This is a genomic window from Mannheimia haemolytica, assembly GCF_004342115.1.
Classification (GTDB): domain Bacteria; phylum Pseudomonadota; class Gammaproteobacteria; order Enterobacterales; family Pasteurellaceae; genus Mannheimia; species Mannheimia haemolytica.
The window spans coordinates 57,672-109,989 of the sequence record NZ_SMAC01000003.1 but is presented as its reverse complement, the minus strand read 5'-3'; the positions used below and the strand labels follow the sequence as shown (position 1 = coordinate 109,989).

Here is a 52,318-nt window from a genome sequence, read left to right as displayed (position 1 = left end):
CGGATTTGGGTGGAAAAGAATTTAAGCTCAAATTAATCTGACAGACACGGTAATTTAAAACGGGGGACTGTCAGATTAGGTTTGATCTTCTACACTTTATATTACCGATCGTATTAAAGAATTAATGAAAACTTCAAACGGTAAATATATTGCCCCACAATACATTGAAGGAAAAATAGGTAAAGATAAGTTTATTGAGCAAATTGCGGTGATTGCTGATGCCAAAAAATATGTTTCTGCGTTGATAGTTCCTTGCTTTGATAGCCTCGAAGAGTATGCAAAAAAGCTCAATATTCGCTATCAAGACAGATTAGAACTCATTAAACATTATGAGGTTGTCAGAATGTTTGAACAACGCATTAACGAATTACAAAAAGACCTTGCAAGTTTTGAACAGATCAAAAAGTTTACACTACTTTCGCAAGCATTTAGCACCAAAATGGAAGAAATTACGCCTACATTAAAATTAAGACGAAAGGTCATTCTAGAACGCTATAAGCAACAAATCGAAAAAATGTACGAATCATAATGAAAAACAGAGATCGTCTTTCTGCTTTTCATTTATACCGCAGCGGTAACCACAATTTCGACTTTCCAATTTGGATTGGCTAATTTAGCCTCCACTGCCGCTCTTGGTGGAGCGTTATTTGGGGCAACCCATTCGTCCCACGCACGGTTCATTTCCGCATAATCTGCCATCTCTTTTAAATAAACCGTAGCCATTAGAATTTTACTTTTATCGCTGTTGGCTTTTGCCAGCCATTTATCAATTTCTGCAAGCACTTGCTGGGTTTGGGTGTAAGCATCGGCGGTGTCATCTAACGGCACTTGCCCTGCCAAGTAAGCCACACCGTTATGTATTGCCATTTCCGAAAAACGGCTACCTACTTCAAAACGTTGAATCATTTTTACCTCTACTGTTTTATACATTGCCCTTTATAAGCTTTATGCCCTTTTATTTCTTGCTTGATATCCATTTCTTTTTCATCAAAATCAGTGATGATTAGTTCCACTGTTTTATTATTATCACTATCAGAAAGTGAGCTAAATAAATTCTCTTCAAATTGTTGTAGCTCCGCATCACGTTGTAATTCAGACCATATTTGTGAACGATGGCTACGCTGTACAGATTCTGAGACGATACGATAAACAATAGCCCCGTTTTTCACACTCCAGCGCCCATTCTGTTGTAATGAATACTCAAAAATCGACTTTTGAATAGGGTAATATATACCACCTTGATTGGTCATAGTCCCATTTGTGGAAAATCGTAAATTATCCACCGTACGAATATTAAAATCATCGTACTCAATAGTGCATTGCCATTGCCCAATCAGTTGATTAGGATTAGAAATTGTTGAGGAACAACCAGCTAATGCAAGTGCTGATAAACCTAAAAAAATTAACTTTTTCATATTCTCTAAATAAAGACAAGCGGTTGAATTTGCAAAAAGTTTTGCCAATTCGACCGCTTGTTACTTGTGTAAAATTACTCTACTTTTACAATCCAGCCTTGCGGTGCTTCAACATCGCCAAATTGAATACCGGTTAATTCTGCGTATAAACGGCGGGTGACAGGCCCCACTTCGGTTTCTGAATAGAAGACGTGGAATTTGTCTTTATGTTGAATACCACCAACCGGCGTAATCACCGCAGCCGTACCACAAGCACCGGCTTCGGCAAATTGGTCTAACTGGTCGATATACACATCTCCCTCAATCGCTTCCATACCTAAACGCTCTTGAGCAAGGTGTAGCAATGAGTATTTGGTAATACTTGGCAAAATCGACTCTGAAATCGGGGTGATGAATTTGTTGTCTTTGGTAATCCCAAAGAAGTTCGCCGCCCCCACTTCTTCAATTTTGGTATGGGTTTTCGGATCTAAATAAATCGCATCGGCAAATTTACGGGTAGTTGAACTTTGCTCAACCGCCAATTCGTGCGGTAATAAACTCGCAGCGTAGTTACCGCCTACTTTCACACCACCTGTTCCCATTGGGGCTGCACGGTCATAGTCGGTTGTAATGAAGTTTGAGGGTGCTAAGCCACCTTTGAAATATGCCCCCACCGGACAGCAGAATACGGAAAAAATAAATTCAGGTGCAGCTTTCACCCCAATATTTTCGCCCACGCCGATTAAAAACGGACGTAAATAAAGGGTTGCCCCCGAACCGTAAGGCCCTAACCAATCTTGATTGGCTTTTACCACTTTTTTACAGGCACGAATAAACAGCTCGGTTGGCACACGTGGCATTAATAAACGATCTGCGGTGCGTTGCATACGCTCGGCATTTTGATCCGGGCGGAATAAGTTAATTGAGCCATCTTTACAGCGATAGGCTTTTAACCCCTCAAAACATTGTTGCCCATAGTGCAGGGCAGTTGAGCCTTCGTGAATATGCAGTGTATTGTCTTGAGTTAATTCGCCTTCATTCCATTTTCCGTCTTTCCAATGTGCAATGAAACGGTAATCGGTTTTGATATAAGAAAAGCCTAAATTTGCCCAATCTAACTCTTTTAATGCCATGTTGTGTCCTTTTATTTTTATGTTACGAAATAATTTTGACATTCTAAAACAAAATAGCTCTTGAGGTAAGAAGTTTAAGCCTAAATCGCAAGAAAAAATTAAGGCTCTTAAACATAAGAGCCTTAACATACTGGTTTGAAATTATGCTGCGTGTTTTGCTGCGGTTTCTTTTAATAAGGTTTGAAGTTCGCCTTTTTGGAGCATTTCTAATACGATGTCACAACCGCCAACTAATTCACCTTCTACCCATAATTGTGGGAAAGTCGGCCAGTTTGCAAATTTTGGCAATTCCGCACGAATATCCGGATTGGTTAAAATATCCACATAACCGAAAGGCACTTGGCAGTTAATTACCGCTTCCACCGCACGAGCGGAGAAACCACAAGATGGGAATTTCGGTGAACCTTTCATATAAAGTAGAATCGGGTTTTCGCTGATTTGTTGTTTGATTTTGTCAATAGTTTCCATTTTTAGCCTCAAAATAATAATTTAAAATAGTTGAGTAATTATATCAGAATTAAGTTAGCACAGAAATAGCTTTAAATATCAATATCACGCCGTCCTGCAAAAGAGTGAGAAAGCGTTGTGCCATCAACCATTTCTAATGAACCACCGACCGGCACACCGTGAGCAATACGAGTAGCTTTCACGTTATACATTCTGCACATTTCAGCAATGTAATTTGCGGTAGCATCACCTTCAATGGTCGGATTAGTCGCCAAAATCACTTCGTGGAAAGATTCCTGTTCCAAGCGTTGTTGCAATAAATCTAAGCCGATTTCACGAGGGCCTATACCATCAATCGGCGACAAATGCCCCATCAGCACAAAATAACGCCCTGAAAATTGCCCGGTTTGCTCAATCGCTTGAATGTCTTCCGGCATTTCTACCACACAAAGTTGCCCGCTCATCTGACGGCGAGGATTTTTACAAATCGTACACTCTTCCTCTTCGGTAAAAGTACGGCACGATTTGCAATGTCCGATATGGCTCATTGCCTCATTTAAGGCTTTTGACAACGCCACACCGCCGGAACGATTACGTTGCAACAGATGGTAAGCCATTCGCTGTGCCGATTTCGGTCCGACACCGGGCAATGCACGCAAGGCTTCCATCAAATTTTCAAGTAAAGGACTGGTTTGCATACTTAAATTAGAATGGGAATTTCATACCCGGCGGCAGTTGCATACCGGCAGTCACACTTGCCATTTTCTCTTTTTGCATTTCTTCTGCACGGCGAACCGCATCGTTAAAGGCAGCGGCAACTAAATCTTCCACCATCTCTTTATCATCTTCCATTAATGATGGATCAATTTCAATTCGGCGGCAATTGTGAGCCCCGTTAATAGTGACTTTTACCAAACCCGCACCAGACTCGCCTGTTACTTCTAATTGGGCGATCTCTTCTTGCATTTTTTGCATACGCTCTTGCATTTGCTGAGCCTGTTTCATTAAGCCGCCTAAGCCACCTTTTCCAAACATAATTTTTCCTCTTAATTTTCAATAAAAAATAAACGGCTTATTCTACTGAACCACTTTCTAATCCGCAAGCGGTTAATTTTTCCCAAAATTTTGCAAATTTGCTAAAATGGCTACTCTTTTTATTCCTCGCACTTTAACTATGGCTTTAACCCGTTTATTAATCAACCATTTTAGAAATATCCAACATACCGATTTAGCATTTAGCCCGCATTTTAATTTTTTAGTCGGGGCGAACGGAAGTGGCAAAACCAGTTTGTTGGAATCAATTTTCTATCTTGGACACGGGCGTTCATTCAAAAGCCATATCAGCAACCGCATTATCCATTACGATAAAGACGATTTCGTACTACACGGTAAAATTGACGAGGCAAAGCACAGTTGGTCGGTCGGCATTCAGAAATTTCGCAGTGGCGAGACGACACTTAAAATCAACGGTGAAGACGGCAACAAAATTGCCGATTTAGCCCATTTATTGCCGATGCAAGTGATCACCCCCGAAGGCTTAACCTTACTTAACGGTGGTCCGAGCTTTCGCCGTGCTTTTTTGGACTGGGGCTTATTTCACCAGCACCCTGATTTCTACGCTCATTGGAACAATCTTCGCCGTTTATTAAAGCAACGTAATTCGGCTTTGCAACAAGTCCGCTCTTATCAAGAACTCAAAGCGTGGGATATCGAATTGGTGAAAACCACTTATGCCGTGAGCGAAATGCGAGCCGAATACGCCGAAGCGTTACGCCCCGAAATTGAGAAAACCTGCCAATTTTTCCTGCCGGAAATCGAAATCGGCTTGAGCTTTCATCAAGGCTGGGAAAAAGGGGCGGATTATGCCGAGATTCTGGCACAAGGTTTTGAGCGGGATAAAGCTCTTGGCTATACGATGATTGGAGCTCAAAAAGCCGATTTCCGTTTTAAAGCGAACGGCTTACCGGTGGAAGATGTGCTTTCCCGTGGGCAATTAAAGCTATTGATGTGTGCGTTAAGACTGGCTCAAGGCGAACATTTGGTCGCCCAAAAACAACGCCAATGCCTATTTTTAATTGACGATTTTGCCTCCGAACTCGACCCAACCAAACGTGAGCTTTTAGCACATCGTTTAAGAGAAAGTGGCTCACAAGTATTCGTTACCGCCATTACTCAAGATCAGCTCAATCAAATGCAATGGCAAGACAGAAGCGATGATTGTTTGTTTACGGTAAAAAATGGAGAAATTCAGCCACAGTAAGCGGTCAGATTTGGGGGCAATTTTACAAAAATGTTTCTTCCGATGGCGCGAGCGTCCACGCTCGTGCCAAAACAAGCGGATAATTTTGCATAAAAATTTGCAAAAAACAGCTCTTTATTAACCGCTTGTAGAATATTAAATAGCACTAGCGTGGACGCTAGTGCTATCAGAGCAAAACCTCAACCTACCTTTACTTTCTTGAATCGTGAGCCTGTTGGAGCAATACTCTACTCTCTTTCAAGAACTGCTCGGAATAATCGCCAAACCAGTGATGCACTTCCTCAAAAGCCTTGATAAAACCGGCTTTGTCGTTGCGTTTAAAGAAATCTAGCCCTTGTTCAAAACTCTCTTTTAAGGTTTCGATGGTGGCTAAATTTTCCGGTTTATCGGCAATAATATCGGCATATAAGCTGCCGTCTTGGGCAAATAAACGCCCAATCATTGCCAACTCTAAGCGGTAAATCGGCGAAGATAGTGCCAATAATTGAGAGAGTTGCACCGGCTGGCGAGAAAGATGTAGCCCGAATGCAAAAGTGGAAAAGTGGCGTAGGGCTTGAATGTAGGTCATTGCATTATCGTGTGCTGCTGCCTCAATCTCTTCAATTTTTGCCCCCCAAATTTTGATTTGCTCAAGCAACCATTGATAACGTTCAGGGAAACGCCCGTGGCAGCAAGCGACCACTTGCTTTGCCTGACTTGCAATATCCGGTCCGAACATCGGGTGTAAACCGACTACCGCTCCATTATGCACTTCCAGCATTTTTTGCAACGGCTGATGTTTGACGGAGGTTAAATCCGCCAAAATCATATTTTCGGTTAAATAAGATTGTAAACGCTCGATGGTTGCTAGGGTGTTGGCAATCGGCACACACACAATAACCACATCTGCATTGGCTAAAATCTGCTCGGCATTGTCCCAATCATCACGTCCTAATGCCTCAACATTATAGCCGGATAGGGTTAAATAATTGCCAAACAGCCCACCTAATTTCCCTTTACCACCAACAATCACGATTTTTTGAATGTCCGAATTAACTCTTTTGAAGCCGTGTTTGTTTTCATTGGCATAAGATTCACGCATTATACGGCGTAGCACATCTTCAATGAGATCCGCCGGAATACCTTGTTTTTCCGCTTCAGAGCGGCGGGCGGAAATCATTGCGGTTTCTCGCTCCGGAGCATAAACAGGAATGCCGTGTTCTGATTTGACTTTCCCAACTTCTGCCACAAGAGCTAAGCGTTCAGAAAGTAAGGCGATAAGTTGTTGATCAACTTGATCAATTTGTTCTCGTAATGGGGCTAATGGGTTCATATTTGTTACCAATTTACAAGCGGTCGTTTTTATGCAATTTTTTGCAAATTATCTTTAACGCAACTTTTCAGCAAAGTGAGTTAAAAGCTCTTCTGTAGTTTGCCAGTCAATACAAGCATCCGTAATAGAAACACCGTATTTCATCTGCTCGAACGGCAATTCTGATGATTGATTACCTGCGTGTAAATTGCTTTCAATCATTAAACCGATAATCGAAGTATTGCCAGCAAGTAGCTGCTCTAATACATTTTCTGCCATCAGCGGTTGGCGGCGGTAATCTTTATTGGAATTGCCGTGGCTGCAATCAATCATAATCGCTGTAGGTAAGTTTGCTTGTTTTAGCACCCATTCACAATCATCAACATATTGCTTTTCATAATTTGGGGTTTTACCGCCACGTAAAATAATATGTCCGTCTGCATTACCTTTTGTTTTGAGTAAAGTAACTTGCCCCTGTTGGTTAATGCCGATAAAGCTATGGCTTTGAGCGGAAGATTGCATCGCATTAAGTGCAACGGCTAAATCACCATCTGTACCATTTTTAAAGCCTACCGCCATTGACAAACCTGAGGCTAATTCACGGTGAGTTTGAGACTCAGTTGTTCTTGCTCCAATTGCCGACCAGCTGAACAAATCCGCTAAATATTGTGGTGTCATCGGATCTAAGGCTTCGGTCGCTAACGGCAAGCCAAGTTCGGCTAAATCCAAACAGAGTTTTCGTGCGATACGTAAGCCGGTTTCGACATCAAAAGAGCCGTCCATTTTCGGATCGTTAATCAGCCCTTTCCAACCTACAGTAGTGCGGGGCTTTTCAAAATAAACCCGCATCACAATATACAACTTATCACTCACTTGCTCCGAAAGAGCTTTTAATTTTTTACCATATTCAAGGGCAGCAACTGGGTCGTGAATCGAACAAGGTCCAATCACAATCAGTTGGCGTTTATCTCGTCTGTGAATAATATCGGAAATCGTTTTGCGTGAATGTTCAATTTGATTGCGTAAATGTTCCGGCAACGGAAATTCTTGTTTTAACTCTTGTGGGGTCAGTAATACCTTTTCATCTTGGATATTTACGTTATGCACGCTATCTTGATTAAACACTGTGTTCATTTTAATTTCCTTTTGTGTAAATCTTTTAATACACAAACTTTACAACGTAATTTTTAAAGTTTCAACTACTTTTTGTTTCACACTCTCCACCGTGATTTTTTCCATCCAATTTTTGCCTTTAGCTTTAGTTGCCCAAGCTAATTGCTGCCAAGGTTTACCATAAGATTGCAAAATCGCTTCATCATATACCGAAACCACTTTGTCTAAGTCATTGTAAGGGCCTGTCCGTCTTGGATTATGAATCGCATACAACCCAATCACCGGCGTATTTTGCGTAGTGGCGATATGGGCAGGACCTGAATCTGAAGAGATCACCAAATCAACCTGACGAATAACACCTGCAAGCTGTTTTAGCGTGGTTTTACCGGCAATACTCGTACAATTCGGGGCAAGTTGTTGAATTTTGGCTGCGGTTTCCATTTCATATTGCGATGGAGAACCTGCAATTAATACATTGATATTTTGCTTACTTAGCCAGTTAGCAATTTCTGCATAGCGTTCCGGCAACCAATCTTTCTCTTTCTTGCTTGAACAAGGAGCAATGAGTATATTTTTCCTTGTAAAATCAATAAATTGTTTGCCATAAGCTAAATCTTCATCACTCACAGGTAAATTCCATTGTGCCGATAAATCCATTACCCCAATGGCTTTGGCAAACATCATTTGCCCGTCAAGCACGTGAGGAGAGTCTGTCATTTCTACTTTCTGGTTGGTAAACAACCATTGCATTTCCCTTGCTCTGTCTTGATTAAAGCCGATTTTTTTCTTTGCTTTAATCCCAAGCGATAGAATTGAAGCTCGGAATGCCGTTTGTAAATTTAATAAAAAATCAAACCGCTTGTGAGAAAGTTTTTGCCAAAGTGTAAAGATACCTTTCCACCCTATTTTTTTATCATAAGGAATTAAGTGAACATTCGGAATATCTTTCATTAAATACGCTTCCGTTTTGCCGATAATCCAAGTAATTTCAGCACTAGGATATTTTCGTTGAATAGCTTGAATAACCGCTAAGGTATGGCAAACGTCGCCAATGGCAGAAAGGCGGAGAATACAGATAGAAAGAAGTTTATTGTGCATAATAATATCAATAGTTCAGATTACATTAAGCTATATTAAGACAGAAAAAAAGCCACATAAAGTGTTTTATGTGGCTTTTGCGTTAATCGTTTAGATTATTCAACTCTTAAGATACGACAAGTATTTGTACCGCCAGCTTTTAATTCATCTCCGTGAGTTAAAAGCACTAATTCGCCGGTTAATAAATAGCCTTGTTCTTTTAATTGAGCAATGGCTTTTTTCGCCCCTTCCATTGTGCGGCTGTCTTCATTGTAATATACCGGTGTTACACCACGATATAACGCACAAAGGTTTAATGCTTTTTGGTTACGAGACATCGCATAAATCGGTAAACCTGAGCTGATACGGCTGGTTAATTTAGCCGTTTCGCCTGAATGAGTTAATGAAATAATTGCCGATACACCTTCTAAATGGTTTGCGGTGTACATTGCAGACATTGCCACAGCTTCTTCGATAGATTTAAACGTACCTTCCATACGGTGGCGAGAAATGTTAATGCTTGGCATTGTTTCAGCACCTAAGCACACTTCTGCCATTGATTTTACCGTTTCAACAGGGTAGTCACCGTTTGCAGTTTCGCCGGAAAGCATTACCGCATCAGTACCATCTAACACAGCATTTGCAACATCCATCACTTCAGCACGGGTCGGCATTGGTTTTTTAATCATCGATTCCATCATTTGGGTTGCGGTAATTACCACACGATTTAGCTTACGAGCACGGCGGATTAAACGTTTTTGCACACCCACTAAAGCCGCATCACCAATTTCAACCCCTAAGTCACCACGAGCAACCATCACAACGTCCGCACCTAAAATGATGTCGTCCATTGCTTCTTCAGTCGCAACAGTTTCGGCACGTTCAACCTTCGCTACAATTTTCGCTTCTAAGCCTGCTTCTTTTGCTAATTCACGTGCATAATGTAAATCTGCACTTGATTGAGGGAATGAAACCGCTAGGTAATCCACACCGATTTTCGCCGCTAATTTAATGTCTTCTTTATCTTTGTCGGTTAATGCAGGAGCTGATAAACCACCACCTAATTTGTTAATCCCTTTATTGTTTGATAACAGGCCACCAACTGTCACTTCAGTATGAACTTTAACGCCTTCCACTTCCAACACTTTCAGTTGAACATTACCGTCATCTAACAATAGAATATCACCAGGTACTACATCATTTGGTAAGTTTTTGTAATCTAAACCTACAGCTTCTTGATGGCCTTCTCCACGCGGTAAATCTGCGTCTAAGGTGAATTTATCACCAATATTTAAGAAAATTTTACCGTCTTTAAATGTCGAAACACGAATTTTAGGACCTTGCAAATCGCCTAAAATCGCAACGTGGCGACCTAATCTTGCAGCAATTTCACGCACTTTATTCGCACGTTCGATGTGATCTTCAGGAATACCGTGAGAGAAATTCATACGAACCATATTTGCACCGGCAGCAATGATTTTTTCCAACGTATTGCCACGATCTGTTGCAGGTCCCATTGTACAAACGATCTTCGTTCTTCTGAGTTTTCTAGACATTATTTGACTCCATCAATAAATTTAAAAATTAAGTTAAAATCTTTCTAAGCATCTTGATTATGCGTTAAACGAGGGTCATTATACGCCTAAATCAAGAGAGTTTAAATACAACTAAAGGAGAATGTTATGAATATTTGGATTATGCGCCATGGGGAAGCAGGCTTTAATGCTTCGAGTGATGCTGCTCGCTGTTTAACCGACAATGGTATAAAAAACACCATTTCACAGGGAAAATGGTTAGGAGAACATTTAGCCAACCAACAAATTCAATTAGATAAAATTCTCGTCAGCCCATACCTTAGGGCGCAACAAACGCTTGAAAATGTGCTTATTGGTATGCAAGCGGTCAATTTTCCCCAACATTTTACCAACCTCATTGAAAGTTGGGACGAGGTTACGCCTGACGGAAACCCGCATACAGTAGAAAGCTATCTACATTTTTTAAGAGAGGAAGGCGCAAAAAATATTCTTCTGATTTCACATCTCCCACTTGTGTTCGATCTCGTCCAAATTTTAACGAATAACCAAAGCAATGTACAATTTCCAACTTCAACCATAGCAGAAATTAATTGGGTAAAGACAAAAGCTGAGCTAATTCGAGTAAAGCATACTTAATTCTTTCATTTTTAGAATGTCAATATAAAAATTTTCAATTTTTTTATAAATTGTCGAATTTATAGACTTCCAAAATACCTAAAAAATGCGTATCATACCAGCCCTCAAATCAGTACTAAACTGATCCATAAGCTATTATAAGAAAGTACGGTATTTACCGTACTTTTTATTTGGATATCCCTCTGGTTAAAATTACTTCAAATTTGTTAATAAAAGGTTAAAAATGCAAATAGGACAATATGCAATCAAAAATCGTATTTTCCTTGCACCTATGGCTGGAATCACAGATCAGCCTTTTCGCCGCTTATGTAGCCAACTTGGAGCAGGTTTAACATTTTCAGAGATGATGTCTACCAATCCTGATGTATGGCATACTGAGAAATCACGGTTGCGGTTAGCACACCACGATGAAATAGGCTTAAATGCCGTACAAATTGCAGGTTCTGATCCTGTTGAAATGGCAAAGGCTGCAAAGATAAATGTTGAGTATGGTGCCGATATTATTGATATTAATATGGGTTGCCCGGCAAAAAAGGTGAATAAAAATATGGCAGGCTCTGCTCTTTTACGTAACCCCAAATTAGTCGCTCAAATATTAGATTCTGTAGTCAATGCCGTTGATGTCCCTGTGACACTAAAAATTAGAACAGGTTGGGATCAGGAAAATAGAAATTGTCTGCAAATTGCGAAAATTGCAGAACAAGCCGGCATAAAAGCTCTCACTATTCACGGGCGTACTCGAAGCTGTTTATTTAATGGCGAAGCTGAATATGAAAGTATTAAGGCAGTAAAAGAAGCAATTTCTATCCCAGTGATAGCAAACGGAGACATTGACTCTGCGGAAAAAGCAAAGTTTGTTCTCGACTATACCAAAGCCGATGCAATCATGATTGGGCGCGCTAGCTTTGGAAATCCTTGGATATTTAAGGAAATTAATGATTTTTTTGAAACTGGATTATCTTCACCATTATCAATTGATAAAAAATACCAATTAATGTTTAAACATATTGAGGATTTGCACCAATTTTATGGTGAAGAAAAAGGTTATCGTATTGCACGAAAACATGTTGGTTGGTATACCGAAAAATTAAATCCGGAATCAAATTTTAAACGCACTTTTAATACACTAAGTTCCACAAAAGAGCAACTTTATGCATTAGAAGATTTTGTTAAATCGATTCATTTAGAATCTCAATTAAGAAAAGTTGGATAAAAAAATGTTAGAGCAACAACCTACACAAAACCCATTAACAGTAACAATGTTAAATGCACAAGCGCAGCAGGTTAATAAACCACTTCGCGATAATGTGAAAGCAGCATTAAAAAACTATTTATCTCAATTAAATGGTGAAGATCCAACAGAATTATACGAATTAGTATTATCTGAAATCGAACACCCAATGTTAGATATGGTGATGCAATATACTCGCGGCAACCAAACCCGTGCTGCCACAATGCTAGGCATTAACCGTGGCACATTACGCAAAAAATTAAAAAAATACGGTATGGGTTAGTCTAACCGACCGTTAAAACACGATTTTAATTCGTATGTAATTAGTTAGAGCCAACAAAAAACGCTGAATATACTATTCAGCGTTTTTCTATTTTATTTTGCCGTCTAAAACTTCATTTCAAATGCTAAACTGAAATTTCGCCCTGGTGCGGCAAATCGACTGTAATTGCTACCTCGGTCTTGGTTTACCGCATTCACACCGGATTGACGCACTGATTCCCAAGTAGAATATTTACGGTTAGTCACATTATAAATGCCACCTCGTAATGTATAGTTTTTATAATTGATGTAACCGGTGATATCGTGAGTGTACCAAGAACCGGTAAGTTTGCCACCTAAATCAACGCGATATATGCCGTGATGACGTGTGCCTACCACCTCATCGGCGTTTTTGGCTTTAGAATAGGTGGTAGTAATGCCAATTCCCCATTTTTCTTCTGGGTGATCGTAGCCGAATCCAAGCACATAGCGTGCTGGCTGAATCGCATCTAGAATAGGATCGTTTACGCTATCGAGTCTTGAGTCGTTTAATTTCCGCTCTTTTACTTTTACACGGTTATAAGCAACTGATGAATAAAAACCATCTGGCAGCATAGATAAAATACCGTGTAAGTCAAATTTAGCGACTAAATTTATCCCGTTTAGTGCTACATCTTGAATATTATGGTAGTTAGAGAAACAGTGTGATTTTTGTATTATTCTTTTACATGCTGTCGCAATCATATTTTTATAGTTATTACGGAAATAGCTCACATCAAGGTAACCAAATTGACCTTTAAAGCTAACTCCAATCTCATGATTAGTCGATTTTTCTGGCTCTAACTGGTGGCTACGTTGCTCGCGTTGCACATATTCGTTATCTTTAAGCCCAATATGATCACGTTTACCATAAAGTTCATAGAATGCAGGCACTCTAAAACCGTTTGAAATGCGGTAAGAAAGCGACATAAACTCAGTCGGTTTAAGCGTAATCCCGCCATTCCAAGACCAATTTCGATAAGTTCGGCTAAGTGTCCACGGGTCATCCGATTTAAATCGATGTTGATCAAAACGCACCCCTAATCCCAAATCCACATACTCGCTCGTTATCAGATCGCGGAAGCTAACAAAATGGCTACCGCCTTTAATTTTACGCGGTTCACAGTTTATGATGTCGCCGTGTGTATTATTACACAAAGATACCGTTTCAATACTGCGTGGATTGCGACGATAAATATATGGGTCATCTAAACGCCCTCTACCGCGGTAGCTGGTATAACCGCCTTTGGTATATTGGGCAGTTATATCCCCATGATCCATAAGCGAATTAAATCGATCAAAGCCCAACCCTAAATTCAGTTTGTGGGTTTGCTTAAATACGCCTTGACCAGCATTTAGCGCTTTATCAAATTCTAAATGAATGACACGATGCTTTTCTTGGTAATTATTACGCTCAGTTCGATACATCGACCAAGATTTATCCAAAGTCGGACGGCAATTTTTATCTACCACAGGATAATCGCTACAATGCAAGCGATGTAGCCGGCTATATAGTTCAATATCTTGTTTATCCGCACTGAGTTTAATGCTATCCAACCAGCGATTATTCTCTGGTTTATATTTATAGGTGAATCCTAAACGACGTTTGTGGTGATGTTCATCAAAAAACTTCACATGGCTATAACGCAACCCATAAGGGATCCTTTTATTGAACACTAAGCCATCTAAAATATTATCCCCTTCATAAACAGAAGAGTTCTTAAGTGATAAGTTGTCTACCCTGATATTAATATCGTCTTTTGTATAGTAAGCTGGCGTTTGCATATCACGGATATCGTAGCGTTGTTTTGTATCTTCTAAGATTGCGCCAAGATAATGAGACGAGTTAAAGTGATAGCCAAACTTCATAAAAACAGAATTACTCTTGTAATCTAAAGGGTTTGGTGCAATGCGATCTTTACCGGTATATTCTTGGGCTGAGAGCTGCTCAGTGCGATAAGGAATCTGCTCAAGCTGTTTGCGCTCTTCAGGCGTATATTCCGGAAATGTTCTCACTGGGAAATTATCGCGGTTCAACTTAGGCCTTGCACGAGGAGTACAATCTAATGTTGGGCAAGTATCTTCCACAATAAAAAAAGATCCTCCAGGAGCATTCTGTGCGGAATCTGGGTAAAGATCGTAGCGATTTTCAAAGCCGGTTATACGCCGAATATTATGTTTTAATTTATTTGCCTCGGAATGAATTTTGGTCTCTTTACCGTGTCGGTGAGTTGCAATAACAAGTGCTTCAAAACCACCCGCCTCACCAGCCGCTGCGATAGACTGTAAAAAATGGCTATTTTTGCTGGCATAAGAGGTCTTACTATCTAAGCCCCAATGCTGCCCCTCTTTAATAATATCCTGCGCATCTTTAGTACGAAAACCAATAGCACCACCTAGCGCACCAGAGCCATATTCCGCAGAACTTGCTCCTTTGCTTAACTCAATTGAACGAATGTTTTCATACTCAATCTCATTAATTGCACCACCATTAGCATCTGAACCTAGCGTATGATAATGCTGCGCTTGTGGTAGCCCATCAACAAGTAAGCTGACACGGTTTTTATCTACACCTCGAATGGCATAGCCACTACTTGCACCGCGACCTTGTTCCACCACCGAAATACCAGGGTCATAGCGAGTTAAATCACGAATACCAAGAATTTGATTTTTACTCATTTCGTGATAATTTTTCACTACTTTCCCCAAGCCAGTTACTTCGTTTTGACGTTCGTGAGCATAATGGCTCTCTGTCACAATAACTTCATCGAGAACTGTAGAATGATCGTTTGTCATTTGATGTTCATTAGCAAATAATTGAGAGTGTGAGACGGAAAAAATGACTGCTATAGCAATCGGCGAATAATGGAAAGTATGTTCTTTCATTGTTTTATTTATCTCCTTTAGATTTTACATTTTTTTGGCGAAAATTACCCGCTTGTTAGAGCGGGTAAGTCTTGGCTTATTTTCTACCTAGCGTTTTCCACCGAAAGTGATACTCACTTTATCTTTATTAGTTTCTGCACTATGCACAATGCCGCCTAATTCAGCAGCTTGCGGACCATAAAAACCACCTTCAAATTTGGCATTAAGATGAACATCTGTACCACCAGCTGTACTCTTATTATCAATATTAAAGCCTTTTTCACCCGTTTTTGCTGTACCGCTAAAACCATTGCCTTCAATCTTTCCATCTAATGTCAGCATCGGATTTGTCTCTAAACCATCATTTGCAATTAATTTGCCCTCAATCTTCTTATCAGCAAAATTCACATTAAATATAGAACGAGTACCATGAGCTTTATCACTTGGCGAATCGCCACCTACACGCTCGTCCTTACTACGAATGCTGCCATTCCAAGTGCCAGTATAACGATAAATACGAGCCTCTTTTGGTAAATCAGCAACTGCCGTACGTTCACCCACTAGGTATTGATGCCCGTCTTTACTCTTTTGCTCAAATGTACCGAATTTGACATAGTCTAAATTATTACAACAGACTGTAATTTTATAATCTTTACCATTTATATTTTTTGTTAATACTTGATAAAAATCCATATCAGCAAAACGTGTTTTTCCTTCTGGCAATAAAGCAATTTGAACACCATCAATAACTAAATGAGTTGCCAGACCAAAAGTATCCATATCTGATTTAGCCAAATCTTTCAAACTCACTTGCACTGAATCAAATTTCTTTTCGACCTTGTCTTCACCTTTTTCATCACGCTTACCCGCAAATACAACGAAAATTGATTTGTCATCTGCCAAAAATTTTCCCGCAAGTTCCTGAGCTTTATCGCCATAAAAACCGCCTTCTACTGTATTACTATCTTTACCAAAGTAAGGATCGTCTGTTTTTAAAGCCTCTGCCTTACCATTAAAGCGGTTTCCGTGGATATTCGCTTCTATCTTATAATGATCAGTAATTTCCTGCTTGTCCTTTTTCCTTGGATTTACATAGCCATTTTTAGTTAAAGTACCTTTAAGCGTTTTATCGCTAAAATTAACCTCAAACTTACTACTATGCCCTATAGGATTGCCTTCCACCTCTGTATTTGCTTGGTTGTTTTCTGGCGTAGCCCCAACATTCGTACCAGCAGCACCTCCTTCAAAATACTTACTTTTATTTTTTGTAGATGCATTAGTAGTAAAATCCCAAGTTCCTTCATAAGTTGCTACTTGGGTTGGGAAAGCTTTAGATGGTTGAGTGCCTAAATAATAAACATACCCTGTAGGACCTGTTTTTAGAAGACGAGGTTCTTCTCTTTTTGTCTCGGCTGCAGCCCCTAAATGAATGAAATAACCCGAACGAACAAATTTCATCTCTCGCTTACGGTGTAATTTTTTTCCATCGTGGGTGTGAATAATGTTATCTTCATCATAACCGAATTTTTTTACTTCTTCCTCAAGCTTTTTCATTTCTTCTTCAAGAGATAATGGCTTGCCTGGCTCACCCACAATTGGTGTAATTTCACCAATCGCCCCATTTTCCTCTCCAGTGCCACCAAAGAAATTACGACGTGGAATTTTAGTTTGAAATCCTAAGGATGGTTGAGCCAGGCTTTCAGTCGAAGATATCGTTCTACGTTCTGATTTAGGTTGGGCTGTTGAGTCTTTAGAAGAGCTAGAATAAGATGAGCTTGCCTTAACTGAATTGGTATCAAAACTACCACCGTTTGAAGTACAAGCCGAAAGTAGTACAGCATTCAATAAAATAACGCTATTTTTTATTTTAAACACAATTTTCTCCTTAATTAAAAATGATTACCATTTTATTTATATAGAAGGACTATGTAAATAGCTAGATTATATTTTTTTAGAGAGCCATCTTTTAAATAATAAAAATTGAAAAATAACGCCCATCTTCCTCTACACTAAATGTGTGGAAAGCCGCCCAAATCTTTTAGTTTATTCACCATAGCACAAAATAGCTCTGTGGTCTTTTCGGTATCGTATAATGCTGAATGCGCTTGGTGTCCGTCAAAGTTAATTTGGGCAGCTTGGCAGGCTTTAACTAACACGGTTTGCCCATACATAAAACCAGCAAGTGTTGCGGTATCAAACATTGCAAAAGGGTGGAATGGATCACGTTTAGCGTTAATCCGCTTGATTGCTGCTTGTAAAAAACTCTGATCAAATGTGGCATTATGAGCCACAATAATCGCACGCTGGCAACCTTGTTCTTTCATCGCCCTACGCACCATTTTAAACATTTCAGGGATCGCAATATTCTCTGCCACCGCACCACGCAGGGGGTTATCAATATCAATGCCGTTAAATTTAAGAGATTCGGGGTTGATATTTGCCCCTTCAAATGGCTTGATATGAAAATGGCATTTTTGATCTTCAACTAAATAGCCGTTTTCGTCCATTTTCACAGTAATTGCCGCCAGCTCCAATAACGCATCGGTTTGAGCATTTAGCCCTGCCGTTTCAACATCAATCACAACAGGCAAATAGCCACGAAAGCGATTTTTTAATAGATTATAATCGGTTGGTGGTGTAGTCGATTGAGGGATAGATTCAGTTATATTTTCCATTTTATTTCAACTTAAAAATACAAGCGGTCTGATTTGCAAAATTTTTTACAAATCCGACCGCTTGTGACTATGTGAAAGGAATTAGTTTCCTAATGCGGCTTGTGCGTTTTTATTTTCAATAAATTCGATTTTGTAACCATCGGGATCTTCAGCAAAGGCAATCACAGTTGTTCCACCCAATACCGGGCCTGGCTCACGCGTAATATTACCGCCTGCGGCACGCACATCTTTAATCGTTTGATAAATATCATCAACGCCTAATGCGATATGACCATAAGCTGTGCCTAGCTCGTAGCTATCCACGCCCCAGTTGTAAGTTAGCTCAATCACTGCACTTTCGCTTTCATCGGCATAGCCTAAAAATGCTAACGAATACTTATACTGCTCGTTCTCGCTTCTACGTAACAGACGCATACCTAACACATCGGTATAAAACTTAATTGAGCGCTCTAAATCTCCAACTCGTAACATTGTATGTAAAATTCGCATATTTTCTTCCCCCTGAAGTTAAAAAACGCCCCCTATTATGGCATAATCTTGGCTTAAAATCATTTTCTTTACACCTTTTGGGATTATCTATGGCTCACGATCACGATTCGCCGTCAAAACTTGAAATTTCAACCCACGTTGCACTGCCAATGGTATTAATGCTGTTTATTGAAATGGCTCTTAACTTCTACTCTGCACCGAAAAATTCAATTTTTATTTCTCCTTACTTATTGGCGTTTTTCGTGACCTCATTAATCAGTTTTTTAGTGCTATGGAAAGGCGAAATCTGCCGAGGGCAAGCCAGCCGTTTAAGCTTTATTTTACCCTTTTTACTTATTTTCGCCGTAGGGAATTTCCTTTATTCCATAGGCTTTACGCCAAAGCATAACCCAATGGCGGTGGCAAGCATTGCTGCAGTTTTTGCCTGCTTAATCTACTTCCGCCTGCCGGAAGATCAAACCTTATATAACACATTGATGTATTGTGGTTTGGCTATATCAAGTATTGGTATTATCCAATATTTAGCCATTTATTGGTTTGAACTGCCTTCATTGTTTAACGGGATTCGAGCCAACAATTTCGCCCAAGTGCTGTTAGGCATTTTATTAGCCGGCTGGTATTTAATGTTAGCGAAAAGCCGTTTGGATATTTTCCTCAAACTGTTGGTGAAAACCGCCCTTGTGGTGCTGATTCTCAATTATTGCTGGACAGCTTTTGTGCTTTATCAACATCTACAAATTATGCCGGATATGCCATTGCTTTCATTTAGCATCTATTTTGCAGCACAATTTGTGATTTTATTGATGTTGGCGTGGTTATTACTTGGAAAAAACATCAAAAATCCGACCGCTTGGACAGTTGCTACGCTGTTAGCGCTTTTATACCCTTTCGCTAATGTAGTCTGATTTATGAAACGGGCATTAAAATTTTTCGGCATTGCAACCGTTCTATCTGTTGCGGCAATCTACTATTTTTTAATGCCCAGCCACTATCTTGCCACGCCGATTAACTGGATTTTGCCGAAAGCGTGGAAAGTTCAACTCCCACAAGGCTTAAACCTGAATTGGCAAGGCTCATCACTTGCTCAATTTCAACTCTCTTATCGAGATTGCCCGCTACTAAGTGCCGATAAAACCGATTTGGGTTGGATTGAGAAAAACCATCTTTTCTGTCGATAAATTGGATATTGATTACCGCTGCCTTGCCTTGTTTCCACAAAATGAACACAGCAATTCCGACACTTCACTCAACGCATTGCTGGCGGTCATTCCTGATGGCGAAGCGACTATCCACGCCCTTAACTGGAAAAATTTGCCTACCGATTTCAACCCAAGACTTCAGCGGCTTTTTGAGCAAACAGCTATTAAACTCTCACTTTCAAAAGGTGAAATTCAGGCAACTGCCGCTCAACAAGCGGTCAAATTTGCAGCAAATTTTGCAAATGGGCGGTTGAATGCCGATTTATCATATCAACCGAATGAAAAAGAACAGCATAATCTTAGGCTTTCAGCAGAAATTGAGGACAATTTTACCCAACTGCCGCCCACTATTTCCGCTGAATATGATTGGCAATTATCTGATGAAATCATCGCCAATAAAGCCTTGCAAAAAGGGCGCTCTATTCTCAGTTGGCAAAAAAATGCCGCACAAAAGTTAGAAGGCAACTGGCAGGTTGAACTTGCCGAAAGTGAAAATAACAAACTGGATTTCCCTTTTCTGTTTGATGGGGAAAGCCTAGAAATTCAACAAGGGCGGTTTGATTGGCACTTTACCCAACAATTTCCACTGCAAGGGTTTGTTAGCACCAAGCTCACACCGAAATCATTCAACCAAAACGGCTTTTTGCCACTCAAAACGGCGATTCGTATCAGCCTGCTTTCCCAAAACAGTTGGGGTAAAGGCAATATTGTAATCTCCAATTCAGACGGAGAAATAACCGAAAAAGGGCTGAATTTACCGCTTCGTTTGACGGGTAATATCAAACACGGCAATTTTATTCTTTACAGTAGCGTGCCACTGGATTTTCAAGGTAATTTTGACGATTTAAGCGTAAAATTTTTGCCTAGCTCCCTACTTCGTTTGACCGGAAAAGAACGGTATTTAACCATTGAAGATTTACGTTTTCCACTTGCCGGAATTAAAATTGACAAGCACGGTATTCACGGACGACTGCACGCAATTTTAAGAGGGCAAAGCCCTGATTTTAACAATATCGAGTTCCATTTAGACGGACAAGCACAAAATTTTAAGGCTGGAGCCTTAGATTTTTTCCAAGATCCTAAAGATGCCAACGCAGTAAAAGACAGTTGGAAATGGCGAATTTGGGGAGCATCTATCCTCAAAGCCTTCAACAGTAAAGTGAATTTAAGCGGCAGAGGGCAATGGCATAAACAGCTTGTGCGGTTGGAAGAACTCAAAGGCGATTTAGCCACCGTAAAGTTAGCAGATACAACCATTTCTAAAATCACGCTTAACAATACGCAAGCTATTCGATTTAATGTCAAAAAATTCACCCTTGACGGAGCTGTAATGTTGCAATCACCTGAGATTGCCTTCAGTTATGGCGGTGTGCTACCCAAACCACGAGTGAATCTCGCCTTTGATGGTGAAGTCGAAAAACTACGTTTTAAAGGAGCGGTGAATACCACCGAACTCGGCCCACTCAAACTGTTCGCCCGCCGCCAATTAAGCCAAGATGCCAGCCAAATTATCGGCAAACTTTATTGGCCGGAGCAATCTGCTCAAGGCTTCCAGCCGCTTTTTCCGTTTCGTAGCCAATGGGTGATCAACAACGGTACAATTCGGGGCGAAACGGCGTTTAGTGCCGGCAGTAAAAACGGGCTGATTGCCGGTGGGCATTTAGCCATTCGTAACGGCGGTTTATCTTTACCTAATGGCGAAGCAAAAGGGATTGAATTTTCGCTTCCCTACCGCTACCAAAACGGACGCTTTCATTTCGGAGCCAAAAAACCGCTTGATGTAAAAATTGCCCAAATCAAACTGGGGGATTTAGCATTAGATAACGCTTCAATGAAACTCAACGGTTACTACCCTTATACCAAAGCTAAGCCATTGAATTTAAATCAATTATCCTTTGATTTGTTTGGCGGTAAACTGAATGTAAAACGCTTTGCCTTACCACAAACCGAACTGGCTTACCTGAATTTAGAGCGGATTGACTTTGAGCAAATTTTGCAATTTATGCAATATCAGCAAATTGATCTCAAAGGCAAAGCCAACGCTATCTTGCCGTTTTGGTTAAGCGGAAAACCTTGCTATATTTGCGATGGCTTACTGACACAGGCGGAAACTTCCTATTTAACCTTTACCCCTGAATTGTTGTCAGAAATGCAGAAAAGTGGTTACACCGAGCAAATTTTGTTACATTTAGTAGATAAAAGCACGATTAACGATTTTCGCAGTCTGATTAATGTCGGGCCGAAAGGCGATTTAGTATTAGACGGAAAATTAAAATTATCTTCCAATCAAAATAAATCAAAAGTGAATTTAAACTATAATCACCGAGAAAATCTGTTTGATTTGTGGCACTTAATTAACTATGGCTCACAATTTGAACAAAAATTAGAAAATTACCTCTATCAAAAACTGGAACGATGATAAAGAATGGAATAAATATGAAACCGGCCACATTTTATTTTGCAATATTTTTACTGAATTTGACCGCTTGTACGCCGAAAGTACAGCTTGAAACGCCAAGTGAAGGCATTACGATTAATATGAATGTGGTCGTTGATCACCGCATTGATGTGAAGATGGACGAGAAATCCCGAGCGGTGATCACCAAAAGTGAGAACAAAACGAAAAATTAGCTGAAGATAATCATTTGATGATCTTTAAATTGTGCATAAATATCGGCTAATTTTTCCCCTGTCGGTAGTACTAAATCAGGCGTTAAATCAAACATCGGCACAATCACAAATTCCCGATTTTTCATCTCGATATGCGGCACGTTCAAACGCTCGGTTTGAATTTGCTGATTGCCGTACAAAATAATATCCAGATCTAAAGTTCTCTCCCCCCAACGGCGTACACGCACTCTTCCCTGCTCATTTTCAATGCTTTGCAATTTATCCAGCAATGCAGTGGGCGATAGGTCGGTACTAAATTTTGCTACCGCATTGACATAATCAGGCTGATCTTGCGGTCCGACAGGCTTTGAGCCGTAGAACGGGCTGATTTCAAACTCATTTGCCAATTTTTTTAATTTTTCGACCGCTTGTTTAAGCTGCTCAAGCGGATTCTCAAGGTTTGATCCTAAGGCGATATAGACGGTTTGCATAAAATATACTTACAAATATAACAATAAACTCTCTCCCCTTGTGGGAGAGAGACCGCTTATGAGCGTTCAGCGAAATAAGTAGAGAGAGGGGACAAGCGGTAACTTTTATTAAATTTTTTACACATTTCCCCTCTCCCTGATTTTTCTTCTGAACGAAGAAAAATCGCTCCCTCTCCCACAAGAGGAGAGGGAAATATATTAATTATCCATTTACTTTCGATTTTTTCTTAAAGGTTCTACGGCGACGTGTTTTCTTTTTCTCGCTAGGCACACTGCCTGACTGGCGAACCGATTTTAGCAATTCAGTACGCTGACCGTCATTGCTAAATTGGTATTCGTGCCACCAAGCGGAAAGTTCGACCAAATCGCCACCTTCAATTTCCGCCCGCATTACTAATAAGTCAAACCCTGCACGGAATTTGATATGTTCTAGGGTTTGTTGCAGTCGGTTGCCGGTTCGTTTCATCAGTTGGAATTGCAATGCCCAAATATCTCGAATAACCGAAGTGTGTCTGCGGTGTAACGCAATCGCCTTACAACTTTCTGCCAACACATCATTTGCCGCCAACATCATTGCATCGTGGCTGTTGAAGCCACCTTCATTTTTAAGCTGTTCCATTTTCTCCCGTAACGGATACCAAAGTAGTGCAGCAAATAAAAAAGCAGGATTGACCGGTAATTTATCGGCAATTCGCTCATCAGTTGAATTTAACGCTTTGGTAATCATTCTTTCGGCATAGGAATCGCCTTTGACAGTAAAAAATGCCGGCAATACCGGAAACAAGAATTGCCATAGTTCATATTCACGCAAAAGTTGATAGGTTTTCAGCCCTGCACCGGTTTGTAATAATTTGAGTGACTCATCAAATAAACGGGCTGCCGGAATGTTGGTTAACAGTGCAGCCATATCCCGAATTGGGGAGGCAGTGGCTTTATCCAAAAACATATCCAACTTCGCCATAAAGCGAACGGCTCGCAACATACGCACCGGATCTTCTTGGTAACGAATGGCTGGCTCACCAATTAGCGAAAGTTTACCCGCTCGTAAGTCTTCAATGCCGTTGAAGAAATCAAAAATAAGATTGCGTTTTATATCGTAATATAAGGCGTTTACGGTGAAATCACGGCGTTCGGCATCATCTCGGAGTGTGCCGTAAACGTTATCACGTAGGAGCATTCCTTCATCGCTGACTTTAGAAATTTTGTCATTGCGATGAGATTCGTGCCCGGCACGGAAAGTCGCTACTTCAAAAATTTCACGCCCGTAAACAATATGTGCCAAGCGGAAACGGCGACCAATCAGACGACATTGTCTGCCGAAAATACGCTGAATTTCTTCAGGGCGCGCATTGGTCGCAATATCGAAATCTTTAGGCTTTTTCTCCAAGAGTAGATCTCGAATACAGCCACCCACAATATAAGCTTCATAACCGGCAATCTGCAATTTATCGACAATCGAAATCGCATTTTTAGGAAAATCCTTCGGGCTAATTCTATATTGGCTGGCATTCACCGCAAATTTCTTGTGTAACAAATGGGAGGGAGGATTATCTTGTTGTTTTTTCCCACCTCTATAAGTCTTTTGGTCCGTTAAGTTCGGGGCTGGGCGTTTAGAACGGGAAGTTTTGGGTTCTCTTTCCGCTCTTTTTTCACTCTCTACCTTTTCATTTTTCTGAGCCGACTTTTTAGGCTTGGAAAATAATGATTTAATATAATTAAAAATAATACACCTCTAAATAGTAAATGCCTCTTAAAAAAGAGGCACCCTGTAAAGTTGATTATAAGCCTAGCTGCTTTTCTCGAATTTCAGCTAAAGTTTTACAGTCAATACATAAATCAGCTGTTGGGCGTGCTTCTAAACGTTTAATCCCAATTTCTACACCACAAGTTTCGCAAAAACCGTAGTCATCTTCTTGAATTTTGTATAATGTTTGCTCAATCTTTTTCAGTAACTTACGCTCACGATCTCGATTACGTAGTTCTAAGCTAAATTCTTCTTCTTGGCTTGCACGGTCATTTGGATCAGCAAAATTAGTCATATCTTCTTGAAGTTGGCTTTTTGTACGCTCAGCTTCTTCCATAATTTGGCTATGCCATGCTTTCAGAATTTTAGTGAAATGCTCACGTTGGGCTTCATTCATATATTCTTCGTCTTTTTTAAGCTCATAAGGCTCAACGCCTGCTAATGCTAATAAACCGAGTGAGGTTTTAGCCGCTTGAGTCATAGATATTTACTCCTTGTTCCCTGTTTATTGGAAGTTTTATTGTTAAAATTATTGCCCGAATACAGACTAACTTCCTTGTAACCGCACTATACGAAAAAATCAACATCTTCGGGTTTTAAATAATGGCGGCTATAAATAACACAAAAACGACTCATTAATCAAATGAATTTGCAAAAATTTTGCATTCAAATTGATTTGATTGCACAAAAAAATAGCCGAACATCCATTCGGCTATTTTTCAAACACTTTTTACCAGCTCTTTGACCAATCGGCTAACCATTTTTGGATAGTTTCAGTAGTCGGTGGCGTAAATTCACTGGTTTTATAGGTTGGCATTGCCGCAAAAGCCGGATCAACACCGTCGGTTAAAACCGGATTCATTACGTTGTGGTAAGAAATAATATGTTGCGATTCCGGTTTGTGCAAAAATTCAAGAAATTGATTTGCCAATGCTTTTTGTTGGCTGCTTTTGACAATAGCCGCATTTTCTACTTGCACCAAATGCCCTTCCTCAAACGGAGCAGCCACATATTTATCGGTGTTTTCGTGCCACTTATGATATAAAGGCGATGTAGTATAGCTTAGTACCAAATCCGACTCGCCTTTTAAGAACGCTCCATAAGTTTCAGACCAACCTTTGCCTACCGTTACCGTATGTTTTGCCAATGTTTTCCAAGCAGTTGGAGCTTCATCACCATACACTTGATTTACCCACATTAAGAAGCCCCGCCCAACGCTGCTGGTACGTGGGTCTTGGTAAATCACTTTTAAATCTTGGCGTTCCACCAACTCTTTTAAACTTTTTGGTGGATTTTTCAGCTTCTCTTTATCGTAAATAAAAGCATAAGAACCCGTGTCATAAGGGAAGAAAATTTTCTGTTGGGTTTCTAATTTGGTCTTTGCTTCAAACTCGGCAAACAAGCCGCTTTTTTCGGCTTCAGGTTGCAGGAAATTATCAATACCGACCACCACATCAGCTTTGGTTTTTGCTCCCTCCAAACGCAAGCGGTTGAACATCGTTACGCTATCGTCAAGCGGAACAAATTTGACATCACAGCCACACTCTTTCTCAAAATTCTGCTCTAATTTAGGAGCAGGTCCATATTCCGAAGCAAACGAGCTGTAAGTGTAAACGGTTAAGGTCGGTTGATTGGCATAAACACTTGCACTTAATAACGCAAGTGAAGAGAGGATAAATTTCATAACAATTCCTTCTAAATTAAATGAATAGAAGGATTTAAGAAAGGCAAGTTGCTATCTCAAATCCCTACGCTGATATTAATCAGATCAGGTTCTATGGGTATTTCTCAGCCACAAGCGGTTAAATTTCGGCAAAAATTTGCAAATTTTTACGCAAAAACAACCGCTTGTTGCACCCCAATGAGAACGGCTTCATTGTAAAAAGTTTGCAGGCAGATTTCAACCAAAGCAAACGTTTGCTATTTGTATTAAAAATCCGTATACTACCGCCCTAGTCCAAACAAGGAACTAGAAATGAATTGCACAACATCGGTTAAATCAAATTCCCAACAGCTACGCTTCAACTTTAGAGGCGTAGCTGTTTTTCTATTCATTTCAAACCATTCAAAATCGCTGTTATAGCGATTTTTTTTCGCACGCTTGCAATTACCGCAAGCGGTTGAGCCACATTAACAGAGAGAAAAGGAATAAAAATGAGCCAATTGATTCGTACCCTAAAAGGACATATTCGTGATGAAATCATCAAAAAAGGCGGTTGGGTAAATGCACACGCCCACGCAGATCGTGCATTTACGATGACGCCTGAAAAAATCACCGTTTACCAAAATGCGAATCTACAGCAAAAATGGGATTTGGTTGATGAGGTAAAACGTAATTCAAGCGTAGAAGATTACTACCGCCGCTTTTCCCAAGCGATTGAATTGATGATTTCACAAGGGGTAACGGCATTTGGTACTTTTGTGGATATCGACCAAGTATGTGAAGACAGAGCCATTATTGCCGCTCACAAAGCCCGTGAAGTATATAAAAACGACATCATCTTGAAATTTGCTAACCAAACGTTGAAAGGCGTGATTGAGCCTAATGCGAAAAAGTGGTTCGATATCGGCTCGGAAATGGTGGATATTATCGGCGGCTTGCCCTATCGTGATGAAGTCGATTACGGCAAAGGCTTGGAGGCAATGGATATTTTAATGGATAAAGCCAAATCGCTCGGCAAAATGCTCCACGTCCACGTTGATCAATTTAACTCACCTAAAGAAAAAGAGACCGAACAACTGTGTGATAAATCGATTGAGCATGGTATGCAAGGGCGAGTGGTTGCCATTCACGGGATTTCCATCGGCTCGCACCCGAAAGAATATCGAAAAATGCTTTACCAAAAAATGCGTGATAGCCAAATGATGGTCATTGCCTGTCCGATGGCGTGGATTGATAGCGGACGTAAAGAAGATTTACAGCCGTTCCACAACGCTTTAACCCCTGCTGATGAGCTGATTCCTGAAGGCATTACTGTTGCTATCGGCACAGATAATATCTGTGATTATATGGTACCGCTTTGCGAGGGCGATATGTGGCAAGAACTCAGCCTTTTATCAGCAGGCTGTCGTTTTACTAACCTAGAAGAAATGGCAAATATTGCCAGTATCAATGGTCGAAAAGTACTGGGTTTAGTCTAACTGAATAAACGAAAGGCGAACCCTTAGGTTCGCCTTTAATAACAGCATAACCGATTATTTAAACAAGTTACCCAAAATCCCTTTTGCCGCTTGAGCTAATAAGTCATTTGCATCAAAGTTTTTTAAGTCTTCAACATTACCATTCGGGGTTAAAGTATCCACGATTTTTGGCAAGAACTGGGCTAATAAATCGCTCGCATCAGCAGCATCAACACCCGCTTCTTGAGCCACATTTTGAATGTTTTCTTGCCCGAACACATTACTGATTTGTTCGCCCGAAACAGGTGCATTGTCTTCATCGCTGCTGATCCAAGTGCGTAACACATCATCTAATCCGCCTTGTTGGAATTTGGCAATCAGCCCTTCAATCCCACCTTGTGAGGCGAGTAAATTTTGAATTAATTGAGTTGCAGTTGATTGGTTATTGCCACTCAATACTGAAGAAGCCAATGAACCTAAAATATTTCCTAACATAATTTCTCCTATGCAAGCGGTACAATTTTGCAAAAAAACAGCAAACTTCGACCGCTTGTAATCACTTTAACGAGCTAAAATGGCTCGCACTCTTTCCAAATCTTCCGGCGTATCCACCCCCACTTGCGGGGCTTCTTTCGCCGGTTCGATATGAATTTTTTCACCGTGCCATAAGGCTCTTAGTTGCTCAAGGGACTCAAGCTGTTCTAATTGTGTCGGCTGCCACGCCACATATTGTTTCACAAAACCGGCTCGGTAAGCGTAAATGCCGATATGGCGTAAATAACCTTGAGCGGCAACAAAACTGTCATCACAATCCGGAAAACTGTCTCTGGCAAACGGAATGCTGGCTCGGGAAAAATAAAGTGCCATTCCGTTTTTGTCTGCCACCACTTTCACCGCATTTGGGTTAAATAGCTCTTCTCGGGTCGCTAATTTCACACCGAGTGTTGCCATATTGACTTGATAAGCATCTAAATTTTGAGCTACCTGAGTAACAATTACCGGTGGAATCAGCGGTTCATCACCCTGAATATTCACAATAATTTCGCTGTCGGCAATCTGCATTTTTTCGATCACTTCCGCCAAACGCTCAGTGCCGGAATTGTGTTTTTCCGAAGTCATACAGACTTCCGCCCCAAAAGATTGAGCGAGGGCTTCAATTTCAGGGTGATCGGTGGCAATAATCACACGGCTTGCACCGGCAAGCTGAGCTTTTTCCCAAACGTGTTGAATCATCGGTTTGCCTGCAATATCCAACAACGGCTTACGAGGCAAACGGCTGGAAGCGTAACGAGCAGGAATAATTACAGTGAATTTCATAGGCTATCCTTATGCTTCTTGAGCATCTAAGAAACGTTCTGCATCCAGGGCTGCCATACAACCTGTGCCGGCAGAGGTAATCGCTTGGCGATAGTTATGATCCATCACATCACCGGCAGCAAATACGCCTTCCACAGAAGTGGCAGTAGCATTGCCTTCCAAACCTGATTTCACTTTAATGTAGCCGTTTTCAAGTTCTAATTGACCTTCAAACATTGCCGTATTCGGTGCGTGCCCAATCGCCACAAAGAAACCATCAACCTTAATTTCTTCGCTCAATTCTTCTTTGGTTGATTTTAAACGTAAGCCGGTAACGCCCATATTATCGCCTAACACCTCATCAACCGTACGGTCTGTGTGCAGAATAATTTTGCCTTCTTCAATACGTTTTTGCAGACGACCAAGCAAGATTTTTTCAGCACGGAAGCTATCACGGCGGTGAATTAAATGCACTTCACTTGCCAAATTTGCCAAATAAAGTGCTTCTTCCACAGCAGTATTCCCACCACCGACTACCGCAACCGGTTTATTGCGATAGAAGAAACCATCACAAGTTGCACAAGCCGACACGCCTTTGCCTTTGAAATGCTCTTCAGAAGGCAAACCTAAATATTTCGCCGACGCACCGGTGGCAATAATTAACGCATCACAGGTGAAAGTGTATAAATCTCCGTTTAGCGTGAATGGGCGTTTAGATAAATCCACTGAATGAATATGATCAAACACGATTTCAGTTTCAAATTTTTCAGCGTGCTTGAGCATTTTGTTCATTAACTCTGTGCCGGTAATTTGTTCAAATTCCCCCGGCCAGTTCTCGATTTCATCGGTTGTAGTGAGCTGTCCGCCTTGTTGCATACCGGTGACTAAAACCGGGTTTAGATTGGCACGGGCGGCATAAACAGCAGCGGTATAACCGGCAGGCCCTGAGCCTAAAATTAAAAGTTTGGTGTGTTTAGTGGTCATAATGAATCCTCTGAATAAATATTAATGTTTATTTTAGCCTAAATTTCAGTTCAACTCTATTTTCGTTTTCGCTCAACTTTTTTCAATTTTGTGACAAAGTTAACAGAAATCCGACTGTGTTTCTTGTAAATTGTGACAGTCTAATTCATTTAAAAGGGGCAAAAAGATGAAAAAATTAATTAATTCAATAGAAACCGTCTTAGATGAGCAACTTTCTGGTTTTGTGAAAGCACATTCTGATTTAACACTTAACACAGAACCTGTCTATATTTACCGCACAACGCCAAGTAATCAACCTAAAGTAGCCCTTATTTCCGGTGGTGGGAGTGGGCACGAGCCAATGCACGCCGGTTTTATCGGTAAAGGAATGTTAGACGGAGCTTGCCCCGGAGCAATCTTTACATCTCCAACGCCGGATCAAATGTTTGAATGCGGTTTAGCGGTTGATCGTGGCGAGGGTGTATTGCTAATTATTAAAAACTATACCGGTGATGTGCTGAATTTTGAAACAGCCACCGAGCTACTTGCAGATAGCGGTGTAAAAGTCGCAACCGTGTTGGTTGATGATGATGTGGCAGTCAAAGACAGTTTATATACTGCCGGCCGCCGCGGTGTTGCAAATACAGTATTAATTGAAAAGCTGTTAGGAGCTGCAGCGGATAAAGGCTATAACTTATCCGAATTAGCCAAATTAGGGCATCAGTTAAACAATAACGGGCATTCTATCGGAATTGCCTTATCTGCTTGTACTGTGCCGGCTGCCGGTAAGCCATCATTTACTTTAGCTGAAAATGAGATGGAATTTGGGGTAGGTATTCACGGAGAACCGGGCATTGAACGTCGCCCTTTTGAAAATCTGGATAGTACCGTGAAACAAATGTTTGAGACCTTAATTGCTCACGGCGATTATCAACGTAAAATTCGCCATTGGAATACACAAACCCAACAATGGGACGAAATCGAAGAAAGCAAAGTGGCATTGAAAAAAGGTGATCGTGTTATTGCTTTAGTTAATAACTTAGGAGCAGTGCCACTATCCGAACTTTATGCTGTTTATGATGCGTTAGAAAAAGAGTGCCAAACTTTCGGCTTAAGCATTGAACGCAGTCTTGTTGGATCATATTGCACCTCGCTGGACATGCAAGGTATCTCTATCACATTACTGAAAGTGGATGAGGATATTCTCAAACTATGGGATGCTCCGGTAAATACACCGGCAATGCGTTGGGGTGAATAAGATTGAAAGGATAAGTTATGACAATATCAAAACAACAGATCTTAAAATGGCTTGAAAATTGCCAACAGGTAATGACTGAAAAACGGGATTATTTAACCGAATTGGATACCGTTATTGGCGATGGCGATCACGGTTTAAATATGCAGCGTGGATTTAGTAAAGCACTTGAAAAAGCCCATACCGTGCAAGATAAAGATATCGGCACCCTGCTTAAAACCGTTGGAATGACATTATTATCGCAAGTAGGGGGAGCGAGCGGCCCTCTCTATGGTTCATTTTTTATTAAAGCGGCTCAAGGTGCTACAGGCAAAGAGCAACTGAGCTTTAACGAGTTACTGGCACTTCTACAGCAAGGAGCAGAAGCTATCGTACAACGTGGACACGCACAAGTTGGCGATAAAACGATGTGTGATTTATGGCTGCCATTACTCGAAGACTTAGCTCAAGCCGATAGCACTCAACCAATTGCTCAAATCTTATTACAAGCGGTCGAAAAAGCAGAAAATTTTGCAAATCAAACCGCTCCATTAATGGCGAAAAAAGGGCGTGCCAGTTACTTGGGCGAACGCAGTATCGGGCATAAAGATCCGGGAGCAACGTCCAGCTACTATATTTTTAAAGCCTTAGCTGAAGCATTACAGTAGGAGGGGTAAATGGTTAATTTAGTGATTGTTTCACATAGTGCTAAACTGGCGGAAGGCGTGGGGGAAATTTTGGCTCAAATGGCACAGGGGGGCTGTAAAATCGCCCTTGCCGGCGGCATTGAGGATACCTCAAATCCTATCGGCACTGATGCGGTAAAAATAATGCAAGCGATTGAATCGGTATTTAGCCCAGACGGTGTGATTGTGTTTGTCGATTTAGGCAGTGCAATTTTAAGTACCCAAACCGCCATAGATTTACTGGAGCCGGAACTTGCCGAAAAAGTGATCATTAGCTACGCTCCTTTAGTTGAAGGTGCTTTTGCTGCTGTAGTTGCAGCCTCTGCCGGCGATAGTTTAGAAGCGGTATTAAATGAAGCGAACGAAGCCGCTGCTCTTAAGCAGGAACAAGCCAATTAGTAAAAATGCCGTATCGAAAAATACGGCATTTTAGTTTTATTAGTACAATAGTGAATAAAGCTGTCTTCTAAATTTCGGCACAATCGGGTCTGTACCCAGTGCAGATAAGATTGCCAGAAATTGGCTTTTTACCTCGCCGTTCGCTACATTTAAATCCGATTTTAACCAATCAAAAAGTAACGTGAGTGCTTCTTCATTTTTATGAGCTTGGTGTAGCTGATTTGCCAATTTAATCGCAATTTCAGGGGTTTTGCTGTTCGCATAATCCGCTTGAAGCTGTTGTAATTCGGGCGATTCGCTGGCTTGTTCCAATAATTCGATTTGGGCTTGCAAACCGTGCCAACGGCTGTCTCTGTCTTGAATCGGGATCGCTTTAAGGATTTCACGAGCCTCTTCCACGCTTTTCATTGCAATGTAAGTTTCGGCATAGAGCAAAGCGAAATCGCTGTTTTTCTTATCGGTCATTTCCCACGCTGATTTCAGCAGCGGCAAGGCTTCGGTATAACGCTGATCTTGCAATAATTCCAAGGCTTGTTGAAATTTCAGCTCTTCCTCTTTCGGTAAAATATTTGCCAACCGAATCCGTAATTCCTGCTCACTTACTGCACCTTGAATTGCATCAATCGGCTGACCGCCGGCAAACAAATAGAGCGTTGGAATTTGTTGAATGCGAAATTGAGCAGCCAATGCTTGTTGCTCATCACAATTTACCGTCGCCAATAAAAATTGGTTAGGGTTTTCATCCGAAATACGACGTAGTAAGGCATCCATTTCCAATGAAGCCACTTCCCTTGGCGAAATAAAATGAAACACCGTCGGCACTTGTGCCGCTGCTGCCCATACTTCACTAAAATTCTGCTCGTTTACATTTACAAAGTAGTCCATACAAAACCTTCTTAAGCTAAAAATTACTTTTTATATTGTAGCATTAATAAGAAGTTTCAATAGGTAGCCCGTTTCTCTCCCACGCTTCAAAACCACCTTTTACACTATAAACTTTCTCAAACCCTTGTTCGATTAAAAACTGTGCTGTACTTTGGCTACTCACTCCGTGATAGCAAATCACAACCACCGGTTCGTCATAATCGACCTCGTCTAAAAACTTACCATAACTCTGGTTGGTTAAATGAAACGCATCCTGTGGGTGGCTGTAAACATAACGGCGGGCATCACGCACATCGGCAAGCACCGCACCTTCGTTTTCGATTAATTCCCAAGCCTGTTGCGGGCTAATTTCTTTAAATGTAGTTTCCATAATCACTTTCCCTCAAAAAACGTGCAACTATACCATAAAATTCTAAAAAGAATGGCTATTATTCCAAGTTGAAAATTTGATGTTTGTCAGATATAATTGCAAACTATTTTCAAATGCACTGATTTAAAACTACCACAGTTTGAGGATTTTATGGAGCAATTATTTCAATTTTTAGAACATCATACTGACTTTGTTATATTAGGATTACTAGGCTTATTAAGCGTAATCTGCCTTTGGAAAGCTATTGAACGTATTATGTTTTATTCCAAAGTAGATATTTCAAAATACGATACCCTCGAAGAATTAGACATCGATTTAACCCACAATTTAACTACCATTTCGACTATCGGCTCTAATGCCCCTTATATCGGCTTATTAGGAACCGTTGTCGGTATTCTTTTAACTTTCTATCATTTAGGTCAATCAGGTGGTGATATTGATGCGGCCTCTATTATGGTAAACCTTTCTTTAGCTCTAAAAGCCACTGCTGTCGGTATCTTAGTGGCAATTATTGCAATGGTTTTCTACAATGGTTTTGGTCGTAAAGTGGAAGAAAACAAACTGAAATGGTTGGCATTACAATCAAAAAAGCCTCATCAAGCGGTGTGATTTAGTCCATTTTTTGCAAATTAATAAGGCAGAACAATGAAAAAATTCGATGAAATCAACATCATTCCATTTATTGATATTATGTTGGTATTACTGGCTATCGTGTTAGTTACCGCCTCTTTCATTTCTCAGGGTAAAATCCAAGTAAATGTACCGAAAGCAAGTACAACACAGCCAATGAAAGCAGACGATTTAGCGAAGCTTTTAACCATTACCGAAAATAATGAGTTTTTCTTTAATGATCAAGCAATAACTAAAGAGCAATTAATTGCTGAAGTTGCCACTTGGGATAAAAGCCAAAAAGTGTCACTCAAAGTTGATGGTGCAGTCGCCTTCGAAAAATTTGTGGAATTAACCGATATCCTTTCTGCAAATGAAATTAAAAATGTGGCAATCATTACTAAAAAAGAAACTGCTCCAGCACCTTCAAGCACACCTGGTAGCCCTGCACAAGTGCCAGCAGTCGCACCTTAAATAGGGTAAACAGGTATGAAAAAAAAACATTCTCGTATCGGCTTATTGGCATCTTTGGCTATTCACACTGCCTTAATTGGTGGCACTTTTGCTTGGTTACATAACCACAAAGTGGAAAAAATTGCCGAGCAAAACTCTCTTTCTATGGAAATGGTGGCAGCATTATTAGAGCAACCTCAGGTTGCCGTTGCTCCGGATCCTATTACCGAAGAGGTCAAAGAAATCGAACCGGAGAAGGCAGAAGTACCACCTGAACCTAAGCTTACTCCGGAGCCAACTCCAGAGCCGGAGGCAATTCCAGATCCTACGCTAAATCCGAAAAAGGAAAAACCGAAAGAAGAAAAGCGTAAAGAGCGACACCACCATAAACATAAGCATCGTCACAAAGAGAAAAGGGAAGAAGAAAAACCGAAAGATAAGCCTAAAGAGCGCCCGAAACATCATCACAAGCATATTAAAGCATTAGAGCGCGGGCCAGAGATAAAACAAGGTATTGTCGCCAAAGCGATTCCAAATGCGGCTGAAGGTGAAAAAGTGGTTGCGGGGGTTGTTGGAGGGCAAAAAAACGGTTCACCAAATTCAACCTCAACTACAGGTTCAGCAAATACTGGGGCTAGCAGTGGTAATGCCAGTGAACTTGCTGCTTATAAAGTCGCATTACAGCGAGCATTACAGCGTAAGGCGAATAACTCTTACCCTCAGCGTGAAAAAATGATGCGGAAAACCGGTACAGTTACGATTAAATTTACCGTTACATCGTCCGGTTCAATTACAAATGTATCCGTACTCAATTCATCGGGAAATAGTAATTTAGATAACGCTGCGGTACGCAGTGCAGAAGGTTTGAGTATGCCTCCGCCACCGGCAGGCTTCCCTCCTACGGTAACAGTACCGGTAAGATTTGCCCTTGAATAAAAACAGCCCTCAAAAGCAATGTACTTTTGAGGGCTTTTTATTGCAAAAAATTGACTAAAAATGACCGCTTACTGCTTGCGAATATCGCCATTTCTCACATTCGGACTCACTTCACCCGTACGAGTTTCTGTGCTTAACGAGGTAGAATTTACTTTCGTAAAAGTATAATCCGCTTTGCTGAATTCACCTGTTTGATTATTTAAGAAGAAATTGCGGTACTCTTTTACCCATAATGCCGTTGCGCCACAAACTGCCACAGGCATAACTACTAAATTCACAAATGGAATCATCGTGAATAGGCTCACTAAAGCACCAAAGGTAAAATTTAAAGTGCGAGACTGCGACAACGCATTTCGCATACGCTGAAAACTGATTTTATGGTTATCAAACGGATAGTCACAATATTGAATGGCGATCAACCAAGCACCGAAGATAAAAGTCAGCACAGGTGCTACGGTTTGCCCAACCACAGGCAAAAAGCCTAATACAAAAAGAGCAATCAGCCTTGGAATGCTATACATCATTTTTTGCCATTCTCGTTTCAGCATTCGAGGCACATCTTTTAACATTGCACCGAATGACATATCGCCCAAAGGCTCTCCGGTAAGTTGCAGTTCGACTTTTTCTGCTAATAACGCATTAAAGGGAGCAGCAACAAAGTTAGCCAAGGTAGTAAAAGCAAAATAAAATCCCACTAATATCATCAAAAAAATCAGTGGAATCAGTACAAAGCTAAGCCATTCCAGCCAGCTTGGCAGTAACATATCCAACAAGCCACCGATATTGGCAAAAAATCCCCAAATCAGCCCTACCATCAGCACGGTATTAATAAGAATTGGGAAAATCACAAAAGGCAAAAATTGACGTTGTAACAATAACCGCCAGCCATATATAAAATAATGAAAGCCTAATCCGACTTGATTTTGCGGCTCAGAAAAAACTGAAGACATAATGATTCCTTATTTTCTATCAAAATTAATTAGAAATATGGTAAGCTACGCACATTATTTTCGCAAATATGAAAATACATTTTTTATTGATTATTTGATAAAGAGGACACAATGGAACTGCATATTATTTTTTTTATTCTTGCCGGGCTACTGATTGCTGTACTAATTGGATTTAGCCTTTGGTCCGCTCGTCGTGAAAAATCAAATATTTTTTCAAATACATTCTCGACCAGACCTATTGCTGTGCCACCACAGAATAATAAAATGAGCAATAGCATCCCAACCTCATTACAGCCACAAAATGAGGATTATCAAGCAATGTCTGTGCCGGAAGAAAATCCGCAACAGATACAACAGGAAGTTGAAAGCTCGCTGCAAAATATCAAAATCAGTTTGCCGGGCGGAAATCCTCAGCAACAGCCTGAGCAAATTCAGCCGATACAATCGGTAGCAGAACCAACAGTTAGCACTTACGATCAGAAAATTTCTAATCAGCAACATATCCAATACAATACGCCGGATTTTGCAAACCCAATGGTGAACACAGTGGTGGAAGAAACACCTCAAGCAGTAGCTATCGAACCTCAAGAAACCCAATCGGCAGAGGAAGAAAATCCATTTGTAACCCTCTATCTTTACGCACCACAAAATGAAGCTTTCCGCGGTGATTTTGTAGTACATTATTTAGAAGAAGTTGGCTTACGTTTTGGCGAACACCAAATTTTCCACCGCCATCAACATATTGATGATTCATTAAGTCCGATTATTTTCAGTGCAGCAAATTTAATGAACCCAGGAACCTTTGATTTAAATAATATCTCAAACTTTGCGACAGCTGGTTTAGTGCTATTTATGCAACTTCCAACCGAAGGCAATGATGTGGCTAATATGAAGTTGTTAATCAGTAACGCTGAACACTTAGCAGCATCGTTAGGGGGATTCTTATATGACGATAATCAACAGCCTTTTGGCGAAGAATCCCGCCAACGTTATATGCAACGTGTGATGCACTAATTGCGAAAAAATTAATAAATCCGACCGCTTGTACAAGCGGTCTTTTTTGTAGAGAATTTTACCAATGTCTTTATTTAACCAAACCTCTTTATTTGAAGAGAATGCCACGCCCGAGTTAGTCGAGAAAATCGAAACTATTCGCCAAACATTGCGTCAATACGAGTATGAATATCACGTTTTAGATAACCCAAGCGTACCCGATGCCGAATACGACCGTTTAATGAACGAGCTGAAAAATCTGGAATGGCAGCACCCGGAACTGATTAGTGCCGACTCGCCGACTCAACGGGTTGGTGCCAAACCGCTGGCAGGCTTTGCTCAAGTCACCCACGAAATCCCTATGCTTTCGTTGGATAATGCCTTCTCCGATGAAGACTTAGACGGCTTTTTACGCCGTATGGAAAGCTATATCACCGCCTCTCCTTCGCAACTGGAATTTTGTTGCGAACCTAAATTAGACGGCTTGGCAGTGAGTATTTTATACGAAAACGGTATACTTACCCGAGCTGCAACCCGTGGCGATGGCACAACCGGCGAAGAAATTACCGCTAATATCCGCACCATTCGCAATATTCCGTTAAAGCTCAACACGACTAATCCACCTGCTCGATTAGAGGTGCGAGGCGAAGTCTTTATGCCACAATCAGGCTTTAATGAGCTGAATGAGAAAGCCTTAGCTAAAGGCGAAAAAACCTTTGCCAACCCTCGCAATGCCGCAGCAGGTTCGCTTCGCCAGTTAGATCCGAAAATCACCCGCCAGCGTCCGTTAGTGCTGAATGCCTACGGAATTGGGGTGTATGAAAGCGATGACGAACTGCCAGCCACCCATTTCGAACGTTTGCAATGGCTGAAATCGCTTGGTATTCCTGTAAATAATGAAATCCGCTTGGTTCAAGGCAAAGCTGCTCTCTTGGCTTATTATGCGGAGATTCAGGCTAAACGCCCAACATTAGGCTATGATATTGATGGCACAGTATTGAAAGTAAATGACATTGCCCTACAAGAGCAACTCGGGTTTATCTCTCGCTCCTCTCGTTGGGCGATTGCGTATAAATTTCCGGCTCAAGAAGAAATGACAATCCTCAAAGAAGTGGACTTCCAAGTGGGAAGAACAGGGGCAATCACCCCTGTGGCGAAATTAGAGCCTGTTTTTGTCGCAGGCGTAACGGTAAGTAACGCAACGCTACACAACGGTGATGAAATCGAGCGACTTGGTATTGTGATTGGCGATACGGTAATTATTCGCCGAGCGGGCGATGTAATTCCGCAAATTACAGGCGTGGTGTTAGAACGCCGCCCGGAAAATGCAAAAAAAATTGAATTTCCGACCGCTTGTCCTATCTGTCACTCCGCTGTTACTCGGGTAGAAGGCGAGGCAGTAGCACGCTGTACCGGTGGTTTATTCTGCGAAGCTCAACGTAAAGAAGCCTTGAAACATTTCGTTTCACGCAAGGCAATGGATATTGACGGCGTAGGCGAAAAACTAATCGAGCAGTTAATGGCTCGAGAGCTGATTGAAACGCCTGCCGATCTGTTTAAGCTCGATCACACTACCCTAATGCGATTAGAGCGAATGGGGGAAAAATCGGCTCAAAATGCTCTCAACAGCATCGAAAAAGCAAAAAACACTACTCTTCCTCGCTTTTTATTCTCGTTAGGTATTCGTGAAGTGGGCGAGGCAACCGCTCTCAACTTAGCCAACCATTTTGGTAGCTTAGAGGCGATCCGCCAAGCCACTTTTGAGCAATTAAAAGAAGTGCAAGATGTGGGCGAGGTTGTTGCCAACCGTATTGTCAGCTTCTGGCAAGAACCGCATAATGTGGAAGTGGTGGAAGATTTGATCGCTCAAGGTGTACGTTGGGAAAACGTTGTGAAAGCCGAAATTGTAGATAACCCGTTAAAAGATAAAAACGTGGTCTTAACCGGCACACTAACCCAGCTCACCCGTGATGAAGCCAAAGCCCTATTACAAAGTTTGGGCTGTAAAGTCTCCGGCTCGGTTTCCAGCAAAACCGATTACTTAATCGCCGGCGAAAAAGCCGGTTCCAAGCTGGCAAAAGCTCAAGAGTTGGGAATTCAGATTTTAAGCGAGCAACAATTTATTGAGCTTACTCAACATTAACAAACAAAGGGGCAGATGATTGAAATCTGCCCCTTATTCTATCTATTGAATGCTTAAAAGCATTAACCAATCAATTTAAACTGCTGAGCTAAAAACAGTAACGTAAAGCTAGTTAAGTAAATTAAGCCGATAACTGCCAACCAAAATAACCAGCCTTTTGCACGATGCTCACCTTTTAGCACTAAAGAGAAATTTAACCACGCAAAAACAGGGGTAGAAACAAATGATGAAATCATTGCAAATTGTAACATTTTCGCCACATCACTCATAAATTGGCTAATAATTAAAATGCCGATGAGTGCAGTTACCGTCATCCAAATACTTAATTCTGTTTGTGAATGTTGCTTACGCCCGCTAATTAAACGCAACGCTTCTGCATTCGCTCGTGAATATCCATCAATAACAGTGATCGTTGTGCCGAACATACACATAAATGCAATAAATGCGATTAAAAGCTTAGACCAGTCACCAATCGCAAAAGCATACATTTTGATTAATTGAGCAATATAGGCAACACCGGCTTGTTCTACTTTCTCACCTGAACCGTACTGAACTAACGCACCTAATGCTAAAAAAACAATCGCCAAAATTGCCGTGCCGATATAACCCACATTAAAATCAAAAATACCGTCCTCATAATTCACTTTACTTAAACGTTTTTTCGCAATAACCCACATTGAGTTAATGGCAGAAATTTCAATTGGTGCAGGCATCCAGCCCATTAATGCAACGATGAACACAAGTGCTGCTAAATTCCACGGCGAAGGCTCTACGAAATCTGGAGCAATTTCAACGCCACCTTTTAAAGCAGCAATGATCACGGCAGATACCGTAGAGATGGTTAAAGCAATCATAATCCATTTAGATAATGTATCTAAGAATTTATATTGCCCTAGAAGTAAAATACCCCAAGTGACCACAATCACAATAGTTCCTGCCATTGGAATGCTTAAATCTAACGGAATACCTAAAGCAGAAAAAATAAATTTTAGAATCGCTGCTGAAACAATCGCCACCGCAGCTGTGTTAATCATTGCAGCAAAAACGTTAAGGATAAAGAAAATAATAAGATAAAACTTTCCTTTTTCTTTGTAGCCTTCCAATAAAGTTTTACCGCTAGCTAAGGTATATTGCACACCAAAGCGGAAAAACGGATATTTAAATAAATTGGCTAACAGAATAATAATCGCCAGCTGCCAGCCATAAATCGCACCAGATTGTGTAGAGGCAATAATATGCGAACCACCCACTGCCGCAGATGCCATCAAAATCCCCGGCCCCATTGCAGCAAATTTACTTTGCCAAGTTGAATGTTCTATTTGTTGTGTCATATAGCTTTCCTTATCACATTACTATCAAAACAAGATGGTTTCATTCTACTTATAAAAACCAAATAAAAACACTCCTCTAGAAAAGATGTTCATAAAATAATACAGATATTATGCTGAATAGAGAGTATGAAATGATAAGAAAGCATTTATAAAAATGATTTAATAAGAATTAAAAACTAAGATAGAATATAAAAATGGTTTTAAATAAAATTAAAAATAAATTGTAAATTTTTATTTACCAAGATTTTTAGCAAAGTTTTCACTAAAAATGACCGCTTGCAGGCAATAAAAAAGTGCGTTTCCGCACTTTTTACTAAAATGATTTAATTACTCAACCAATGCTCACCGTTGCCATTAGCTGGTGGATTAATCGGTTGGTTATTATTCTTACCTGGAATAATAATTTGAGGCTGATCGTACATACATTTGTTGTTCGACAATATATCACAGGGAATAGCACATACGGCAGGGGCAGAAAGAAGACAACTTTAACCACCTTTTTGATTACAATTCTCTAATGCATTTTCTTCAGCAAGACTACTAACGATACCATACCCAAAATCCTCGAAGCCTTGACCATCTTTATAACCTTGTGCAAAAGCAAGGCACATATTACTAAACGATAAGATCATTTGGCAATTACGACCACCGTTCTTTTCACACTGTTTAAACGCATCTTGCTTCGCATTTTCTAAATTTTTAGACGGATTATCAGTCACCCACATCATATTTTGTTCAGGTGACATATAAATTGATGACCATAAACGAGGCTGTGTTTTACGCTTTGCTAAGTCCTCTTTACTGGCAATGGTTACCGCTTCTTTATATTCACCACATTTAAACTCTTTTTCGACATCACCAAAACCATTCATTTCACGAACAGAAGTGATTTTATTATCAGCGTCAGCAAAAAGATATGTCCAAGTCGATCCACCTGTATAAACCTTATCTGTTGTCATAAATATAGTGGTTGCATTACGACCAACTTCATAAGTTTGCAAATTATACAAAGCTAGTTGAATAACCATAAACATAGCTTAATTCATTATCTTTTACGCATTGAACCGCTGTATCAGGTAAACGTTTACGTGCAAAAAATTCAGATACATCTTTACCACGCCAATAAACACTATCTAGTGGCTTAATCATTGTAGAACAAGCGGTCAAAAATAATGACAAAATAACAAATAGCAAAGAACTTATTTTGAAATTCATAATAATTACCTCAAAAGAAAAAAGAGCAAGCTTTCACTTGCTCTTTTTATGTTACTTAGAATAGCGTTGGAACACTAAACACGCATTAGTACCACCAAAGCCGAAGCTGTTTGACATCACGGTTGTTAATGCTTTGTCTTGGCGTTCAGTCACAATATTCATACCTTGTGCTTGTTCATCAAGGGTTTCAATATTAATGCTTGGTGCAATAAAATTATTATCTAACATTAATAATGAATAAATTGCCTCGTGCGCACCTGCTGCACCTAATGAGTGTCCGGTCATTGATTTGGTTGATGAAATTGCTGGCGTTTTATCACCAAAGACATTACGGATCGCCCCTAACTCTTTTACATCACCCACTGGAGTAGAAGTGCCGTGTACGTTAATATACTCGATTTCACCATTTACAGTTGCCATCGCCTGTCTCATACAACGCTCAGCACCTTCACCACTTGGCGCGACCATATCGTAACCGTCTGAGGTTGCCCCATAGCCCACAATTTCAGCATAGATTTTGGCACCACGAGCAAGAGCGTGTTCTAACTCTTCCACCACAACCACTGCACCACCACCGGCAATCACAAAACCGTCACGATTAGCATCATAAGCACGGCTAGCTTTTGTTGGTGTTTCATTATATTTAGTTGAAACAGCACCCATTGCATCAAACTCGGTTGCACATTCCCAAGAAAGTTCTTCTGCACCACCTGCAAACACCATATCTTGTTTACCTAATTGGATTAACTCCATCGCGTGTCCAATACAGTGTGCTGAAGTCGCACAAGCTGAGCTGATTGAATAGTTTACACCACGAATTTTATAAGGTGTTGCCAAGCATGCTGACACACTTGATGCCATTGTTTTGGTTACTGCGTAAGGCCCAACGGCTTTCACACCACGTGGGCCACGTACTGCATCACAAGCTACAAGTTGACTGTGCGCCGAGCCTGTACCAGCTCCGATCACCAAACCGGTACGATCGTTTGAAACTTGTTCTTCGGTTAAGCCTGAGTCTTCGATTGCTTCTTTCATTGAAAGATAAGCGTAAGCCGCAGCATCTCCCATAAAACGATAGATTTTACGGTCAATTAACTCAGCCGGATTTAATTTAATCGTACCTGCCACTTGGCTACGCATACCCACTTCAGCAAACTCAGGCACAAATTCAATGCCTGATTTACCTGCTTTTAGTGATTCCAACACTTCTTCTTTGTTGTTACCGATACTGGAAATTACACCTAATCCTGTAATAACGACTCTTTTCATTTTGTTTCCTTCATCATTTTGATCTGAAAAATACTTGATTCAGCTTACACTTGTTCACTCAAATAAGCTACTAAAACTTGATTATTTTACACAATTTCATTACTGGTCTGAACTCTTTCTATCAAGATAGCGGTTGAATTTCAGACATTTTTTGCAAAATAGGGAATGAAATTTAATTTCCCGATTTTTTACCCTATTACATAATAATCACTTTTCCGCTAAAATGCTAAACAGTTCACACTTTAGTAAGGAAAGCTGACGTGAAAACATTAACCCTGACAGCCAACAAAATAACAGCCGTAGAAGGCGCTGCCATTGGGGCGAACCAGGGGAGCTTCGCCCAAAAATTAAACTCTACTAAAGCACGAATTGATCAACTTAATGCATACCGAATAGAACGAGCTATCAATGCTAATAATCATCATTTTATGCATGTTTTCTCTCTCATTCCATTGCTTATTCATCTTAATCACCCTGTGTTACCGGCTTATGTTGAAAATGCACCACAAGGGATTTGGCATTTTCAACTCTCTGATTATCAAAAACAATTTCTGGTTTCTTACCGTTTTGATGAAGCAATCTCTGCCGATCATTTGGGCCCCCATCCCAGCTTTGATGCTCTTTATTCGATGGGTAGCACCGGTACTATTACCCAAACAAGCTGTTCTGATTTAGATTTATGGCTATGCTATCCGAACCATTTTACAATTGAACAATATAAGTTAATGGAGCTTAAAATTAATAAATTGCAAGAATGGGCAAAGACATTCCAAATCAACATCAATATTTATTTAATGAACCCAGAACAATTTAAGAGCCAAACTTATAACAGTAGCGTAACCGATGAACACAGTGGTTCAGCACAGCATTTTTTTCTATTAGATGAATTTTATCGTTCAGCTATTTTACTTGCCGGTAAGCGTTTACTCTGGTTGCATTTACATAAAAATGAATACCAAAATGTTCACAATAACCCTGAAATTGACTTAACGGAATGGATTGATTTCGGCGATTTTTCCAGCCTTTCAACCAGTGAATTTTTTGGTGCAAGCTTATGGCAGCTCTACAAAGGAATTAATAACCCTTATAAATCGGCAATTAAAATTTTATTGCTCGAATGCTACGCTCACACTTATCCTAAAACAAAGCTCATCTCCAAAGAATTTAAGAAAAAACTACTAAGTGACAATGCTTTGGAATATCACTTTGATCCCTACTTAGCCATGCTTGAATTGGTAACAGAACACTTAAGATCACGCAAAGAGTGGGTGAAATTAGACCGCTTGCGAGTCTGTTTTTATGCAAAAGCGGTTGAGGGAGAAATAAATAACAACTGGAGAAGTCGTGATTTAGACGAGCTGGTTAACCAATGGTCTTGGTCAGAAAAACAAATTCAATTACTTCAAAACCGTCAACATTGGAAAATTAAGCAAGTGATGAATCATGAGAATATGCTGATTGATCATTTACTACAAAGTTATCGAAATTTAATTCATTTTGCTCGAAAATTTCATATTAATCCGAGCATTATGACAAATGATACTGATATTTTAATGCGAAAACTTTATTCTGTATTTGAAGCACTTCCAGGAAAAATATCTTTAATTAATCATAAAATATCGTCCAATTTAGCAGAAAAAGCAATTACATTTATTGAAGCTAAAGTTGGATCTGCGTTACAACCCGGTTGGTATTTAGTTAATCAGGCACCTAAAAGTCGTTATGACTCTGAAAATCGTTATGTCCATTATAATAAAAGCCCGATTAAGCTTATTGCTTGGGGGTATTTTAACGGCATTATTAACGCAGCAACTAATTTACATACTGTTAGCCCTAATTTAGATATCGAGAAATTGCGACAATTTATCACCGACTTGCGCTTATCTTTCCCAATTCAAGCGCCGGAAGTGACCAATGATGACATGCATCACCCTAATGAAATTCGCAATTTGGTTATAGCGCTTAATTTAGTACAAGATCCAACCGAACATATCGATGAACTACCAAAAAAAGTTTATCCAAGCGATCTGTTTAATTTTGGTAAGGCACAAAAAACGTTAGTTGGTAGTGTGAGCATTATTTATCGAAATGTATGGAATGAAATTCGAACTCAACATTTTGACGGTGAAGATGCTATTTTAAAAGCACTAAAATTGGTATCCAATCGAATTTATCAAGGAAATTCTTCACCTCAATCAGTTAATGTTTTTTGCTATAGTAAATATCTACGTAGTGAGTTACGGGATTTTGTGGCAGATTTAGTTCATAAATGTATTACAATTCAGACTGGTTGTTTACTGCAAGAGAATGAATTTAGCACTTTAAAAGTAGCAGGAAAAACCTGGCAGTTTCTTTTTCATAAAAAAACATTTAGCATTAAACAAATTGATGAACAACAAGCGGTTGAAAATTTAAATTCTTTTGCAAAAACCAAGCAAAATGCTAAAAGCGAAAATGAAAAGAAAAAAGAATTTCCGCAGCAAATTAGTGAATTTGCCAGTGAAGGCTTTTTACAGTTTTTCTTTGAAGACAATGTCGATAATAGTTTTAATGTATATGTTGTAGATGAACGTAATAATGTCGAAAGTTACTATAACTGTTTCGGCAATAAAGAAGAGAAAATCAGGAAAATCAATAAATTACAAAATGAAAAACAATTAAAAACAGAAACACCAGCATCATTTGGAAGCTTTAATCATCCACAATTTTATCAACTTATTTCACCAAACGGTGAGTTATGTATTGTGCCGTTTCAAAGCCGCCAGCATTTAGATTATTTAGCACAAAAACATCATTAATCTTATTTATATTATACAGGTGGGAATTCTATGTCAGGATTAGTTAGTCCGGAATTAATTAAAACAGTCGTATTACTTGCAACCAGCGTCACTATTGTACCGCTATTTAAACGCCTTGGTTTAGGAAGCGTATTGGGTTATTTAGTCGCAGGATGTTTAATCGGGCCATCGGGCATTGGATTGTTCCAAGACCCTGCCGCTGTTGTGCATATGGCAGAACTTGGCGTGGTTATGTTTTTGTTTATTATTGGTTTGGAAATGCACCCGGAACTGCTTTGGGCGATGCGTAAAGCCATCTTCGGGCGAGGTTTCTTACAAGTTGCGATTTGCGGTACTTTATTAACCTTAGCCGGCATTTACTTATTAGGTTTTTCCAAAGAAGTGGCATTTATTGCCGGTATGGGTTTTACGCTATCTTCTACTGCCATTGTAATGCAAGTGCTGGAAGATAAAGGGATAAGTTCCACGCCAAAAGGGCAACGTATTGTTGCAACTTTACTATTTGAAGATTTAGCGATTGTGCCATTATTAGCCTCGGTTGCCTTTCTTGCTCCTAACCAAGTAGATGCTGAATCCAGTACTAATTGGTCTGCTATTGGTCTTAGCCTAGTTGCCGTTCTTATTTTGGTTGCGAGTGGAAAATGGCTGATGAACCCTATTTTCCGTGTTATTTCTAAAGCCAAAGTACGAGAAATGATGACTGCCGCTGCCTTACTTGTGGTATTAGGCTCCGCTCTTTTAATGGAAATCAGTGGGCTTTCAATGGCAATGGGGGCATTCCTTGCCGGAGTAATGCTTTCGGAGTCTTCTTTCCGCCATCAACTAGAAGCTGATATTGAACCCTTCCGTGGTTTACTTTTAGGCTTATTCTTTATGGGCGTAGGAATGTCATTAGACCTCAGCCTCGTCCTCAATAATTGGCTATGGTTATTGGTGATTGTAGCAGTTTATGTTATCGGTAAAGGCCTTGGAATCTTCATTGCTGCCTCTATCACCCGATTAACACTGAATGAATCTATTGTGCGAACTACCATTATGGCTCACGGTGGTGAATTTGCCTTTGTGCTATTCTCAGCCGCCGCAACCGCTGGGATTTTAACCCCAGATACTCACGCTACCTTAACCGCTGCGGTAATTGTCTCAATGTTGCTTTCCCCACTTCTCATTTTAATCAAGCAAGGAGTGAGAAAGAAAAAAGCGAAAAATGAATCCACTAATATGACAGGGGTTGAATTACCGGAAGATTTAGAAGCCAATGTATTAGTCATCGGTTTTGGACGCTTTAACCAAATAGTCTGCCAAGCCTTATTAGCCAAAGGACTAAGTGTATCGGTTATTGATTCAAATACTGATCATATTCGTGCTGCTGCTCGTTTTGGTTTTAAACTTTACTATGGTGATGGAGCGAGACTAGATGTACTTAGGGCATCTGGCATCGCCAATGCAAACTGCGTAATTGTTGGCGTAGGCAATCCGGAAAGAACGGAGAAAATCGTAGAGCTGATTAAATCTGAATACCCCTTAGTACCTGTATTTGCGAGAACCTATGATAGACAAAGTGCGGTTGATTTAGTCAAAAAGCACCACGTTGATTATCACATTCGAGAAACCTTTGAATCAGCCCTCGCATTAAGCCAAGCCGCCATTGAACGCTTAGGTTCTAGCGAGGAAGAGGCAAAACAAATTATCAGCTATGTTCGCCGATTAGATGCAGAACGCTTTAATGAGGAATTATTACACGGTTTCTCCGCAGAAGTTATCCGCAAATATTGGGTACCAACACCTTGGGTAAATCCACAACACGAAGGTAGTGCACTTAATGAAGAAACGGCTGATATTTTAGAAGAGCTTGGTGAGACAGTAGAAGTTATAAAAGTGGATATCACTGATAAAAATTAAAGAATTTATACTTTGAATCCTTATTCAAGTATAAGCCTTCCTATACATATCGCATAATCACTCGTAAAAAAGCACCCTATCGGCATAATCTGATAGGGTGTTAATGGTAATAAACCATCGCACGATGACAAGGAGAATATCTATGAAAAAAACAATAAATCAATTTGAACTTACATTTTTTAAGAAAATTTGGCGTGGAGAAGTCAGCCCTAATTTTTCTGCCTCGTTAACCAAATTCATCGCTTTATTAATATCTTTTGCTTTAATCGCTTTCATTACCGCCTGATTAAAATAGGCTTCCGTATCTTTATCTACTGCTGTTTTTACTGCAACTGGATTTTCTTTTATCGGCAACGGTATAGCCGTTTTAGCTGCCGGCGTTGCTGCTTTGTTTGAGCTGAAAATTTCAGTCGGTAATCCAATAAATTTAGTGCCGTTCGAGCCGGTAACGTTGATGTGAATTTGCCCTTTTAAACTGTGTGCTACTTCAATATCGTTAATTGCTGGTGGTTGTTTACCGGTTGCTTTTGCATAGGTTTTTGCCGGATGCGGCATCATCGTGGTTTTGGCTAAATCTTGCTGCGTGGTATAAATGAGCAAGTAAATATAATCTTGGTTCATTGCCGGCGTTAAATTAAGTTCTGCCCCTAAACGGCTACCTTTGAGTCCTCGCTCTTCCAATAATTTAAACTCAGAAGAGGGGTAAGTTGATGCCACATTAAATTGACTATCCAACACGACTGCCGTGGGTACAAAAACATTTTTGTCCATCACCGGGCTTTCGATTTCAATTTCCAATGTGCCTTGATTTGCCGGAATACGATAAGCTGCAACCGGGCTGGCAATACCGGCAAACGCTGTGGTAAATGCTTGTTTGTGTTGCTCGCTTAGATCTGTTTTTACGGTTTGTGAAAATGGCACATCTTGCCATTGAATTTGAGCTAATTCAGCCGAGTTAATATGAATAGACTTACCTGCCGAGCCATTTGCTATACTCGGAAACACCACCAAAAGATGGGCGAAGAATATTGCTGTCGAAAGAAGCGTTTTTTTCATATTAACCTCTAAAAATCGTGAAACTAGGATAAAGTGCTGAAATAGTGGGTAGGTAATCCTACCCACACAAAGGTTTGATGATTACCACCAAGCTTCAAATTGAACACCGGTGATAAACTCGCCGTCTTTGGCTTTATAGCCGGCATCGGTACGAGCTTTCGTGTTGAATTTATCATTCCAACGTGCATAAGTACCAAACACACGGATTGCAGGGCGAGCCCAAATGCTGTTACCTGCTTGCCATTGTTGTGCAACGGTGTATTTCACTAAGTCGTTTTTCTTGCCTGTGGCTTGATCTTTAATACGGTCATAACCTACTTCTAATAATGTACTCATTGTATCATTCCATTTGTACATTGGGCGGATACCGGCAGAATACCAAGTTTTACCTTGTTTATTATCTAGTTTTGTTTTTTCGTAGATTAAGGCATACATTACTTCAACTTTATCACTCGCTTGCACTACCCCTTGGTTGATTAAACGAAGCATATTGCCTTTATTATCTGCTTTTGAACCCTGTGCGTGACCGTTATTCCAAGAGGTCATAGAATCGGTTGCATATTGTGCGGTAAATTTATTGAAACCACCAAAGAAGTTACCTTGAGTGTATTCCGCTGTTACCATATAACCGTTTTTGGTTGCTCCTTTTTCAAGGGCTGCACCTTTCTTAGCATGTGCATTACCGTAATCAAAGCCTAACTCTAACGAACCATCTTTCCAAAGCTCAATACCGGCTAACCGAACATCAAAAATATCGTTGTAAACATCGGCTTTATTACGCTGCTTATCTAATTTAATTTTACCTGTGCTAGGATCTAATTTATAAACTGTAGTATATCCAAAAGTATTCGCCCCTCCACGCTCTGTATCACGAGTAACCGCTAAAGAGAGTTTTCCGAAGCCTAAATCAATATTTTCAACCCCTGCACCCGGACCTGAAATATCCCAGTAATAGAAGTCATTCATATGTACATCATGGCGTTGGTAAAAACGTTTACCAGCCCATAAGGTGGCACCTGGTAAACTATCTGCAAAGTTTTTGAACTGTACATTTAATTCACGTAGTGCTGGACTTGTTGGTGTCCAATCATTATTGTGAAGCGTACCGCCGTAAGCAAGGTTTGTATCAAAGTAGATAGATTTCTCACCACTTTTGAATAATTCCTGACCTAATTTCAATTCTGCATAGGTATCAGATTCGTTACCTAAACGGTATTTTGAACCACCACCATTTACCGTGAATGCGGATTGCTCCCCCCCCCCCGATGTCCAACCGATACCTGAACGTGCATATCCGTGGAAATCAACCGCTGATGCACTGGCTGCGAACATTGCACCACTGATTGCAACTGCTAGGACTGTTTTTTTCATAATAGAACCTCTCTTAAGATTTGATTTTACTTAGGTTAATTATTAATTGATTAGAAGATTGAAAATACCCTCTAAAATCAGTAATAAACTGAAATTGTTATACCCCTTTTTCAACAAACAAACGTTTGCAAGCTGTACCGTCTTCCTTAAATAAATGGCAGCGTTCCGGCAATATACCGATATTCAGATCGTCGCCTTCATTAACTAATACCACATCGTTTTGACGATAAATTAAGGTTGGTTGTTTGATTTCAGGGATTTCAAGGTGGATTTGTGTTTCATTTCCGAGCAATTCCACAACTTGCACAATACCGTGTAAGGTCACTTGGGTTTGATCCGAAGGAACTAAATGTTCCGGGCGGATACCTAAAGATAAGTTATCTCCCACATTCACCCCTTCGCCGGAAACCGGAATCCAAAAATTATGATGATTCGCATCAGGTAACTCAATTTTTACCCGTTCCGGCTCTACCGCAATCACTTTTACCGGTAAAAAGTTCATTTTAGGCGAGCCGATAAACCCTGCTACAAAGCGGTTTGCCGGGTAATGATAAAGTTCTAACGGTTTACCTACTTGAGCAATACCGCCGGCATTTAATACCACGATTTTGTCCGCTAATGTCATTGCTTCAACTTGATCGTGCGTAACATAAATCATTGTGCGGTTTAGTTTTTTATGTAATTTGGAAATTTCTACCCGCATTTGTACACGCAATGCGGCATCAAGGTTGGAAAGTGGTTCATCGAGTAAAAATACTTCCGGTTGGGAAACCAGTGTTCTACCAATAGCCACCCGTTGGCGTTGTCCGCCGGAAAGTGCTTTAGGTTTTCGATCTAATAAATGGGCAAGCTGTAAGATTTCGGCAACTTGGTTAACTCGTTGATCCCGCTCTGCTTTACTTACACCTGCCAGCTTTAAGCCAAAAGACATATTTTCGGCAACGTCTAAATGTGGATAGAGAGCATAGGATTGGAACACCATACCGATACCACGTTTTGAAGGCTCTACTTCATTCATCAGTTTTCCACCGATATAGAGTTCTCCTGTCGTAATATCTTCCAAACCTGCTATCATTCGTAATAGCGTAGATTTGCCACAACCTGACGGTCCAACGAAAACAACGAATTCTCCTTCGTTAATTTCTAAATTAATATCCTTAGAGATATGAACATCACCATACGATTTTCCCACGTTACGTAATGATACATTCGCCATAACTAAACCTCTTTTCTGCTTTTGCTTATTGGTTTTATTTAGGCTGAATAGTCGCCTTTTTATCTAAAGAAGAAATCATCCTAAAATACTTTTTTTTAGGGTTAGAGCCATAATTATTTAAAAAACGCCAATTCAGAAAAATTAAATAAATTTTGTGATCAACCTCTCATTTTTAATGCCTATTTTTGTGAAGCAGATCACAAAATGATAAAAAATGTTACTTAGATCATACTTTTAGCTTGGGGGGCGTAGAGCAAAGGGTGATCTCAAATAGATTGTATAGCCCATAATTTGCCATAATTTAATAAATGGGTTGTTTCATATCCGTTTCTTTTATTTAACTTCAAGGAGTTTTTTATGAAAAACAAATGTGTCAAATTCACCTTAGCTACTCTTGCTACCTTAGTTCTTTCAGGAACAGTAATGGCAAAAATGACGGAAGGTAAACTCGTTATCTGGATTAACGGTGATAAAGGGTACAATGGGCTTGCCGAAGTCGGTAAGAAATTTGAAAAAGATACCGGTGTTCAAGTTTTAGTTGAACACCCGGATAGACTTGAAGAAAAATTTGCACAGGTTGCCTCAACTGGTGACGGTCCGGATATTATGTTCTGGGCTCACGACCGCTTTGGTGGT

Annotated in this window: 51 protein-coding genes, 1 pseudogene and 1 riboswitch (1 of these 53 running past the window's edge); of the genes and pseudogenes, 21 read left to right on the top strand and 31 right to left on the bottom strand. The window is 40.3% G+C overall.

Annotation, left to right across the window (positions count from 1 at the left end):
* Positions 1–94: 94 nt before the first annotated feature.
* Positions 95–529: pseudogene (locus tag EDC41_RS01900) on the top strand (long-chain fatty acid--CoA ligase); the annotation flags it as partial.
* A gap of 32 nt (positions 530–561) precedes the next feature.
* On the opposite strand, the gene EDC41_RS01895 reads toward EDC41_RS01900, so the two are convergent.
* From EDC41_RS01895 to EDC41_RS01870, 6 genes are all read right to left on the bottom strand, one after another.
* Positions 562–906, bottom strand: a complete 345-nt coding sequence (locus EDC41_RS01895; RefSeq protein ID WP_006247953.1) for a RidA family protein — start codon at positions 904–906, stop codon at positions 562–564.
* A gap of 8 nt (positions 907–914) precedes the next feature.
* Positions 915–1,463 (bottom strand): membrane lipoprotein lipid attachment site-containing protein, encoded by a 549-nt coding sequence (locus EDC41_RS01890; protein WP_006252198.1) that lies wholly within the window; start codon positions 1,461–1,463, stop codon positions 915–917.
* A 26-nt stretch (positions 1,464–1,489) separates the two neighbouring features.
* Positions 1,490–2,527: a branched-chain amino acid aminotransferase gene (locus EDC41_RS01885; RefSeq protein WP_006247955.1), complete on the bottom strand. Its 1,038-nt coding sequence runs from the start codon at positions 2,525–2,527 to the stop codon at positions 1,490–1,492.
* 141 nt (positions 2,528–2,668) lie between these two features.
* Positions 2,669–2,995: a Grx4 family monothiol glutaredoxin gene (grxD, locus tag EDC41_RS01880; RefSeq protein ID WP_006247956.1), complete on the bottom strand. Its 327-nt coding sequence runs from the start codon at positions 2,993–2,995 to the stop codon at positions 2,669–2,671.
* 71 nt (positions 2,996–3,066) lie between these two features.
* The gene (gene recR, locus EDC41_RS01875; protein WP_006252197.1) at positions 3,067–3,672 is read right to left on the bottom strand and encodes a recombination mediator RecR; all 606 of its coding nucleotides are present in this window, start codon (positions 3,670–3,672) and stop codon (positions 3,067–3,069) included.
* A 7-nt stretch (positions 3,673–3,679) separates the two neighbouring features.
* Positions 3,680–4,009: a YbaB/EbfC family nucleoid-associated protein gene (locus EDC41_RS01870; protein WP_005600053.1), complete on the bottom strand. Its 330-nt coding sequence runs from the start codon at positions 4,007–4,009 to the stop codon at positions 3,680–3,682.
* Positions 4,010–4,148: 139 nt separating this feature from the next.
* On the opposite strand from EDC41_RS01870, the gene recF reads away from it, so the two are divergent.
* On the top strand, positions 4,149–5,234 hold the full coding sequence (recF, locus tag EDC41_RS01865) for a DNA replication/repair protein RecF (protein WP_006247959.1): 1,086 nt from the start codon (positions 4,149–4,151) through the stop codon (positions 5,232–5,234).
* Positions 5,235–5,424: 190 nt separating this feature from the next.
* Here recF and tyrA read toward each other — a convergent pair whose 3' ends face one another.
* From tyrA to pyk, 4 genes are all read right to left on the bottom strand, one after another.
* Positions 5,425–6,546, bottom strand: a complete 1,122-nt coding sequence (gene tyrA, locus EDC41_RS01860) for a bifunctional chorismate mutase/prephenate dehydrogenase (RefSeq protein WP_006247961.1) — start codon at positions 6,544–6,546, stop codon at positions 5,425–5,427.
* Between the two features lie 54 nt (positions 6,547–6,600).
* Positions 6,601–7,659 (bottom strand): 3-deoxy-7-phosphoheptulonate synthase, encoded by a 1,059-nt coding sequence (locus tag EDC41_RS01855; RefSeq protein ID WP_115262475.1) that lies wholly within the window; start codon positions 7,657–7,659, stop codon positions 6,601–6,603.
* A 39-nt stretch (positions 7,660–7,698) separates the two neighbouring features.
* Positions 7,699–8,736, bottom strand: coding sequence for a glycosyltransferase family 9 protein (locus tag EDC41_RS01850; protein ID WP_006252194.1), 1,038 nt, complete (start codon positions 8,734–8,736; stop codon positions 7,699–7,701).
* A gap of 95 nt (positions 8,737–8,831) precedes the next feature.
* On the bottom strand, positions 8,832–10,271 hold the full coding sequence (gene pyk, locus EDC41_RS01845; RefSeq protein WP_041447973.1) for a pyruvate kinase: 1,440 nt from the start codon (positions 10,269–10,271) through the stop codon (positions 8,832–8,834).
* Positions 10,272–10,397: 126 nt separating this feature from the next.
* Here pyk and sixA point away from each other — a divergent pair, with 126 nt between their 5' ends.
* The 3 genes from sixA to fis all read left to right on the top strand — a co-directional run bounded on the left by sixA (position 10,398) and on the right by fis (position 12,400).
* Positions 10,398–10,886: a phosphohistidine phosphatase SixA gene (gene sixA / locus EDC41_RS01840; RefSeq protein ID WP_006247965.1), complete on the top strand. Its 489-nt coding sequence runs from the start codon at positions 10,398–10,400 to the stop codon at positions 10,884–10,886.
* Between the two features lie 223 nt (positions 10,887–11,109).
* Complete coding sequence (gene dusB / locus EDC41_RS01835; RefSeq protein WP_006247966.1) at positions 11,110–12,099, top strand: tRNA dihydrouridine synthase DusB; 990 nt, start codon at positions 11,110–11,112, stop codon at positions 12,097–12,099.
* A 4-nt stretch (positions 12,100–12,103) separates the two neighbouring features.
* A complete protein-coding gene (gene fis / locus EDC41_RS01830) occupies positions 12,104–12,400 on the top strand; it encodes a DNA-binding transcriptional regulator Fis (RefSeq protein ID WP_006247967.1) in 297 nt (98 codons plus the stop codon).
* 104 nt (positions 12,401–12,504) lie between these two features.
* Here the strand turns inward: fis and EDC41_RS01825 are convergent, their stop codons facing one another.
* The 4 genes from EDC41_RS01825 to gloA all read right to left on the bottom strand — a co-directional run bounded on the left by EDC41_RS01825 (position 12,505) and on the right by gloA (position 18,446).
* Positions 12,505–15,303, bottom strand: a complete 2,799-nt coding sequence (locus EDC41_RS01825; protein WP_020824183.1) for a lactoferrin/transferrin family TonB-dependent receptor — start codon at positions 15,301–15,303, stop codon at positions 12,505–12,507.
* Between the two features lie 87 nt (positions 15,304–15,390).
* A complete protein-coding gene (locus EDC41_RS01820) occupies positions 15,391–17,157 on the bottom strand; it encodes a transferrin-binding protein-like solute binding protein (RefSeq protein ID WP_115262476.1) in 1,767 nt (588 codons plus the stop codon).
* Positions 17,158–17,291: 134 nt separating this feature from the next.
* On the bottom strand, positions 17,292–17,957 hold the full coding sequence (rnt, locus tag EDC41_RS01815) for a ribonuclease T (protein ID WP_006252190.1): 666 nt from the start codon (positions 17,955–17,957) through the stop codon (positions 17,292–17,294).
* Between the two features lie 81 nt (positions 17,958–18,038).
* Entirely contained in the window at positions 18,039–18,446 is a 408-nt protein-coding gene (gene gloA, locus EDC41_RS01810) for a lactoylglutathione lyase (protein WP_020824185.1), read from the bottom strand.
* A gap of 89 nt (positions 18,447–18,535) precedes the next feature.
* Here gloA and EDC41_RS01805 point away from each other — a divergent pair, with 89 nt between their 5' ends.
* The 4 genes from EDC41_RS01805 to EDC41_RS01790 are packed head-to-tail and all read left to right on the top strand — an operon-like array spanning position 18,536 to position 22,276.
* A complete protein-coding gene (locus EDC41_RS01805; protein ID WP_020824186.1) occupies positions 18,536–19,351 on the top strand; it encodes a hypothetical protein in 816 nt (271 codons plus the stop codon).
* A 3-nt stretch (positions 19,352–19,354) separates the two neighbouring features.
* Positions 19,355–19,624 carry a hypothetical protein gene (locus tag EDC41_RS13655; RefSeq protein WP_006252999.1) on the top strand — a complete coding sequence of 90 codons (270 nt, stop codon included), beginning with the start codon at positions 19,355–19,357 and terminating at the stop codon, positions 19,622–19,624.
* Positions 19,596–22,064: an intermembrane phospholipid transport protein YdbH family protein gene (locus EDC41_RS01795; protein ID WP_006252186.1), complete on the top strand. Its 2,469-nt coding sequence runs from the start codon at positions 19,596–19,598 to the stop codon at positions 22,062–22,064. The genes EDC41_RS13655 and EDC41_RS01795 overlap by 29 nt, the downstream gene beginning before the upstream one ends.
* Positions 22,065–22,081: 17 nt before the next feature.
* Positions 22,082–22,276, top strand: a complete 195-nt coding sequence (locus tag EDC41_RS01790) for a YnbE family lipoprotein (protein WP_006247973.1) — start codon at positions 22,082–22,084, stop codon at positions 22,274–22,276.
* Here the strand turns inward: EDC41_RS01790 and folK are convergent.
* The 4 genes from folK to thiB all read right to left on the bottom strand — a co-directional run bounded on the left by folK (position 22,273) and on the right by thiB (position 26,174).
* Positions 22,273–22,746 carry a 2-amino-4-hydroxy-6-hydroxymethyldihydropteridine diphosphokinase gene (gene folK, locus EDC41_RS01785; protein WP_006252185.1) on the bottom strand — a complete coding sequence of 158 codons (474 nt, stop codon included), beginning with the start codon at positions 22,744–22,746 and terminating at the stop codon, positions 22,273–22,275. The two genes, EDC41_RS01790 and folK, sit on opposite strands and share 4 nt — an antisense overlap.
* Positions 22,747–22,948: 202 nt before the next feature.
* A complete protein-coding gene (pcnB, locus tag EDC41_RS01780; protein WP_289333219.1) occupies positions 22,949–24,472 on the bottom strand; it encodes a polynucleotide adenylyltransferase PcnB in 1,524 nt (507 codons plus the stop codon).
* 52 nt (positions 24,473–24,524) lie between these two features.
* Positions 24,525–24,971, bottom strand: a complete 447-nt coding sequence (dksA, locus tag EDC41_RS01775) for an RNA polymerase-binding protein DksA (RefSeq protein ID WP_006252182.1) — start codon at positions 24,969–24,971, stop codon at positions 24,525–24,527.
* Between the two features lie 249 nt (positions 24,972–25,220).
* A complete protein-coding gene (thiB, locus tag EDC41_RS01770; RefSeq protein WP_020824188.1) occupies positions 25,221–26,174 on the bottom strand; it encodes a thiamine ABC transporter substrate binding subunit in 954 nt (317 codons plus the stop codon).
* Positions 26,175–26,217: 43 nt separating this feature from the next.
* Positions 26,218–26,361: riboswitch (TPP riboswitch) on the bottom strand.
* A gap of 283 nt (positions 26,362–26,644) precedes the next feature.
* On the opposite strand from thiB, the gene EDC41_RS01765 reads away from it, so the two are divergent.
* A complete protein-coding gene (locus tag EDC41_RS01765; protein ID WP_006252180.1) occupies positions 26,645–27,631 on the top strand; it encodes an amidohydrolase family protein in 987 nt (328 codons plus the stop codon).
* Positions 27,632–27,685: 54 nt separating this feature from the next.
* Here EDC41_RS01765 and EDC41_RS01760 read toward each other — a convergent pair whose 3' ends face one another.
* From EDC41_RS01760 to trxB, 3 genes are read right to left on the bottom strand one after another with little or no spacing between them, the layout of a single operon-like run.
* On the bottom strand, positions 27,686–28,117 hold the full coding sequence (locus EDC41_RS01760) for a YidB family protein (protein ID WP_472778943.1): 432 nt from the start codon (positions 28,115–28,117) through the stop codon (positions 27,686–27,688).
* Positions 28,118–28,171: 54 nt separating this feature from the next.
* Positions 28,172–28,927 carry a 3-deoxy-manno-octulosonate cytidylyltransferase gene (gene kdsB / locus EDC41_RS01755; protein WP_006247982.1) on the bottom strand — a complete coding sequence of 252 codons (756 nt, stop codon included), beginning with the start codon at positions 28,925–28,927 and terminating at the stop codon, positions 28,172–28,174.
* Between the two features lie 9 nt (positions 28,928–28,936).
* Positions 28,937–29,890, bottom strand: a complete 954-nt coding sequence (gene trxB / locus EDC41_RS01750) for a thioredoxin-disulfide reductase (protein WP_006247983.1) — start codon at positions 29,888–29,890, stop codon at positions 28,937–28,939.
* Positions 29,891–30,056: 166 nt separating this feature from the next.
* Between trxB and dhaK the strand changes: the two genes are divergently transcribed.
* The 3 genes from dhaK to dhaM are packed head-to-tail and all read left to right on the top strand — an operon-like array spanning position 30,057 to position 32,188.
* On the top strand, positions 30,057–31,127 hold the full coding sequence (dhaK, locus tag EDC41_RS01745) for a dihydroxyacetone kinase subunit DhaK (protein ID WP_006247984.1): 1,071 nt from the start codon (positions 30,057–30,059) through the stop codon (positions 31,125–31,127).
* Between the two features lie 17 nt (positions 31,128–31,144).
* Positions 31,145–31,771: a dihydroxyacetone kinase subunit DhaL gene (gene dhaL, locus EDC41_RS01740; RefSeq protein ID WP_006247985.1), complete on the top strand. Its 627-nt coding sequence runs from the start codon at positions 31,145–31,147 to the stop codon at positions 31,769–31,771.
* Positions 31,772–31,780: 9 nt separating this feature from the next.
* Entirely contained in the window at positions 31,781–32,188 is a 408-nt protein-coding gene (gene dhaM / locus EDC41_RS01735) for a dihydroxyacetone kinase phosphoryl donor subunit DhaM (protein WP_006252179.1), read from the top strand.
* A 39-nt stretch (positions 32,189–32,227) separates the two neighbouring features.
* Here dhaM and EDC41_RS01730 read toward each other — a convergent pair whose 3' ends face one another.
* Together EDC41_RS01730 and glpE are read right to left on the bottom strand one after the other, a co-directional pair.
* Complete coding sequence (locus tag EDC41_RS01730) at positions 32,228–33,073, bottom strand: co-chaperone YbbN (protein WP_006247986.1); 846 nt, start codon at positions 33,071–33,073, stop codon at positions 32,228–32,230.
* A 43-nt stretch (positions 33,074–33,116) separates the two neighbouring features.
* The gene (glpE, locus tag EDC41_RS01725; RefSeq protein WP_006252178.1) at positions 33,117–33,443 is read right to left on the bottom strand and encodes a thiosulfate sulfurtransferase GlpE; all 327 of its coding nucleotides are present in this window, start codon (positions 33,441–33,443) and stop codon (positions 33,117–33,119) included.
* A 150-nt stretch (positions 33,444–33,593) separates the two neighbouring features.
* Between glpE and exbB the strand changes: the two genes are divergently transcribed.
* From exbB to EDC41_RS01710, 3 genes are read left to right on the top strand one after another with little or no spacing between them, the layout of a single operon-like run.
* A complete protein-coding gene (exbB, locus tag EDC41_RS01720; RefSeq protein WP_006247988.1) occupies positions 33,594–34,052 on the top strand; it encodes a TonB-system energizer ExbB in 459 nt (152 codons plus the stop codon).
* A gap of 36 nt (positions 34,053–34,088) precedes the next feature.
* A complete protein-coding gene (gene exbD / locus EDC41_RS01715; protein WP_006247989.1) occupies positions 34,089–34,526 on the top strand; it encodes a TonB system transport protein ExbD in 438 nt (145 codons plus the stop codon).
* A 15-nt stretch (positions 34,527–34,541) separates the two neighbouring features.
* A complete protein-coding gene (locus EDC41_RS01710; RefSeq protein ID WP_006252176.1) occupies positions 34,542–35,441 on the top strand; it encodes a TonB family protein in 900 nt (299 codons plus the stop codon).
* Positions 35,442–35,509: 68 nt separating this feature from the next.
* On the opposite strand, the gene cysZ is transcribed toward EDC41_RS01710, so the two are convergent.
* Positions 35,510–36,391: a sulfate transporter CysZ gene (gene cysZ / locus EDC41_RS01705; RefSeq protein WP_006252175.1), complete on the bottom strand. Its 882-nt coding sequence runs from the start codon at positions 36,389–36,391 to the stop codon at positions 35,510–35,512.
* Between the two features lie 111 nt (positions 36,392–36,502).
* Between cysZ and zipA the strand changes: the two genes are divergently transcribed.
* Both zipA and ligA read left to right on the top strand, forming a co-directional pair.
* Positions 36,503–37,405 carry a cell division protein ZipA gene (zipA, locus tag EDC41_RS01700; RefSeq protein ID WP_006252174.1) on the top strand — a complete coding sequence of 301 codons (903 nt, stop codon included), beginning with the start codon at positions 36,503–36,505 and terminating at the stop codon, positions 37,403–37,405.
* Between the two features lie 64 nt (positions 37,406–37,469).
* Positions 37,470–39,527 carry an NAD-dependent DNA ligase LigA gene (gene ligA, locus EDC41_RS01695; protein ID WP_006252173.1) on the top strand — a complete coding sequence of 686 codons (2,058 nt, stop codon included), beginning with the start codon at positions 37,470–37,472 and terminating at the stop codon, positions 39,525–39,527.
* A 62-nt stretch (positions 39,528–39,589) separates the two neighbouring features.
* Here the strand turns inward: ligA and EDC41_RS01690 are convergent, their stop codons facing one another.
* The 4 genes from EDC41_RS01690 to fabB form a co-directional block, all read right to left on the bottom strand.
* Entirely contained in the window at positions 39,590–40,858 is a 1,269-nt protein-coding gene (locus EDC41_RS01690) for an NRAMP family divalent metal transporter (protein WP_006247994.1), read from the bottom strand.
* Between the two features lie 488 nt (positions 40,859–41,346).
* Positions 41,347–41,892: a DUF4189 domain-containing protein gene (locus EDC41_RS01685; RefSeq protein WP_006252996.1), complete on the bottom strand. Its 546-nt coding sequence runs from the start codon at positions 41,890–41,892 to the stop codon at positions 41,347–41,349.
* Complete coding sequence (locus tag EDC41_RS01680; RefSeq protein WP_032844768.1) at positions 41,861–42,073, bottom strand: hypothetical protein; 213 nt, start codon at positions 42,071–42,073, stop codon at positions 41,861–41,863. Before EDC41_RS01680 ends, EDC41_RS01685 begins: the two co-directional genes overlap by 32 nt.
* Before the next feature lie 51 nt (positions 42,074–42,124).
* The gene (gene fabB / locus EDC41_RS01675) at positions 42,125–43,342 is read right to left on the bottom strand and encodes a beta-ketoacyl-ACP synthase I (protein ID WP_006252168.1); all 1,218 of its coding nucleotides are present in this window, start codon (positions 43,340–43,342) and stop codon (positions 42,125–42,127) included.
* A 260-nt stretch (positions 43,343–43,602) separates the two neighbouring features.
* Here fabB and EDC41_RS01670 point away from each other — a divergent pair, with 260 nt between their 5' ends.
* Both EDC41_RS01670 and EDC41_RS01665 read left to right on the top strand, forming a co-directional pair.
* Entirely contained in the window at positions 43,603–46,140 is a 2,538-nt protein-coding gene (locus tag EDC41_RS01670) for a class I adenylate cyclase (RefSeq protein WP_006252167.1), read from the top strand.
* A gap of 30 nt (positions 46,141–46,170) precedes the next feature.
* Entirely contained in the window at positions 46,171–48,039 is a 1,869-nt protein-coding gene (locus EDC41_RS01665) for a monovalent cation:proton antiporter-2 (CPA2) family protein (RefSeq protein ID WP_006252166.1), read from the top strand.
* Between the two features lie 159 nt (positions 48,040–48,198).
* On the opposite strand, the gene malM is transcribed toward EDC41_RS01665, so the two are convergent.
* From malM to malK, 3 genes are all read right to left on the bottom strand, one after another.
* Positions 48,199–49,095: a maltose operon protein MalM gene (gene malM / locus EDC41_RS01660; protein ID WP_006252165.1), complete on the bottom strand. Its 897-nt coding sequence runs from the start codon at positions 49,093–49,095 to the stop codon at positions 48,199–48,201.
* Positions 49,096–49,176: 81 nt separating this feature from the next.
* Entirely contained in the window at positions 49,177–50,466 is a 1,290-nt protein-coding gene (locus EDC41_RS01655; protein ID WP_006248001.1) for a maltoporin, read from the bottom strand.
* Positions 50,467–50,563: 97 nt separating this feature from the next.
* On the bottom strand, positions 50,564–51,682 hold the full coding sequence (gene malK / locus EDC41_RS01650; protein ID WP_006248002.1) for a maltose/maltodextrin ABC transporter ATP-binding protein MalK: 1,119 nt from the start codon (positions 51,680–51,682) through the stop codon (positions 50,564–50,566).
* Between the two features lie 357 nt (positions 51,683–52,039).
* Between malK and malE the strand changes: the two genes are divergently transcribed.
* A protein-coding gene (malE, locus tag EDC41_RS01645) for a maltose/maltodextrin ABC transporter substrate-binding protein MalE (protein ID WP_006248003.1) crosses the window boundary here: on the top strand, positions 52,040–52,318 show its 5' portion. The gene runs 912 nt beyond the window's last position; the window shows 279 of its 1,191 coding nt (coding positions 1–279); the start codon lies at positions 52,040–52,042; the stop codon falls past the right edge of the window.

Bases quoted from the DNA above. Each gene is read 5' to 3' on its own strand.
- EDC41_RS01895 (WP_006247953.1), bottom strand. From the start codon at position 906: ATGATTCAACGTTTTGAAGTAGGTAGCCGTTTTTCGGAAATGGCAATA.
- EDC41_RS01885 (WP_006247955.1), bottom strand. From the start codon at position 2,527: ATGGCATTAAAAGAGTTAGATTGGGCAAATTTAGGCTTTTCTTATATC.
- grxD (WP_006247956.1), bottom strand. From the start codon at position 2,995: ATGGAAACTATTGACAAAATCAAACAACAAATCAGCGAAAACCCGATT.
- recR (WP_006252197.1), bottom strand. From the start codon at position 3,672: ATGCAAACCAGTCCTTTACTTGAAAATTTGATGGAAGCCTTGCGTGCA.
- EDC41_RS01870 (WP_005600053.1), bottom strand. From the start codon at position 4,009: ATGTTTGGAAAAGGTGGCTTAGGCGGCTTAATGAAACAGGCTCAGCAA.
- recF (WP_006247959.1), top strand. From the start codon at position 4,149: ATGGCTTTAACCCGTTTATTAATCAACCATTTTAGAAATATCCAACAT.
- tyrA (WP_006247961.1), bottom strand. From the start codon at position 6,546: ATGAACCCATTAGCCCCATTACGAGAACAAATTGATCAAGTTGATCAA.
- EDC41_RS01855 (WP_115262475.1), bottom strand. From the start codon at position 7,659: ATGAACACAGTGTTTAATCAAGATAGCGTGCATAACGTAAATATCCAA.
- EDC41_RS01850 (WP_006252194.1), bottom strand. From the start codon at position 8,736: ATGCACAATAAACTTCTTTCTATCTGTATTCTCCGCCTTTCTGCCATT.
- pyk (WP_041447973.1), bottom strand. From the start codon at position 10,271: ATGTCTAGAAAACTCAGAAGAACGAAGATCGTTTGTACAATGGGACCT.
- sixA (WP_006247965.1), top strand. From the start codon at position 10,398: ATGAATATTTGGATTATGCGCCATGGGGAAGCAGGCTTTAATGCTTCG.
- dusB (WP_006247966.1), top strand. From the start codon at position 11,110: ATGCAAATAGGACAATATGCAATCAAAAATCGTATTTTCCTTGCACCT.
- fis (WP_006247967.1), top strand. From the start codon at position 12,104: ATGTTAGAGCAACAACCTACACAAAACCCATTAACAGTAACAATGTTA.
- EDC41_RS01825 (WP_020824183.1), bottom strand. From the start codon at position 15,303: ATGAAAGAACATACTTTCCATTATTCGCCGATTGCTATAGCAGTCATT.
- rnt (WP_006252190.1), bottom strand. From the start codon at position 17,957: ATGGAAAATATAACTGAATCTATCCCTCAATCGACTACACCACCAACC.
- gloA (WP_020824185.1), bottom strand. From the start codon at position 18,446: ATGCGAATTTTACATACAATGTTACGAGTTGGAGATTTAGAGCGCTCA.
- EDC41_RS01805 (WP_020824186.1), top strand. From the start codon at position 18,536: ATGGCTCACGATCACGATTCGCCGTCAAAACTTGAAATTTCAACCCAC.
- EDC41_RS13655 (WP_006252999.1), top strand. From the start codon at position 19,355: ATGAAACGGGCATTAAAATTTTTCGGCATTGCAACCGTTCTATCTGTT.
- EDC41_RS01790 (WP_006247973.1), top strand. From the start codon at position 22,082: ATGAAACCGGCCACATTTTATTTTGCAATATTTTTACTGAATTTGACC.
- folK (WP_006252185.1), bottom strand. From the start codon at position 22,746: ATGCAAACCGTCTATATCGCCTTAGGATCAAACCTTGAGAATCCGCTT.
- dksA (WP_006252182.1), bottom strand. From the start codon at position 24,971: ATGACTCAAGCGGCTAAAACCTCACTCGGTTTATTAGCATTAGCAGGC.
- thiB (WP_020824188.1), bottom strand. From the start codon at position 26,174: ATGAAATTTATCCTCTCTTCACTTGCGTTATTAAGTGCAAGTGTTTAT.
- EDC41_RS01765 (WP_006252180.1), top strand. From the start codon at position 26,645: ATGAGCCAATTGATTCGTACCCTAAAAGGACATATTCGTGATGAAATC.
- kdsB (WP_006247982.1), bottom strand. From the start codon at position 28,927: ATGAAATTCACTGTAATTATTCCTGCTCGTTACGCTTCCAGCCGTTTG.
- trxB (WP_006247983.1), bottom strand. From the start codon at position 29,890: ATGACCACTAAACACACCAAACTTTTAATTTTAGGCTCAGGGCCTGCC.
- dhaK (WP_006247984.1), top strand. From the start codon at position 30,057: ATGAAAAAATTAATTAATTCAATAGAAACCGTCTTAGATGAGCAACTT.
- dhaL (WP_006247985.1), top strand. From the start codon at position 31,145: ATGACAATATCAAAACAACAGATCTTAAAATGGCTTGAAAATTGCCAA.
- dhaM (WP_006252179.1), top strand. From the start codon at position 31,781: ATGGTTAATTTAGTGATTGTTTCACATAGTGCTAAACTGGCGGAAGGC.
- EDC41_RS01730 (WP_006247986.1), bottom strand. From the start codon at position 33,073: ATGGACTACTTTGTAAATGTAAACGAGCAGAATTTTAGTGAAGTATGG.
- glpE (WP_006252178.1), bottom strand. From the start codon at position 33,443: ATGGAAACTACATTTAAAGAAATTAGCCCGCAACAGGCTTGGGAATTA.
- exbB (WP_006247988.1), top strand. From the start codon at position 33,594: ATGGAGCAATTATTTCAATTTTTAGAACATCATACTGACTTTGTTATA.
- exbD (WP_006247989.1), top strand. From the start codon at position 34,089: ATGAAAAAATTCGATGAAATCAACATCATTCCATTTATTGATATTATG.
- EDC41_RS01710 (WP_006252176.1), top strand. From the start codon at position 34,542: ATGAAAAAAAAACATTCTCGTATCGGCTTATTGGCATCTTTGGCTATT.
- cysZ (WP_006252175.1), bottom strand. From the start codon at position 36,391: ATGTCTTCAGTTTTTTCTGAGCCGCAAAATCAAGTCGGATTAGGCTTT.
- zipA (WP_006252174.1), top strand. From the start codon at position 36,503: ATGGAACTGCATATTATTTTTTTTATTCTTGCCGGGCTACTGATTGCT.
- ligA (WP_006252173.1), top strand. From the start codon at position 37,470: ATGTCTTTATTTAACCAAACCTCTTTATTTGAAGAGAATGCCACGCCC.
- EDC41_RS01690 (WP_006247994.1), bottom strand. From the start codon at position 40,858: ATGACACAACAAATAGAACATTCAACTTGGCAAAGTAAATTTGCTGCA.
- EDC41_RS01685 (WP_006252996.1), bottom strand. From the start codon at position 41,892: ATGTTTATGGTTATTCAACTAGCTTTGTATAATTTGCAAACTTATGAA.
- EDC41_RS01680 (WP_032844768.1), bottom strand. From the start codon at position 42,073: ATGAATTTCAAAATAAGTTCTTTGCTATTTGTTATTTTGTCATTATTT.
- fabB (WP_006252168.1), bottom strand. From the start codon at position 43,342: ATGAAAAGAGTCGTTATTACAGGATTAGGTGTAATTTCCAGTATCGGT.
- EDC41_RS01665 (WP_006252166.1), top strand. From the start codon at position 46,171: ATGTCAGGATTAGTTAGTCCGGAATTAATTAAAACAGTCGTATTACTT.
- malM (WP_006252165.1), bottom strand. From the start codon at position 49,095: ATGAAAAAAACGCTTCTTTCGACAGCAATATTCTTCGCCCATCTTTTG.
- EDC41_RS01655 (WP_006248001.1), bottom strand. From the start codon at position 50,466: ATGAAAAAAACAGTCCTAGCAGTTGCAATCAGTGGTGCAATGTTCGCA.
- malK (WP_006248002.1), bottom strand. From the start codon at position 51,682: ATGGCGAATGTATCATTACGTAACGTGGGAAAATCGTATGGTGATGTT.